General features: G+C 67.5%; 51 protein-coding genes and 1 other RNA gene (2 of these 52 cut by a window edge). 31 read left to right on the top strand and 21 right to left on the bottom strand.

Annotated features, from left to right (window positions below):
* The 10 genes from AC3DET_RS00495 to asnS all read right to left on the bottom strand — a co-directional run.
* Window positions 1-871, bottom strand: partial view of an amidohydrolase family protein gene (locus tag AC3DET_RS00495; protein WP_337729851.1) — the 5' portion only. 140 nt of this gene lie to the left of the window's left edge; the window shows 871 of its 1011 coding nt (coding positions 1-871); it begins with the start codon at window positions 869-871; its stop codon lies beyond the left edge, outside the window.
* An 84-nt stretch (window positions 872-955) separates the two neighbouring features.
* Complete coding sequence (locus AC3DET_RS00490) at window positions 956-1504, bottom strand: 3-hydroxyanthranilate 3,4-dioxygenase (protein ID WP_337729850.1); 549 nt, start codon at window positions 1502-1504, stop codon at window positions 956-958.
* A 1-nt stretch (window position 1505) separates the two neighbouring features.
* Entirely contained in the window at window positions 1506-1937 is a 432-nt protein-coding gene (locus AC3DET_RS00485) for a RidA family protein (RefSeq protein WP_488390376.1), read from the bottom strand.
* Window positions 1930-2595: a carbonate dehydratase gene (can, locus tag AC3DET_RS00480; protein WP_337730847.1), complete on the bottom strand. Its 666-nt coding sequence runs from the start codon at window positions 2593-2595 to the stop codon at window positions 1930-1932. Before can ends, AC3DET_RS00485 begins: the two co-directional genes overlap by 8 nt.
* Before the next feature lie 24 nt (window positions 2596-2619).
* On the bottom strand, window positions 2620-4041 hold the full coding sequence (locus AC3DET_RS00475; RefSeq protein WP_488390375.1) for an aldehyde dehydrogenase: 1422 nt from the start codon (window positions 4039-4041) through the stop codon (window positions 2620-2622).
* A gap of 44 nt (window positions 4042-4085) precedes the next feature.
* Window positions 4086-4874, bottom strand: coding sequence for an SDR family oxidoreductase (locus tag AC3DET_RS00470; RefSeq protein ID WP_488390374.1), 789 nt, complete (start codon window positions 4872-4874; stop codon window positions 4086-4088).
* A 105-nt stretch (window positions 4875-4979) separates the two neighbouring features.
* On the bottom strand, window positions 4980-5624 hold the full coding sequence (locus AC3DET_RS00465; protein WP_488390373.1) for an FMN-binding negative transcriptional regulator: 645 nt from the start codon (window positions 5622-5624) through the stop codon (window positions 4980-4982).
* A 10-nt stretch (window positions 5625-5634) separates the two neighbouring features.
* Complete coding sequence (locus tag AC3DET_RS00460; RefSeq protein WP_488390372.1) at window positions 5635-5931, bottom strand: hypothetical protein; 297 nt, start codon at window positions 5929-5931, stop codon at window positions 5635-5637.
* 8 nt (window positions 5932-5939) lie between these two features.
* Window positions 5940-6245 (bottom strand): hypothetical protein, encoded by a 306-nt coding sequence (locus tag AC3DET_RS00455; protein ID WP_192201101.1) that lies wholly within the window; start codon window positions 6243-6245, stop codon window positions 5940-5942.
* Between the two features lie 3 nt (window positions 6246-6248).
* Window positions 6249-7649: an asparagine--tRNA ligase gene (gene asnS / locus AC3DET_RS00450; RefSeq protein ID WP_337729843.1), complete on the bottom strand. Its 1401-nt coding sequence runs from the start codon at window positions 7647-7649 to the stop codon at window positions 6249-6251.
* Window positions 7650-7768: 119 nt separating this feature from the next.
* Between asnS and AC3DET_RS00445 the strand changes: the two genes are divergently transcribed.
* The 11 genes from AC3DET_RS00445 (at window position 7769) to AC3DET_RS00395 (ending at window position 21950) form a co-directional block, all read left to right on the top strand.
* Entirely contained in the window at window positions 7769-8107 is a 339-nt protein-coding gene (locus AC3DET_RS00445) for a HesB/IscA family protein (RefSeq protein WP_488390371.1), read from the top strand.
* A 220-nt stretch (window positions 8108-8327) separates the two neighbouring features.
* The gene (rpsF, locus tag AC3DET_RS00440; RefSeq protein WP_142125379.1) at window positions 8328-8756 is read left to right on the top strand and encodes a 30S ribosomal protein S6; all 429 of its coding nucleotides are present in this window, start codon (window positions 8328-8330) and stop codon (window positions 8754-8756) included.
* Between the two features lie 26 nt (window positions 8757-8782).
* Window positions 8783-9013: a 30S ribosomal protein S18 gene (gene rpsR / locus AC3DET_RS00435; RefSeq protein WP_055942998.1), complete on the top strand. Its 231-nt coding sequence runs from the start codon at window positions 8783-8785 to the stop codon at window positions 9011-9013.
* Window positions 9014-9110: 97 nt separating this feature from the next.
* The gene (rplI, locus tag AC3DET_RS00430; protein WP_337729841.1) at window positions 9111-9560 is read left to right on the top strand and encodes a 50S ribosomal protein L9; all 450 of its coding nucleotides are present in this window, start codon (window positions 9111-9113) and stop codon (window positions 9558-9560) included.
* A gap of 224 nt (window positions 9561-9784) precedes the next feature.
* Window positions 9785-11185 carry a replicative DNA helicase gene (locus tag AC3DET_RS00425; RefSeq protein ID WP_298122208.1) on the top strand — a complete coding sequence of 467 codons (1401 nt, stop codon included), beginning with the start codon at window positions 9785-9787 and terminating at the stop codon, window positions 11183-11185.
* Between the two features lie 144 nt (window positions 11186-11329).
* Complete coding sequence (locus tag AC3DET_RS00420; protein ID WP_488390370.1) at window positions 11330-14446, top strand: sensor histidine kinase; 3117 nt, start codon at window positions 11330-11332, stop codon at window positions 14444-14446.
* Window positions 14447-14485: 39 nt separating this feature from the next.
* Complete coding sequence (alr, locus tag AC3DET_RS00415) at window positions 14486-15682, top strand: alanine racemase (protein WP_488390369.1); 1197 nt, start codon at window positions 14486-14488, stop codon at window positions 15680-15682.
* A gap of 31 nt (window positions 15683-15713) precedes the next feature.
* Complete coding sequence (locus tag AC3DET_RS00410) at window positions 15714-17132, top strand: cryptochrome/photolyase family protein (RefSeq protein WP_488390368.1); 1419 nt, start codon at window positions 15714-15716, stop codon at window positions 17130-17132.
* Window positions 17133-17191: 59 nt separating this feature from the next.
* Window positions 17192-18652: a WS/DGAT/MGAT family O-acyltransferase gene (locus AC3DET_RS00405; RefSeq protein ID WP_192201109.1), complete on the top strand. Its 1461-nt coding sequence runs from the start codon at window positions 17192-17194 to the stop codon at window positions 18650-18652.
* Window positions 18653-18760: 108 nt separating this feature from the next.
* Complete coding sequence (locus AC3DET_RS00400) at window positions 18761-19435, top strand: YiaD family glycine zipper/OmpA-like lipoprotein (protein ID WP_192201110.1); 675 nt, start codon at window positions 18761-18763, stop codon at window positions 19433-19435.
* 151 nt (window positions 19436-19586) lie between these two features.
* Window positions 19587-21950: a Tex family protein gene (locus AC3DET_RS00395; protein ID WP_488390367.1), complete on the top strand. Its 2364-nt coding sequence runs from the start codon at window positions 19587-19589 to the stop codon at window positions 21948-21950.
* A 37-nt stretch (window positions 21951-21987) separates the two neighbouring features.
* On the opposite strand, the gene AC3DET_RS00390 is transcribed toward AC3DET_RS00395, so the two are convergent.
* Entirely contained in the window at window positions 21988-24057 is a 2070-nt protein-coding gene (locus tag AC3DET_RS00390; protein ID WP_488390366.1) for a hypothetical protein, read from the bottom strand.
* A 159-nt stretch (window positions 24058-24216) separates the two neighbouring features.
* Here AC3DET_RS00390 and AC3DET_RS00385 point away from each other — a divergent pair, with 159 nt between their 5' ends.
* Window positions 24217-25506, top strand: coding sequence for an exo-beta-N-acetylmuramidase NamZ family protein (locus AC3DET_RS00385; protein WP_488390365.1), 1290 nt, complete (start codon window positions 24217-24219; stop codon window positions 25504-25506).
* 537 nt (window positions 25507-26043) lie between these two features.
* Here AC3DET_RS00385 and AC3DET_RS00380 read toward each other — a convergent pair.
* From AC3DET_RS00380 to smpB, 6 genes are all read right to left on the bottom strand, one after another.
* Complete coding sequence (locus AC3DET_RS00380) at window positions 26044-26667, bottom strand: DUF2894 domain-containing protein (RefSeq protein WP_446537139.1); 624 nt, start codon at window positions 26665-26667, stop codon at window positions 26044-26046.
* The gene (locus AC3DET_RS00375) at window positions 26657-27304 is read right to left on the bottom strand and encodes an OmpA family protein (RefSeq protein ID WP_337729834.1); all 648 of its coding nucleotides are present in this window, start codon (window positions 27302-27304) and stop codon (window positions 26657-26659) included. The genes AC3DET_RS00380 and AC3DET_RS00375 overlap by 11 nt, the downstream gene beginning before the upstream one ends.
* A complete protein-coding gene (locus AC3DET_RS00370; RefSeq protein WP_488390364.1) occupies window positions 27301-29379 on the bottom strand; it encodes a DUF802 domain-containing protein in 2079 nt (692 codons plus the stop codon). The genes AC3DET_RS00375 and AC3DET_RS00370 overlap by 4 nt, the downstream gene beginning before the upstream one ends.
* Window positions 29376-30044, bottom strand: coding sequence for a DUF3348 domain-containing protein (locus AC3DET_RS00365; RefSeq protein ID WP_488390363.1), 669 nt, complete (start codon window positions 30042-30044; stop codon window positions 29376-29378). Before AC3DET_RS00365 ends, AC3DET_RS00370 begins: the two co-directional genes overlap by 4 nt.
* A 144-nt stretch (window positions 30045-30188) precedes the next feature.
* Window positions 30189-30542: a transfer-messenger RNA gene (gene ssrA / locus AC3DET_RS00360) on the bottom strand.
* A gap of 230 nt (window positions 30543-30772) precedes the next feature.
* On the bottom strand, window positions 30773-31261 hold the full coding sequence (gene smpB / locus AC3DET_RS00355; RefSeq protein WP_142125393.1) for an SsrA-binding protein SmpB: 489 nt from the start codon (window positions 31259-31261) through the stop codon (window positions 30773-30775).
* 41 nt (window positions 31262-31302) lie between these two features.
* On the opposite strand from smpB, the gene AC3DET_RS00350 reads away from it, so the two are divergent.
* Entirely contained in the window at window positions 31303-31731 is a 429-nt protein-coding gene (locus AC3DET_RS00350) for a type II toxin-antitoxin system RatA family toxin (RefSeq protein ID WP_337729831.1), read from the top strand.
* Window position 31732: 1 nt separating this feature from the next.
* Entirely contained in the window at window positions 31733-31981 is a 249-nt protein-coding gene (locus AC3DET_RS00345) for an RnfH family protein (protein ID WP_488390362.1), read from the top strand.
* A gap of 15 nt (window positions 31982-31996) precedes the next feature.
* On the opposite strand, the gene AC3DET_RS00340 is transcribed toward AC3DET_RS00345, so the two are convergent.
* A complete protein-coding gene (locus tag AC3DET_RS00340) occupies window positions 31997-32389 on the bottom strand; it encodes an outer membrane protein assembly factor BamE (protein ID WP_192201119.1) in 393 nt (130 codons plus the stop codon).
* Window positions 32390-32491: 102 nt separating this feature from the next.
* Between AC3DET_RS00340 and fur the strand changes: the two genes are divergently transcribed.
* Window positions 32492-32896 (top strand): ferric iron uptake transcriptional regulator, encoded by a 405-nt coding sequence (fur, locus tag AC3DET_RS00335; RefSeq protein WP_142125397.1) that lies wholly within the window; start codon window positions 32492-32494, stop codon window positions 32894-32896.
* A gap of 105 nt (window positions 32897-33001) precedes the next feature.
* Here fur and recN read toward each other — a convergent pair whose 3' ends face one another.
* Entirely contained in the window at window positions 33002-34669 is a 1668-nt protein-coding gene (recN, locus tag AC3DET_RS00330) for a DNA repair protein RecN (RefSeq protein ID WP_337729829.1), read from the bottom strand.
* A 90-nt stretch (window positions 34670-34759) separates the two neighbouring features.
* Between recN and hrcA the strand changes: the two genes are divergently transcribed.
* The 15 genes from hrcA (at window position 34760) to recJ (ending at window position 54218) form a co-directional block, all read left to right on the top strand.
* Window positions 34760-35809, top strand: coding sequence for a heat-inducible transcriptional repressor HrcA (gene hrcA / locus AC3DET_RS00325; RefSeq protein ID WP_446537134.1), 1050 nt, complete (start codon window positions 34760-34762; stop codon window positions 35807-35809).
* A gap of 42 nt (window positions 35810-35851) precedes the next feature.
* Window positions 35852-36370: a nucleotide exchange factor GrpE gene (gene grpE, locus AC3DET_RS00320; RefSeq protein ID WP_488390361.1), complete on the top strand. Its 519-nt coding sequence runs from the start codon at window positions 35852-35854 to the stop codon at window positions 36368-36370.
* A 104-nt stretch (window positions 36371-36474) separates the two neighbouring features.
* Window positions 36475-38391, top strand: coding sequence for a molecular chaperone DnaK (dnaK, locus tag AC3DET_RS00315; RefSeq protein ID WP_488390360.1), 1917 nt, complete (start codon window positions 36475-36477; stop codon window positions 38389-38391).
* Window positions 38392-38519: 128 nt separating this feature from the next.
* Window positions 38520-39638: a molecular chaperone DnaJ gene (gene dnaJ, locus AC3DET_RS00310; protein WP_192201123.1), complete on the top strand. Its 1119-nt coding sequence runs from the start codon at window positions 38520-38522 to the stop codon at window positions 39636-39638.
* Window positions 39639-39748: 110 nt separating this feature from the next.
* On the top strand, window positions 39749-41635 hold the full coding sequence (locus tag AC3DET_RS00305) for a DUF3857 domain-containing transglutaminase family protein (protein ID WP_488390359.1): 1887 nt from the start codon (window positions 39749-39751) through the stop codon (window positions 41633-41635).
* 10 nt (window positions 41636-41645) lie between these two features.
* Window positions 41646-42770, top strand: a complete 1125-nt coding sequence (locus tag AC3DET_RS00300; protein WP_488390358.1) for a prephenate dehydrogenase — start codon at window positions 41646-41648, stop codon at window positions 42768-42770.
* A gap of 14 nt (window positions 42771-42784) precedes the next feature.
* Window positions 42785-43480, top strand: coding sequence for an MOSC domain-containing protein (locus tag AC3DET_RS00295; protein WP_488391147.1), 696 nt, complete (start codon window positions 42785-42787; stop codon window positions 43478-43480).
* Between the two features lie 192 nt (window positions 43481-43672).
* A complete protein-coding gene (locus tag AC3DET_RS00290; protein ID WP_488390357.1) occupies window positions 43673-44947 on the top strand; it encodes a sensor domain-containing phosphodiesterase in 1275 nt (424 codons plus the stop codon).
* 51 nt (window positions 44948-44998) lie between these two features.
* Window positions 44999-45718: a 4-hydroxy-tetrahydrodipicolinate reductase gene (dapB, locus tag AC3DET_RS00285; RefSeq protein WP_488390356.1), complete on the top strand. Its 720-nt coding sequence runs from the start codon at window positions 44999-45001 to the stop codon at window positions 45716-45718.
* Window positions 45719-45944: 226 nt separating this feature from the next.
* The gene (carA, locus tag AC3DET_RS00280) at window positions 45945-47069 is read left to right on the top strand and encodes a glutamine-hydrolyzing carbamoyl-phosphate synthase small subunit (RefSeq protein ID WP_488390355.1); all 1125 of its coding nucleotides are present in this window, start codon (window positions 45945-45947) and stop codon (window positions 47067-47069) included.
* The gene (locus AC3DET_RS00275; RefSeq protein WP_337729818.1) at window positions 47069-47689 is read left to right on the top strand and encodes a hypothetical protein; all 621 of its coding nucleotides are present in this window, start codon (window positions 47069-47071) and stop codon (window positions 47687-47689) included. The genes carA and AC3DET_RS00275 overlap by 1 nt, the downstream gene beginning before the upstream one ends.
* Window positions 47690-47820: 131 nt before the next feature.
* Window positions 47821-51066 carry a carbamoyl-phosphate synthase large subunit gene (gene carB / locus AC3DET_RS00270; protein ID WP_337729817.1) on the top strand — a complete coding sequence of 1082 codons (3246 nt, stop codon included), beginning with the start codon at window positions 47821-47823 and terminating at the stop codon, window positions 51064-51066.
* An 8-nt stretch (window positions 51067-51074) separates the two neighbouring features.
* Window positions 51075-51539, top strand: a complete 465-nt coding sequence (greA, locus tag AC3DET_RS00265) for a transcription elongation factor GreA (protein ID WP_185742123.1) — start codon at window positions 51075-51077, stop codon at window positions 51537-51539.
* A 4-nt stretch (window positions 51540-51543) separates the two neighbouring features.
* Entirely contained in the window at window positions 51544-52497 is a 954-nt protein-coding gene (locus tag AC3DET_RS00260; RefSeq protein WP_488390354.1) for a phosphoglycerate mutase, read from the top strand.
* Window positions 52494-54218, top strand: a complete 1725-nt coding sequence (gene recJ / locus AC3DET_RS00255; protein ID WP_488390353.1) for a single-stranded-DNA-specific exonuclease RecJ — start codon at window positions 52494-52496, stop codon at window positions 54216-54218. The genes AC3DET_RS00260 and recJ overlap by 4 nt, the downstream gene beginning before the upstream one ends.
* 9 nt (window positions 54219-54227) lie before the next feature.
* On the opposite strand, the gene AC3DET_RS00250 is transcribed toward recJ, so the two are convergent.
* The gene (locus tag AC3DET_RS00250; protein ID WP_488390352.1) at window positions 54228-55439 is read right to left on the bottom strand and encodes an acyltransferase family protein; all 1212 of its coding nucleotides are present in this window, start codon (window positions 55437-55439) and stop codon (window positions 54228-54230) included.
* Between the two features lie 154 nt (window positions 55440-55593).
* Here AC3DET_RS00250 and AC3DET_RS00245 point away from each other — a divergent pair, with 154 nt between their 5' ends.
* Window positions 55594-56478: a LytTR family DNA-binding domain-containing protein gene (locus AC3DET_RS00245; RefSeq protein ID WP_488390351.1), complete on the top strand. Its 885-nt coding sequence runs from the start codon at window positions 55594-55596 to the stop codon at window positions 56476-56478.
* Here the strand turns inward: AC3DET_RS00245 and AC3DET_RS00240 are convergent.
* On the bottom strand, window positions 56475-57671 hold the 3' portion of the coding sequence (locus AC3DET_RS00240) for a tetratricopeptide repeat-containing diguanylate cyclase (RefSeq protein WP_488390350.1). 732 nt of this gene lie beyond the right edge of the window; only the last 1197 of its 1929 coding nucleotides appear in the window; the start codon falls outside the window, past its right edge; the stop codon is at window positions 56475-56477. The genes AC3DET_RS00245 and AC3DET_RS00240 overlap by 4 nt on opposite strands.

Raw genomic sequence — 57671 nt, 5'->3', positions numbered from 1 at the left:
TGCCCAGCATCACACGCTCGTGGCCGACCGTGTCGAGCAGGTAGTGCAGCGCGCGTGGATCGGCGACCCAGGAATCGAAGTAGACCCGGTCGAGGTACTCACGCGGATTGCGATGGTTGTCGGTGGCCACCAGGTCGGGCCGCATGTTGAAGCCGTGCTCGATGCGGCCGATGGTGTAAGGAAAGCTGCCGCCCCCGTGGGCGAAGCAGACCTTCAATCCGGGCAACCGTTCGAGCACGCCGCCGAAAATCAGGCAACAGGCGGCGCGCGATTGTTCTGCGGGCATGCCGACCAACCAGGGCAGCCAGTACTTGGGCATCGATGCGGCGCCCATCATGTCCCAAGGGTGCACGAGGATCGCCGCGCCCAGTTCGCTGGCCGCCTGGAAGAATTCGAACAGTTCCGGCGCGTCGAGGTTCCAGTCGTTGACATGGCTGCCGATCTGCACGCCCTGCAGGCCCAACTGGTCCATGCAGCGCTCCAGTTCCTGCACCGCCAGTCGCGGCGACTGCATCGGCACCGTGCCGATGCCCGCATAGTGGCGCGGATAGTCGCGGCAGGCGGCAGCGGTGTGGTCGTTGAGCGCCTGGTGCAGCTCCAGCGCATGGTGCGCCTTGGCCCAGTAGCTGAACATCACCGGCACGGTGCTGATGACCTGCACCTGCACGCCGAATTTGGCGTAATCGGCGATGCGTTCTTCCGGATCCCAGGTCTTGGGCCAGATCTCGCGGAAGAACTTGCCGTCCTTGTAGATGCGATGGCGGCCGTCGTCGCCGTGGTGGATCACGGGAAAGCGCAGGTCACCGTACTTGGCCGCCAGGTCGGGCCAGTCGCGGGGCAGGAAGTGCGCGTGGGTGTCGATCTTCAGCATCGTCGGATTGTAGGGGCTGCCCGCGCGGGATTCGCGCTGCAGTGCCGAACGGGACCCATCCCCCGGGGCGCGCGCACCGCCACCTCAGGTGATGTCGGCTTGCGAATCGGCCTGCATCTCATAGCGGCTCGGGCGGGGGTTCAGATGGCCGCAGGCCTTGCAGGTGCGCAGGTCGTCGCTGCGGTAGAAGGCCTCGAACACCCTGAAGAAATCCTGCTCGATATCGTTCAGGTGGAAGTACTCCTCGTACACCTTCGCGTTGCAGCGCTCGCAGAACCACAGCAGGCCGTCGTCTTCGTGCGGCAGGCGCTTGCGTTCGATCACCAGGCCGACCGAGCCCGGCATGCGTTGCGGCGAATGCGGCACACGCGGCGGTAGCAGGAAGATCTCGCCCGCCCGGATCGGAATGTCACGCGGCGCGCCATTCTCCTGGATACGCAGCACCATTTCGCCTTCCAACTGGTAGAACCACTCCGGACCCTCGTCGTAGTGGTAATCGGTGCGCGCGTTCGGGCCGCCGACCACCATGACGATGAAGTCGCCGTCGTAAATGACCTTGTTGCCGACCGGCGGCTTCAGCAGGTGGCGGTGCTCATCGATCCATGCCTGGAAGTTGAGCGGATTGGGCAGCATGTCAGCGGGCCTCGGACAGGTGCGCGATGCATTTCAGTTCGATGGCGATCGGGGTCGGCAGCGAGGTGATACCCAGCGTGGTGCGGCAGGGCGCCGCCGCCGGGTCGGGGAAATACTCCGCCCACACCTGGTTGTACACCTTGAAGTCGTGCGCCATGTCGGTGAGGTACACCGTCACGTCCACCAGGTCTTCCCAGCGTGCACCGCTGGCCTTCAGCACTGCGCGGACGTTGGCGAACACGGCACGGCACTGTGCGTCGATGTCATAGCTGATGAGGCGTCCCTCGGCGTCGTGCACGTTGCCGACGATGGCATTGCTGGCCGGATCGCGCGGGCCGATGCCGGACAGGAACAGCAGGTCGCCCACGCGGCGCGCGTGAGGATACTGGCCGACGGGCTTCGGCGCGGCATCGGCATGGATGACATCACTCATCGCGCTTCCCCTTGCCCGGGACGCCGGCGAGCGCACGCTGGTACGCAGGCTGGAGTTCATCCTGCGCCGCCACGTCCATGCCGAGTTCGCGCACGCGGCCGTCGAACAGGCTGTAGACCCAGCCGTGGATCGCGAGCGGCTGGCCGCGTGCCCATGCATCCTGCACCACGGTGGTCTGGCACACGTTGAACACCTGCTCGATCACGTTGAGTTCGCACAGGCGGGCATGGCGCAGGGATTCGGTATCGACCTGTTCCAGCAGATCGTTGTGCTTGAGTGCGACATCGGCGACATGGCGCAGCCAGTTGTCGGCCAGCCCCACGCGCAAGCCGGTCATGGCGGCGTGCACGCCGCCGCAGCCGTAGTGACCGACCAGCAGGATGTGTTCGACCTTCAGGATATCGACGGCGAACTGGACGACCGACAGCGCATTGAGGTCGCCGTGCGACATCACGTTGGCGATGTTGCGGTGGACGAAGACCTCGCCGGGGTCGAGGCCGAGGATCTGGTTCGCCGGCACGCGCGAATCGGAGCAGCCGATCCACAGGTAGCGCGGTGATTGCTGCTGCGACAACCGCTTGAAGAAGCCGGGATCCTCCTGCTTGATGCGGGCGGCCCAGTCGCGGTTGTTCTGCAGCAGTTTCTCGAGTTCGGTCAGGTCGGACATGGGGTTTGATGGTCCTCAGCGCAACGCCACGCAGACGTTCTTGGGTTCGGTGAAAAAACGCATGGCCTCGTGGCCGCCTTCGCGGCCGAGACCGGATGCGCCCACGCCGCCGAACGGCGTGCGCAGGTCGCGGGTCATCCAGGTATTGATCCAGACGATGCCGGCACGCAGTTGCGACGCCAGCCGATGGGCCCGGTCCAGGTCGCGCGTCCATAGCGTGGCCGCCAGGCCGTAGTCGCCGGCATTGGCCAGCGCGAGCGCATGGGCCTCGTCCTCGAACGGCTGCAGGGTCACGACCGGGCCGAAGATTTCCTCGCAATTGGTGGCTGCCTGGGGTCCGAGGCCTTCGATGACCGTGGGCGCAATGAACCAGCCGGGCCGCTCCAACGCATACCCACCGAGCAGCACGTGGCCGCCTTCGGTTCGCGCCCGCGCGATGCAGGCCAGCACCTTGTCGAAGTGCGCCTGCGACACCATCGCGCCGAGGCGCGTGGTGGGATCGTCCAGTGCCCCCGCCTGCAGTCCCCGCGCGCGTTCGATCAATGCATCGCGGAATTCGTCGTAGATCGCCTGCTGCACCAGCAATCGCGACCCGCACAGGCAGATCTGCCCGGCGTTCTGGAAAGCGGAGCGGAGCAGCGTGTCGAGGTGCGCGCGCCAGTCGCTGTTGGCGAATACCAGCGTGGCGTTCTTGCCACCCAGTTCCAGCGAGACCTTCTTCAGCAGCGGCCCGGCGAGGCCGGCAATGCGACGGCCCACCCCGGTGCTGCCGGTGAAAGACACTGCCCTGATCGCAGGATGCAGCACCAGTGGCTCGCCCACCGCCGGGCCTGTGCCATGCACGATGTTCAGCACGCCGGGCGGAAGGCCGATCTCTGCGGTCAACGCGCCAAGCATCGAGGCCGTGGCGGGCGTGATCTCCGAAGGCTTGGCCACCACCGTATTGCCGGCGGCCAACGCCGGGGCGATCTTCCAGGTGAAGAGGTACAGCGGCAGGTTCCATGGCGAAATCGCGGCGACCACGCCCAGTGGCTGCCGCAGCGTGTAGTTCAGCCCGGCTTCGCCATGGTGCGACTCGCTGGCGAACTGGGTTGCCGCGTGGGCGAAGAAGCGCAGGTTGGCAATGGCACGGGGAATTTCGATGTCGCGCGCCAGCGCCAGTGGTTTGCCGGCATCGCGTGATTCGGCGAGGGCGAATTCCTCAAGGCGGCCTTCGAGCGCATCGGCGAGTTTTTCCAGCCAGCGCGCACGCCCGGTCGTGGTCAGCGCCGCCCACGCGGGAAATGCCGATTCCGCCGCATCGACGGCATGCAGCACATCGCTTTCGGTGCCCTCGGCAACCTCGGCATAGACCTGGGCCGACGCGGGTTCAAACACGGGACGCCATGCGCCGCCGTGGCGCGGTTCGCCCGCGATGAAGTGGCTGAAGCGGTCCATGTCCACTAGCTTAACCCGGCTGGCAAGCCCCCTGTGCCGGCGGATCAGATCGATTGCATGCGTCCGCCATCCACGGCCAGGCTGACGCCGTTGATGTAGCCTGCGGCGGGCGAGGCGAGGAAGGCGATGGCGGCGGCGACCTCGTGCGCGTCCGCGAAACGACCTGCCGGCACGGTGGCCAGCATCGCGCTGCTGACGGTGGCCTCATCCTTGCCGGTGGCCTGCATGCGGTCATGCAGGATCTGCTCCAGCCGCTGCGTGCGCGTGTAGCCGGGCAGCACGTTGTTGACCGTGATGCCATTTGGGGTCAGTTCCTTCGACAGCGTCTTGGCCCAGCTGGCGACAGCGCCCCGGATGGTGTTGGACACCCCCAAATTGGCGATGGGTTCCCGCACCGAGGTCGAGACGACATTGACGATGCGGCCCCAGCCGGCTTCACGCATGCCGGGTACGGTTGCCTGAGCGAGCACCTGGTTGGCGAGCAGGTGCTGCTGGAAGGCGGCCAGGTAGTCATCCGCCACGGCCTCGATGGCTCGCCCACCCGGTGGGCCGCCGGTGTTGTTGACCAGGATGTGGATCCGATGCGTGGCGGCCAGGCCGGTGACGTTGTCGCGTAGCGTTGTCGCATCGGCGATGTCGATGGCCAGCGTGCCGTGGCGCTGGCCGGTGGCGACGACAGGCAGGGCGTTGGCCACGTCCCGCAGCACGTCGGATCGGCGCGCCAGCACGGTGACATCAGCGCCGAGCAGGGCGAGCTCGTGCGCGGCGGCGCGTCCGATCCCCTCGGACGCGCCGCAGACCAGTGCGTGCCGGCCGGCAAGATTGAGATCCATGCATCGTTCCCGGAAGGACAAGGCGTCGAGTGTAGCCCTGTGGGAGCGATGCAAGTCGTGATGCTTTCCCGGCAAACCCGGAGGACTGAAATCCCCCGTCGCGACTTACGTCGCTCCCGCGCCGTCCTTGCGGAGCTCCAGGCGCTCGCGCATCAGGCTGGCCACCGCCAGATTGTCTTCGCCGCCCAGCCGCTGCAGCGCGGCGGCGGCGCCCTCGACGTTGGCGACAGGATGGTTCTGGCTGAGCTTGAACTTCAGTTCGATGCGCTCGACGACGAAACGGAAACCCACGATGCCGCGCAGTTGCCGCACGTGGTCAGCGCGCCCGTGTTCGAACCGCCAATCGTTGCCGACGGAGGCCTCGTTCACCTGGCTCAGGCGATCGACGATCCCGGCCAGGGCGCTGGTCTCCTCGGTGGTGTCCAGCGTGCCGTGCAGGTGCGCAACCGCGTAGTTCCACGTGGGCACGCGCGCGGCTTCTTCCTTGTCCGCATACCAGCCGGGCGACAGGTAGGCATGCGGGCCATGCACGATCATCAGTGCGCTGCCGGCATGCCGTGCCTGCGGGTTGGGCCTGGCCCAATGGCCTTCGATCAGCACGCGGTCGCCATCCCGGGTGTAGAGCACCGGCAGGTGGCTGACGAAGGGCAGGCCGTCGGCGACGGTGACCAGTGTGACGAAGGCGTCGCGTGCGATCAGCCGGTCCAGTCCGGCCAGGTCGGTCTCGGCGAACGCGCGCGGCGTATACATGGCGCGTGCCTCAGGCGCGGGCGCCCAGCGACTGCACCATCATCGGTCGCAGCACGTCGTCGCTGTCCGCATGCGGGGGAGAGACGTCGTGCAGCGAGAAGCCGCGCGCGAGTGCGTCATCTTCGTCCAGACCGTCCCAGGCGACGAACTCGGCATCGAACAGCGCGGCGCGCGCGGTGTCTTCGCTGTCGTAGGGCAGGGTATGCCCGTCGCTGTCCAGTACCTCGGCCGTGCCTGCCTCCAGTACGCGCAGGCGTGCCCAGATCAGCGTGCGGCCCAGTGAAGCCAGGTACCAGTGTTCGCTCATGTGGTCGCTCATCCCAGGGCCTCCGCCCACAGCCACAACAGCCCGGCCATGCCCAGCCCGACGAAGATCACGCACAGTGAGATCCTCGCCGGGGTGGCCAGGCCGGACAACGAGCTGTCGGTGATCCGGCGATAGCCACCGCCCAGCAACCAGCGCAGCGCGACCGGCTTCAGGAAGGCGCCTTCGCCCCATTGCGCACCCAGCGCCGCATGGCGGTCGCGGACGTGCACCAGTGTCAGCGGCCAGAAGATCACGAACGCACAGAATCCGGCGATGGCGATGCCGACGAAGCAGAGGGCGAAGAACAGCAGCATCGATCAGAACTCCGCGTTGCCGGGTGCGCGCGGGTAGGGGATGGCGTCGCGGATGTTGCTCAGTCCGCAGACGTATACCACCAGGCGCTCGAAGCCCAGGCCGAAGCCGGCATGCGGCACGGTGCCGTAGCGGCGGAAGTCGCGGTACCAGCCGTAGTGCGCCGGATCCAGGCCGAACTGCGCCATGCGCGCGTCCAGGATGTCCAGGCGCTCCTCGCGCTGGCTGCCGCCGATGATCTCGCCGATGCCCGGGGCCAGCACGTCCATCGCGGCGACCGTCTTGCCGTCGTCGTTCAGGCGCATGTAGAAGGCCTTGATGTGCTCGGGGTAATTGGTCACCACCACCGGGCGACCGACATGCTGCTCGGTCAGCCAGCGCTCGTGCTCGGTCTGCAGGTCCAGGCCCCATTCCACCGGGAACTCGAACTTGTGGCCCGACTTCTGCAGCAGGCCGATGGCATCGGTGTAGTCGATGCGCTCGAACGGCGCATTGACGAAGGCTTCCAGGCGGGTGATCGCATCGGGCTGCACGCGTTCGGCGATGAAGGCCAGGTCGTCGCCGCGCTCATCCAGCACGGCGCGGAACATGTACTTCAGGAAGTCCTCGGCCAGCTGCGCGTTCGCGGCCAGGTCGTTGAACGCGACCTCCGGCTCGATCATCCAGAACTCGGCCAGGTGGCGGGTGGTGTTGCTGTTCTCGGCCCGGAACGTCGGGCCGAAGGTGTAGACCTTGCTCAGGGCCAGCGCATAGGCCTCGGCATTGAGCTGGCCGGACACGGTCAGGAAGGTTTCCTTGCCGAAGAAGTCGCGCGAGAAATCCACCGCGCCGTCCTTGCCGCGGGGCAGGTTGGCCAGGTCCAGCGTGGATACGCGGAACATTTGCCCGGCGCCCTCGGCATCGGACGTGGTCACGATGGGCGTGCTGATCCAGTAGAAGCCGTTCTGGTGGAAGAAGCGGTGCGCGGCCTGGGCCAGGCAGTTGCGGATGCGCGCGACCGCGCCGAACAGGTTGGTGCGCGGACGCAGGTGGGCGAACTCGCGCAGGTATTCCAGCGAGTGCTGCTTGGGCTGCATCGGGTAGGTGAGGGGATCCTCCACCCAGCCGACGACCTCGATGGAAGACGCCTGGATCTCGAAGCTCTGGCCCTGGCCCTGCGAAGCGACGAGGATGCCCGTGGCGATGACCGCGCAACCCGTGGTCAGGTGCTTCACTTCGGATTCGTAGTTGGACAGGGTGTCCGGGGCTACCACCTGGATCGGCGCGAAGCACGAGCCGTCGCTGACGTTGACGAACGACAGACCGGCCTTGGAGTCGCGCCGCGTGCGCACCCAGCCGCGCACCGTGACCTCGCCGCCGGCCGGGAGCTTGCCCGCCAGCGCATGTTCGACGCTCACCACCGTCATGGCTTGAATCCTTCCGTAAACAGACACATTAATGGAACGCGGAGTTTACAAGAGCCGCGCGGCCCACGCTGCGCGGCCACCGCTATAATTCCTTCCCAGTTGTCCCGCAGGAGCACCGCATGGCCATCACCCTCACGCCGGTTGCGCTGGAACGCGTGCAGCGTTTCGTCGAACAGACCCCGGGGGCACTGGGCCTGCGTTTCGGGGTGACCCGCACCGGCTGTTCCGGCTGGGGCCACGTGGCCGACCTGGCCCGCGACCAGCGCGAAGGCGACACGGTGTTCGACTTCCAGGGCGTGCGGATCTACGTGGATGCCGACAGCCTGGCGCTGGTGGATGGCACCGAGATCGATTTCGCGAAGCAGGGCCTGAGCGAGACCTTCCTGTTCAACAACCCCAACGCGGCCGCCGAATGCGGCTGCGGCGAGAGCTTCACCACCACGGCCGACGCGGCCTGAGTGTACTGGTGGGGGCCGGAGTTGCTGCCCCCTTGGGGTGTTGGTGGCCCCGGCTTGCCCCTAAGTCACTGACCTGACATAATTTCCGGCTCCCGATGGCCTGCTGGCCGCGGGTCCTTGCCCCACCGCACCCCGCCGGCACCATCGCGGAGTGGTCGGGGGGCTGTCCCGCCCGGCGCGCGCTCCGCATGCCGGGCCCACATCCGAAAGGTAAATAACGATGCGTCACTATGAAGTCGTGTTCCTGGTCCACCCGGACCAGAGCGAGCAGGTGCCGGCCATGATCGAGCGCTACAAGTCGCTGATCGAGACCGGCAACGGCAAGATCCACCGTCTGGAAGACTGGGGTCGCCGCCAGCTGGCGTACCCGATCCAGAACCTGGTGAAGGCCCACTACGTGCTGCTCAACATCGAAGCCGACCAGGCCGTCCTGAACGAACTGGTCGAGAGCTTCCGCTTCAACGATGCGGTGCTGCGCAATCTGGTCATCAAGCGCGATGGTCCGGATACCGAGCAGTCCCTGATCATGAAGAACAAGGACGAGAAGGGCGACAAGCCCGAGCGTGGCGAGCGCCGCCGCCGTGACGATGACGAAGGCGAGGCCAGCACCGAGGCTTCGACCGATTCCGACACCGCCGAAGCCGCCTGAGCACGCCATCTAGGAGCGCCACACCCATGTCCAAGTTCTTCCGCCGCCGCAAGTTCTGCAAGTTCACCGCCGAAGGCGTGAAAGAGATCGACTACAAGGATCTCAACACCCTGCGCCAGTACCTGACCGAGAACGGCAAGATCGTGCCGAGCCGCGTCACCGGTACCAAGTCCCGCTACCAGCGTCAGCTGTCCACCGCGGTCAAGCGCGCCCGTTTCCTGGCGCTGATCCCGTATACGGACAACCACGACGTGTAATCCAGGACCTCCCCTCGCGGGGAGGTTCTTCTTCCTACTGTCATTCGGACAGCCAATCGCTGCAGGCCAGGCCTGCTAACGAATACGGAGCAATACGATGGAACTGATTCTTCTGCAGAAAGTGACCAACCTGGGTGTCCTGGGTGACAAGGTCAGCGTGAAGCCGGGCTACGGCCGCAACTACCTGGTGCCGCAGGGCAAGGCCGTGCCGGCCACTGCCGCCAACGTCGCCGAGTTCGAAGCCAAGCGCGCCGACTACGAAGCCAAGGCCAAGGCCGTGCACGACGACGCCGAAGCCCGCGCCGCCAAGCTGGAAGGTGCCAGCGTCACGATCACCGCCAATGCCGCGACCGAGGGCAAGCTGTTCGGTTCGGTCGGTCCGCGCGACATCGCCGACGCGTTCACCGCCGCAGGCCTGCCGCTCGAGAAGAGCGAAGTCATCATGGGCGAAGGCGCGCTGCGCAACATCGGCGAGTACGAAATCGCCGTGAAGCTGCACGCCGACGTGCAGACGACGGTCAAGGTCGTGGTGCAGGCGGAAGCCTGATCCAGCCAGCGCATCATCCGTGATGCCGACAGACGGGCGCCGCAAGGCGCCCGTTCTGTTTCTGCCGTCGGCGCACGCCGACAGGTGGCCCGCGCCGTCGCAGCGGGTGAGACGACAAAAGATCAGTCTGAAGATAGTTATCCACAGGTTGTTCCGTCGCGTGCCCACAGGCCGGGCTCCTACGATGCCCGGTCCGGCCCCATTCCGACCTGGTTGTACTGTCCATGCCCGCACGTACCGGCTTCCGCACCGACCCGCACGACTCGCGCATCGAACAGCTGCGCGTTCCGCCGAATTCCATCGAGGCGGAACAGGCGGTGCTGGGCGGCCTGATGCTGGCGCCGGAAGCGTACGACCGCATCAACGACAAGCTCACGCCGAATGATTTCTACCGTCGCGACCATCAGCTGATCTATCGCGCCATCGGCGAACTCGCGGAACGGAACCGTCCGTTCGATGCGGTGACGCTGGGAGAGTGGTTCGAGTCGCAGGGGCACATGGAACTGGTCGCCGGCGGTGCCTACCTGGTGGAACTGGCCAGTACCACGCCGTCGGCGGCGAACATCACGGCCTATGCCGAGATCGTGCGCGACAAGGCGGTGATGCGCCAGCTCATCGAGGTCGGCACCGAGATCGTCAACGACGCCTTCCAGCCGGAGGGCAAGGAAAGCGACGAGATGCTGGCGGTCGCCGAACAGAAAGTGTTCGCGATCGCGGAGCAGGGCGCACGCGGACGTACCGACTTCGTGGCGATGAACGATGCGTTGAAGGATGCGTTCGAAGTCCTGCGCGTACGTTCGGAAAGCGGCGGCACCGTCACCGGCCTGCCGACCGGCTACACCGAGTTCGACATGATGACCGCGGGCCTGCAGCCCACCGACCTGGTGATCCTGGCGGCGCGTCCGGCGATGGGCAAGACCACGTTCGCGCTGAACATCGCCGAGTACGCGGCCATCAAGTCGAAGAAGGCGGTCGCGGTGTTCTCGATGGAAATGTCGGCGGGACAGCTGGCGATGCGACTGATCTCGTCGGTCGGCCGCATCAACGCCACGCGACTTCGCACCGGTTCGCTGGAGGATGAGGACTGGAGCCGCGTCACCAGCGCGATCCGCATCCTCAAGGACCAGGCCAAGGTCTTCATCGACGACACGCCTGGCCTCTCGCCGGACGTGCTGCGTTCCAAGGCGCGCCGGTTGAAGCGGGAACACGACCTGGGCCTGATCGTCATCGACTACCTGCAGCTGATGTCCGTGCCGGGCAACAGCGAAAACCGCGCTACCGAGATTTCCGAGATCTCGCGGTCGCTGAAAGGACTGGCAAAGGAACTCAACGTGCCGGTGCTCGCGCTGTCGCAGCTCAATCGATCGCTGGAAACACGCACCGACAAGCGTCCGGTGATGGCGGACCTGCGCGAATCGGGCGCCATCGAGCAGGATGCCGACATGATCGTCTTCATCTACCGCGACGATTACTACAACAAGGAAACCTCGCCGGACAAAGGCCTGGCCGAGATCATCATCGGCAAGCAGCGTTCGGGTCCGACCGGCTCGTGCAAGCTGCGCTTCTTCGGCGAATACACCCGCTTCGACAACCTGAGCCACGACAGCATCGGCGCGTTCGAATGACACCATGGGTGTTCGCGGCGGTGCTTGTCGCGTAGTACGCTGCACGGGGCAGGACCGGTCCTCGGGGGAGCCGATACCAGGCATTGAAGGGCGCTGCGGGGCGCCCGGACGCGGTGTCCGGTGCGGCGGTGGTCCGGAACACGAATGGCCAGATGGCCCGTCGCCGTGGCGATGGCAGTGGCGGAACAGAGCCGCCAGCGAATAGACGTGCAGGGGAATCCAGTGGCCAGTGCGTCGGGCGCGGGCACAAGCAGGCGGTTGCGTGGCTGGCGGGCCGCATGGGCCGGTCTGGTGCTGCTTGCCTGCATGCAGGCGGCGTCGGCCCTCGAGATCCATCGCCAGCTGTCGCAGTTCCACCACACGGCCTGGAGCGTCAAGGATGGCGCGCCGGGTCAGATCACCGCATTGGCGCAGACCGCGGACGGCTATCTCTGGCTGGCCACCCAGATCGGCCTGTACCGCTTCGATGGCGTGCAGTTCGAGCGTTATGCGCCTCCGGCCGGCGAGTCGCTGCCCGCGACCAGTGTTTCGGCCCTGTATGCGCCTCCCGAGGGGGGGCTCTGGGTGGGCTTCCGCTACGGTGCCGTCAGCCACATCCACGCGGGCGGACTGAATCACTACGGTGAAGCACAAGGTCTGCCCAGCGGAACCGTCTTCGGTTTCGCACGCGATGCCGATGGCCGGCTGTGGGCCGCCACCTTCACCGGACTGGTCTATCTGGAACGGGGACGATGGCACGCGCTGGGGCCGGAATGGAAATTCCCCGGCCGGCAGGCGCGCACCGTGTTCAACGATGCGTCCGGTACGCTGTGGGTGGCGACCGAGCAAAGCGCCGCTTTTCTGCCGCGTGGAGCACGGGCTTTCCAGCGCGTGCAGGCACCGGTAGGCAGGATCAGCCAGTTTTCGCAGGCGCCGGACGGCGGCATCTGGATTGCCGAGGCCGACCGCGCCGTACGCGTATTGCCCCTGCCGGGAGTTCCGATGTCGACCGCGGCGCTGCCGCTGCCATCGGCCGGCCTGCTGTTCGACCGCGACGGTGCGCTGTGGGCCACCACCCTGGGCGACGGCGTCTACCGGCTGGCGGGCGAAGGGCAACCGCACTTCGAGAGCTATCGCCAGCGCGACGGCCTCAGTTCGGACTATGCGTTGCCGCTGCTGGAAGACCGCGAGGGCACGATCTGGGTAGGCAGCAGTCGCGGACTGGACCGTTTCCGCCATGCCAACGTGGTGCTGGCCCGTCTGCCCGACGGCGCGCACGACTTCGCCATCGTCGCCGATGACGGCGCAGCCGTGCTGGCGGGAAGCCGCAACCGGCCCCTGATGCGGCTGCGGGACGGTGCGCTCGAGACGTTGTCGCTGCCTCCGCCGCTGACCGCAGCCTACAAGGACGACCAAGGCGTGGTCTGGCTCGGTGGTCCCAAAGGACTGTGGACATTGCGTGACGGCAGGTTGGCGCCCGCAGCGCCCCTGCCGGTCAGCGCGTATTCGGGCGTGCAGGCGATCGCGCGGACGACCGACGGTACGCTGTGGGTGTCGTTGAACACGCCAGGCATCCATCGCCTGCGCGACGGCCACTGGACCCATCTGCAGGAACTGGCGGGTACGCGCGATGGCTCGTCGCCGCTGAGCCTGCTGGCCGACCGGGAAGGTCAGCTGTGGATGGGCTTCGCGCACAACCGCATCGCGCGGATGCGGGAAGGCAGGCTGCAGGTATTCGGCCCCTCGAAGGGTCTGGACGTCGGCAACGTCAGTGCGCTGCATCAGGGGCGTTCCGGCATCTGGATCGGCGGCGAGCGGGGTCTTGCGCGTCTGCGCGGCGACCGCATCCAGAGCCTGCGCGCGCGCGCGGACAGCCCGTTCCGTGGCATTTCCGGCATCGTGGAGACGGCGGACGGTGATCTCTGGCTCAACGGTGCGCGAGGCATCGTGCGGGTGCCGGCCAGCGCCATCGAGGCGGTGCTCAAGGATTCGCCGCACGCTGCGTACGATCTCTTCGACTTCCTCGACGGACTTCCCGGCGTCCCCGCGCAGTTCCGACCCATCCCGACCGCGCTGCAGGCCGGGAATGGAAAGCTCTGGTTCGCCACCACCAGTGGCGTGGTGTCGATCGATCCGAAGGCCATCCAGCGCAATCCGTTGCCACCGCCAGTGGCGATCCGCGCGCTGTCCGTCGACGGCCGGGACCATCGCCTGGAGGGCGGCCCGCTGTCGCTGCCTGCCGGCGCGCGCAACCTGCAGATCGGCTACACCGCGTTGAGCCTGGCCATCCCCGAGCGGGTCCGGTTCCGTTACCGGCTCGAAGGCTACGAGCAGGAATGGCAGGAGGCCGGCACGCGTCGCGTGGCGTACTACAACGATCCGGGGCCGGGGCACTACGTGTTCCGCGTGCTGGCGGCCAACAACGATGGGGTGTGGAACGAGACGGGCGCCAGCATCGCGTTCTCGATCGCGCCGCGTTACTACCAGACCCCATGGTTCGCCCTGCTGTGCATCGCCCTGATCGCCGGACTGCTGTGGGTCGCCTACCTGATGCGTCTTCGCCGCGTATCCCGGCAGATCCATGACCGCCTGCAGGAGCGCCACCGCGAACGCGAGCGCATCGCCCGCGAGTTGCACGACACCCTGCTGCAGAGCGTGCAGGGGCTGATCCTGCGCTTCCATGCGGTGGCAGGAACGCTGGGGGCGAGCGCACCCGGGCGGGACGCCCTGGAGTCCGTGCTGGAGCGCGCCGACGACGTGCTGGTGGAGGCGCGCGACCGTGTGCTCGACCTGCGCGCGACCCACCATGCGGGCGGACTGTCCGACGTGTTTGTCCGGATGGCGGCCGACCTGGCCAGCGATGCGGATGTTTCCTGCCGGGTGACGATGGAGGGACTGGCCGTGCCCCTGGATCCGATCGTGCAGGACGAACTGGTGCAGATCGGGCGCGAAGCACTGGTCAACGCGTTCCGTCACGCGCATGCGGGGCACATCGAGGTCGTGATCGAACAGGCGACGAATGGCGTGCGGGTCCGCTTCATCGATGACGGCCGCGGCATCGAACCCGATGTACTGGCACGCGGAGGCAGGCACGGGCACTGGGGGCTGGCGGGCATGCGCGAACGCGCGGAACGGCTGGGCGCGACGCTGGACGTCGCATCGCGACCGGGCGAGGGCACCTGCATCGACGTCCGTGTGCCGGCGGCGCTCGCCTACCGCGCGCGGTCGCGTGGGTGGCAACGCTGGTTGCTTGAGCGCCGTGCCGGGAAGGACGGGCGCTGAAGCAGCGGGCATCCGCATTCGCACCGCTACAATCACCCCATGCCTGGACCCGACCACATCGAGGGAATGGACTTCGCGACCTCGTTCCGTCCCGAAGCGAACGACCGTCCCACCCGCATCCGCGTGGACCTGGACGCGTTGAGCCACAACGTCCATGCGCTGCAGGTGCACGCGGGCGTGCCGGTGATGGGCATCGTCAAGGCCAATGCCTATGGGCACGGGCTGGTGCCCGTCGCGCTGCACCTGCAGGCCCAGGGCATCGGGCAACTGGGCGTGGCGCTGGTGGAGGAGGGCATCGCGCTGCGGCGCGCGGGCGTGACGGTGCCGATCCTGGTGCTGGGCGGCATCCATGCGCCGCAGGTCAGCCAGTTCCTGGCGTGCGATCTTGAGGTGACCGTCTCCTCCATTGCCAAGCTGCGCCAGGTGGAACTGGCGGCCGAATCGCTGGGACGTCGCGCGGTGATCCATCTGAAGGTGGACACCGGCATGGAGCGCATCGGCGTGCACAGCGAGAATGCCGGACCCTTCATCGAGGCCGCAGTCGCCTCACGCTGGTGCACCGTGAAGGGCGTCTATTCCCATCTGGCATGTTCGGACGATCCCGCCTCGCCGATGACGCAGGGACAGCTCGCGCGCTTCCTCGACGCCTGCCGGCATTTCGAGCGCATCGGTGCGCCGATGCCGATCCGCCACCTGGCCAACTCAGGCGGCGTGCTGCATTTCCCTGAAACCTGCCTGGACATGGTGCGCCCGGGCATCGCGCTATACGGCGTGATGCCCGATCCCGCCTCGCGCCCGACCGTGGCGTTGAAGCCAGCGTTGTCGCTGGTTTCGAAAGTGGTCTATTTCAAGGTGGTCGGCGCCGGACGCACGGTCAGTTATGGCGCCACCTGGACCGCGCCGACCGATACCCGCATCGTCACCGTGCCGATCGGCTACGGCGACGGTTACCCGCGTTCGCTGTCATCGCGTGGCGAAGTGCTGGTGCGGGGTGCGCGCCATCCCATCGTCGGGCGCGTATGCATGGACCAGTTCATGGTGGACATCGGTCCCGGCGGCAGCGCCTACAACGAGGACGAAGTGGTGCTGATCGGCCGCCAGGGCGGCGATGGCATTACCTGCGAAGCCGTGGCGCTTGCAGCGGGCACCATCCCGTACGAGATCCTGACCGGGCTCAATGCCCGCATCCCGCGCGAATACATCGGCGGTGCATCCGGCATGGCGCCTGCGACGTAAGCAAACGGACCCGTCTTCCAGAGTTTCCTGCATGCCCAACGCCCTCGTCTGGTTCCGCCACGACCTGCGCCTGGACGACAATCCGGCGCTGCAGGCCGCGCTGGATGAGGGCTTCACGCCACTGCCGGTGTACGTGCACGCGCCGGCAGAGGAAGGCGAATGGGTGCCCGGTGCCGCATCGCAGGCCTGGCTGGGCAGATCGCTGGCATCACTCGATGCCTCCCTGCGGCAGCGCGGTTCGCGCCTGCTGATCCGGCATGGACCCAGCCGACGCACGTTGCAGGATCTGATCGATGCATCCGGTGCCACCGCGGTTTTCTGGAACCGCAAGTACGAACCCGCCACGCAGCCACGCGATGCCGCGATCAAGCAGGCATTGCGTGACAACGGGCTGCGCGCGGAGAGCTTCAACGGCAGCCTGCTGATCGAGCCGTGGGACATCGCCACCCAGCAAGGCCAGCCCTACAAAGTGTTCACGCCGTTCTGGCGCGCCGCGCAGACCCGGTTGCGCCTGCCCGCGCCGTGGACGGCGCCACCGCGGTTGCCGGCGGTGGATGACGCCATCACCGGCGTGCCGCTGGAGGCATTGGAACTCCGTCCGCGCCCTTCGTGGGATATCGGGTTCTGGGAAGCATGGACCCCGGGCGAAGCGGGGGCTCGCGAAGCGCTTGAGGTCTTCATCGAGGGTGCACTCAACGGCTACCGCACCGATCGCGATCGCCCCGACCGAACCGGCACATCGCGACTGTCGCCGCACCTGCACTTCGGCGAGATCGCGCCGTGGCGGATCATGGCGGAGCTGGAGCGCGTTCGTTCGGCGGCCAACGGCGCCGACATGGAGGGCTACATCCGTGAGCTCGGCTGGCGTGAGTTCGCGTACCACCTCCTGCATCACTTCCCGCATACGACCACGCAGGACCTCAACCCGCGTTTCGCGCATTTCGACTGGGCGAAGGTGGACCCCGCCGCGCTCGAGGCCTGGCAGCGTGGCCGGACCGGCGTCCCGATCATCGATGCGGGCCTGCGCGAACTGTGGACGACCGGTTACATGCACAACCGCGTGCGCATGATCGTGGCCAGTTACCTGACCAAGCACCTGCGCTACCACTGGCTGCACGGCGCGCACTGGTTCTGGGACACGCTGGTCGATGCGGACCTGGCCAACAACACGCTGGGCTGGCAATGGACCGCCGGCACCGGGGCCGACGCCGCGCCGTACTTCCGCGTCTTCAATCCCGTCACCCAGGCGGAGAAGTTCGATCCCAGGGGCGAGTACATCGCGCGCTGGGTACCGGAACTGGCGCCGTTGCCGGTGCCGCTGCGCTTCGCGCCCTGGCAGAAACCGGACCTGCTGGCGCACGTGGCGCCGGACTATCCACGCGGACCCATCGTGGACCTCGCCGAAGGCCGCGACGGTGCGCTGGCGGCGTACCGCGACAGTGGTGGCTGAGATGCGTTGACGCCTTTCGGCGCCGCGTGCTTCACTCGGCGCGGGAGAGGAGGGCAAGCATGGCCACGAAGAAGGCGCCGGCAAAGCCGCGTCGCGAGCCGATGTCGCGGGTGGATACCGCCTGGTTGCGGATGTGTCGTCCGACCAATCCGATGATGATCACCGGCGTGCTGATGTTCGACGAGCCGATGTCGCTCGACCGGCTCAAGCAGGTGGTGAAGAAGCGCTTCCTCGCTTATCCGCGCTTCCTGCAGAAGGCCGTGGACACGCCGGCCGGTGCCTCGTGGGTGACCGATCCCGACTTCGACCTCGACTGGCATGTGCGCCTGTCCGCACTGCCGGGACGGCGCGATCCGGCGTCCGAGAAGAAGGCGCTGGAGCGCTTCACCAGCCAGATGGCCTCCACCCCGCTGGACAAGACCAAGCCGCTCTGGCAGTTCCACCTGATCGAGCGCTATGGCACGGGTTCGGCGCTGGTCGCACGCATCCACCACAGCTATGCCGACGGGATAGCGCTGGTGCAGGTGCTGCTGTCGCTGACCGATACCAGCCGCAAGCCGGATGCCGGCAAGGACCTGCGCTCGGCATGGCTGAAGAAGGACGGCGTGGAGGTCGTGCGCCGGGTCGGCGCGATCGACCGCTACATGCAGTTGGGCGGCAAGGTGCTGGGCAAGGGGATGGAGATGTACCGCGATCCTTCGCTGGCCACGGTGCTGGCGAAAGAGGGTGGCGAGATCGGGCGCGAACTGCTGCATGCGCTGTCGCTGTCGGACGACCCGCCCACACTGCTGCGCGGCAAGCTGGGCGTCAGCAAGCGGGTGGCCTGGGCCGAGCCGCTGGATCTGGAGGAAGTGAAAGCCGTCGGGCGCGCCTGCGACTGCACCGTCAACGATGTACTGATGGCGGCCGCAGCCGGCGCGCTGCGCAGCTACATGCTGGAGCGGGGCGAGCAGGTCGATGGCATCACCCTGCGCGCGACCGTGCCCGTGAACCTGCGGCCGCTGGAGCACGCGCGCAAGCTGGGCAACCATTTCGGCCTGGTGTTCCTCGACCTGCCGGTCGGCGAAGACAACCCGGTCCGCCGGCTGGAGCGCGTGGCGGCATGCATGCGCGACCTCAAGAACTCACGTCAGGCCATCGTCGCGTTCGGGCTCCTGGCTGCGCTTGGCATGGCACCGTCGGCGGTCCAGGGTGTCGCGCTGGAGCTGTTCTCCCGCAAGGCCACGGCCGTGGCCACCAACGTACCCGGTCCGCAGCAGCCGCTGTACATGGGCGGATCGCGACTGCGCGAAATGATGTTCTGGGTGCCGCAGACAGGTTCCATCGGCATTGGTGTCTCCATCCTCAGCTACAACGGCCGCGTGCACTTCGGATTGATCGCCGACGCCAAGCTGATCCCGGACCCGGACGCGGTGATCCGGCGTTTCGGCCCGGAGTTCGACAAGCTGCTGTACCTGTCGCTGATGGGCGACTGGGAACGGACGCTGGATGCGCCGGCGGCGAGCGCATTGCTGTCCTGATCCCCGCCGCCACCTGAATGAACAGGGGAGAAATCGCGCGTTCTACACAGCGCGATGGTTAGGCTTGCGACCGTTCCGGGTATTCACCCGACGCCACAAGGAGGATCCATGAATACGATGCTGAAGACCGGCGCCCTGGCAGCGCTCACCGTCACCCTGCTGGGCGGTTGCGCCAGCTACACCGGCCAGACCAACGATCCCAACGACCCCAACCGCACCCGCACGGGCGCCCTGATCGGTGCCGGTATCGGTGCCGTGGCCGGCCTGCTGAGCGGCAGCGATGCCACCGAACGCCGCCAGCGCGCGCTGGTGGGTGCTGGTGTCGGCGGTTTGGCAGGTGGCTCCATCGGCGCCTACCAGGATCGCCAGGAAGCCGAGCTGCGCCGACAGACGGCGGGCACGGGCATCGACGTCAGCCGTGACGGCGACGTCATCAAGCTCAACCTGCCCGATGGCGTCACCTTCGACTTCGGCAAGGCCGATCTGAAGTCGCAGTTCTATCCCGCGCTCAACAACGTGGCGTCCACGCTGCGCGAGTACAACCAGACCATCGTGGAAGTCAGCGGCCACACCGACAGCATCGGTTCCGACGCGGTCAACCAGCGCCTGTCCGAGCAGCGTGCGGCTGCGGTCGGCAACTACCTGATCGGCCAGGGCCTGCAGCGTGAGCGCTTCGAGATCGTCGGCATGGGCAAGCGGTATCCGGTCGCCAGCAACGATACGGATGCGGGTCGTGCGATGAATCGCCGCGTCGAAGTCCGCGTGCTGCCCGTGCGCTCGTAAGCCATCGTCGCAGCGTGTCGGAAACGGGCCGCGCAAGCGGCCCGTTTTCTTTGTCTGTTCCGCCGGGTGCTGTCAACCCGTTTCCAGCGCCGCCATCCGTTGCCACAATCGGCATCCCACCCGGTCCATCGGGTTTTCCAGTACGGACGCAATGCAAGACCGCAATCTCCACATCGCCCAGCACATCGCCGCCACCATTGCCGCCGAGATCGGTGCACAGACCGCGCAGGCCAAGGCCGCCATCGCGCTGCTGGACGAAGGCGCCACGGTGCCCTTCATCGCCCGCTACCGCAAGGAAGTCACCGGCGGACTGGACGACATCCAGTTGCGCAACCTCGAAGTGCGCCTGACCTACCTGCGCGAACTCGAAGACCGCCGCGCCGCCGTGCTGGCCAGCATCGACGAGCAGGGCAAGCTGACCGACGCACTGCGCGCCGACATCGAAGCCGCCGACAGCAAGGCCCGCCTGGAAGACCTGTACCTGCCTTACAAGCCCAAGCGCCGCACGCGCGCGCAGATCGCCCGCGAGGCCGGACTCGAACCGCTGGCCGACGGCCTGCTCGCCGATCCGACCCAGGTTCCCGAAACCGCCGCTGCGGCGTATGTCGATGCAGACAAAGGTGTCGCCGACGCCAAGGCTGCACTCGACGGCGCGCGCGCGATCCTGATGGAGCGCTGGGGCGAGAACGCCGCGCTGGTCGGCGAACTGCGCGCGTGGATGACCGAGGTCGGCGTGATCCGCGCGAAGGTGGCACAGGGCAAGGAGAACGAAGGCGCCAAATACCGCGACTACTTCGACCACGCCGAATCGCTGGCGAAGATTCCCTCGCACCGCCTGCTGGCGCTGTTCCGCGCGCGCCGCGAAGAGATCCTGCTGCTCGACCTCGACCCGGGCATGGAGGCCGAGGCCGGCCACCAGCAGGCCGAGGGCCGCGTGGCCGTGCATGCCGGCGTGGCGGCGCAGGGGCGCGCCGCCGACAAGTGGCTGCTGGACGCCTGCCGCCTGACCTGGCGCGCCAAGCTGCACATGCACCTGCTGCTGGACCTGTTCAACCAGGCGCGCGAGAAGGCCGAAGCCGAGGCCATCGCGGTATTCGGCGACAACCTCAAGGACCTGCTGCTGGCCGCGCCCGCCGGGCCGAAGGCCGTGCTCGGCCTCGATCCGGGTCTGCGTACCGGCGTGAAGGTCGCCGTGGTGGATCGCACCGGCAAGCTGGTCGACCACGCCACCATCTATCCGCATGAGCCCAAGCGCCAGTGGGACCCGTCGCTGCATGTGCTGCGTGCCTTGTGCGCGAAGCACCAGGTGGAGCTGATCGCCATCGGCAACGGCACCGCCAGTCGCGAAACCGACAAGCTGGCCGGTGACCTGATCAAACAGGCGGCGGACCTGAAGCTGGAGAAGATCGTCGTCAGCGAGGCGGGTGCGTCGGTCTACTCCGCCTCGGAATTCGCATCGAAGGAATTCCCCGACCTGGATGTCAGCATCCGTGGCGCGGTCTCCATCGCACGCCGACTGCAGGACCCGCTGGCCGAACTGGTGAAGATCGAACCGAAGGCGATCGGCGTGGGCCAGTACCAGCACGACGTGGACCAGTTCCGCCTGGCGCGGGCGCTGGATGCGCGCGTGGAGGACTGCGTCAACGCCGTCGGCGTCGACGTCAACACTGCCTCGGCCGCGCTGCTGACGCGCGTGTCCGGCCTGTCGTCGACGGTGGCCGAGAACATCGTGCGCTTCCGCGACGAACACGGTGCCTTCCGCACGCGCAAGGCGCTGCTGGGCGTGCCGCGCCTCGGTGAGAAAACATTCGAGCAGTGCGCGGGCTTCCTGCGCATCGCCGATGGCGACGAACCGCTGGATGCCTCGTCCGTGCATCCGGAAGCCTATCCGGTGGTGGAGCGCATCCTGGCCGGCAGCGGCAGGCAGGTGAAGCAGATCGTCGGCGACATCGTGTTCCTGCGCGCGGTGAAGCCCGAGCAGTACACCGACGGGAAGTTCGGCGTGCCGACCATCCGCGACATCCTGAAGGAGCTTGAGAAGCCCGGCCGCGACCCGCGTCCCGAATTCAAGGCCGCGCGCTTCGCCGACGGCGTCGAAGACATCAAGGACCTGCGCGAGGGCATGATCCTGGAAGGCGTGGTCAGCAACGTCGCCGCCTTCGGCGCGTTCGTCGATATCGGCGTGCACCAGGACGGCCTGATCCACATCTCCGCGCTGGCCGACCGCTACGTGAAAGACCCGCGCGAAGTGGTGAAGGCCGGCGACATCGTCAAGGTGAAGGTGCTGGAGGTCGACGTGGCCCGCAAGCGCATCGCGCTGACGCGCCGCCTCGACGATGCGCCAGAGCCGCAGGCACCGCGCGAGACGCGGGTGAACGATGCGCGTCCGTCGCGCGGACAGGAGCGTGCTCCTTCCCGCGACAACCGGCGTGGCCCGGCCCCGGCCAAGCCCGGCGCAGCGCCAGCCGACAATGCGCTGGCTGCGGCCTTCGCCCGCGCGAAGGGGCAGGGCTGATCGGAGTCAGCCCTCGCTCCCACCCGGGCATGCGCGATCAGCGGTCGCGGTCGCGCATCGTCGTCGCGTAGGGCGCCAGGTAGCGGCTCAGCCCACCGGCGCGCAGGTGGGAGGCGGCCGCGTTCCAGTCGATCGGCGCGCCGGCCTTCAGCGCGTCCAGCACCGCCACCACCGATAGCTCGACTTCCGGCAACCCGCTCGCACCCGGTGCGTTGCGGCGCTGTTCGATCGCCTCGAACAGCACCGCATTGGCTTCGGCATAGGCCAGCGGCGCGGTGCGACCGTGCGCATCGCGCCACGCGGGCGTCTCCAGCACCGCATTGACGTGCGACAGGATCAGCCAGGTCGCGCGGCCGATCAGTTTCAGGTTGCCGGGCTGCACGCTGGTCATGGTATTGCCGACCACGCGACCACGCTTGGCCATGACGCCGGTGGAATGGGCATTGAGCAGCATCTTCAGCGCGATGGTCTGGTCAAGCTCGAACGCATCGCGCTGCGGCACCGTCACCGCGATCACCGGCACGGGACGGGGCAGGGCGGCGGCATCGCGCACGACCTCGGAGGCCAGCGGACGTGCGGAGACCGACACCAGCACCAGGTCCGCGCCTGCTGAAGAGAAAGCGTGCAGCCACTGCCGGTTCGCCTCGTCATGCGCTTCATCGCCGAGCAGGATCAGCGCGCCGGAATCGCCGGCCTGCGGTCCGCTGCGGCGCATGTTGGCGTCGGAGTACGACAGGTCGTACAAGGCCTGCTGTTCGTCGCCCGCGTTGGCCAGCCCGCGCAGCGCGGATTCGCGCAGGTACGGGTCCTGGATGCCGGTTTCGAACGGTGGCAGGTAAAGCGCCTTGTCCAGGCCATGGAAGGGGCGGTGCAGCAGTGCCTGCCAGGCCTGTTGTGCATTGCCTGCGGGCGTCCATACCTGGATCCATGAACGCCGTTCCGGTGCGTCCACGGGGTCCAGCGGGCCGAGCCGGAAGGTCGGCGCGCGCTCGGTGACATCCACGAACACCGGCATCAACGCGCGCGTGGCCAGGTAGGTGGCGCGATGTCCGGCGGCGTAACCGGCGGCTTCGCGATCGGTCCACGCCGCGAGTTTCGGCGCGGCCGCCGCGACAGTCTGCTGGATGCCGGCGAAGCCGCGCAGGCGATCGGCGATACCCGACTCGCCGAAGCCCAGCGAGGCCAGTTCTTCCGCCGTCAGCACCTCGCTCAACAGCGTGCGCGTCGCATCCTCCAGCACCACGCCCAGCACGTACAGGCTGGTGGTGGTGGCCTGCATGCGGGTGGAACCGGTGATCGCCTGTGGCCCGGTGGGCAGCGGGATCTTGGTGATCCGCGGATCGTCCAGCACGCGACGGCTGCGCTCGAATGGACGCAGCACGTCGTCGGGATTGTTGTAGACGAACCAGGTACGCCGCGCGTCCGCGCCGGCCTGGTCGGCGGCCGCCAGTGCGGTGCCGATCACGGCCGAGGTTTCGCCGCCTTCGGTGACAGCGAAGACCAGGTCATCGCGCTGGATGCCGTTGTCCTGCAACTGCAGGCGGCCGATCTCGGGGATGTCCTCGAAGCCTTCCAGCGAGGCGATCAGTGCACGGTCGCCACCGGTGATCTCGCCACGCACGCGCTCGCGCAGGCCGGGAAAGCGCGCCTCGATCTTGGCCATCGCCGGCGACGCCGCGGCGCGCTGCCAGAACGGGCGCCACAATCCGCTTTCGATCGTTTCAGCCAGGCGTCCGGTCGAGCCGGTGCCATAGAAGTACAGGCGATGCCCGTCGCGCAGCGCGCGGGTGATGTCGTGCGAGGCCGCTTCAAGTGCTGCCCGCCGTGCCGGATCGTCGGCCACGCCCTGCAGGGCCTTCGCGATGTCCTCGTCCACCGCCAGCAGCGCCGCCAGTCCGTCGGTGGTGTCGGCCGCGATGCGCGTGCTCAGGTCGAAGCTGCGCGGATGGCGCTGTTCGGTCAGCAGGCTGTGCAACTGGAACTGCTGCTTGTGCGCCACGAAGTCCTGCGACTGCGCCGAGGGCGTCACGCCCAGGCGGGACGGCGCAGGTTGCGCAGTGGCGGGGGCCAGGACACCGGCCATGGCAAGGAAGGACATGCTTCGCATGATGCATTTCGCCGTACGGGACATCGGATCCCTCATCAGACAACGGAAGACGGTGTCGAGACCGGCGATGTTCCCCTTGCGCGGCGCCCGACGCGGGCTGCTATCGTCATGACAACGATAGCAAACGAGAGCGCCACTATGCCCCGGAACTCGCGACCGATGCATGCCGCGCCGCGCCACCCGCGCCGGCGCATCGCGATGCTGGCGCTCGGCCTGATGCTCACATGCGGCGCGAGCGGGGCATCCGCCGCGACATCGCCGCCGGCTCCCGCAGCCTGCGATTGCGCCACCTCGGCACCGCTGCTGGGCATCGATGTCCTGCTCTCCTCGCGCCTGGACCTGCTGCGCGGCAAGCGCGTGGGTCTGGTGACGAATGCCACCGGCATGGACCATGCGTTGCGCAGCAGTGTGGACCGTTTCGCCGCACGCAGCGACTTCAGGCTCGTGGCGCTGTTCGGGCCGGAGCATGGCGTGCGGGGCGACGTGCAGGCCGGCGACAAGGTCGCCTCATCGCGCGATGCCGCGACCGGGTTGCCGGTGTACAGCCTGTATGGCGAGCACCGCGAACCGACGCCGGAGATGCTGGCCGGCGTCGACGTGCTGGTGTTCGACATCCAGGATGTGGGCACGCGGTTCTACACGTATCCGTACACGCTGGCGGGCGTGATGCGCGCGGCGAAGCGCGCCGGCATTCCGGTGATCGTGGCGGACCGGCCCGATCCGCTCGGTGGGGTGCGGGTCGAGGGCCCGGTGCTGGATCCGGCGCTGGCGTCGTTCGTGGGCATGTTCCCCATTCCGATCCGCCATGGCATGACCATCGGCGAGCTGGCGACGCTGTTCAATACCGGGTTCGGCATCGGCGCCGAGCTGCATGTGGTCGCGATGCAGGGCTGGCAGCGCGGCGATGAACCGCTGCGCGGTGCGTTGCCGTGGGTGCCTCCGTCGCCCAACATGCCCACGCCGGACACCGCGCTGGTGTATCCGGGCATGGGGTTGCTGGAAGGCACCAACGTGTCCGAGGGGCGCGGCACGACGCGGCCATTCGAAACGCTGGGCGCGCCCTGGGTGGATGCGCGCGCACTGGCCGAGCGGCTCAACGCACTCGGATTGCCCGGCGTGCGCTTCCGTCCCACCTGGTTCACGCCCACGTTCTCCAAGCATGCCGGCCAGGCCTGCGGCGGCGTGCAACTGCACGTGACCGACCGCGCGGCATTCCTTCCCGTGCGTACCGGCATCGCGGTCCTGAAGGCCCTGCACGATCAGCATCCCCGGGAGTTCGCCTTCCTGCCCGGCCAGCCGCCGTTCTTCGACCGGCTGGCCGGCGTGGACGATCTGCGCGCCGCCATCGCGCGCGGCGACACCCTGGACGTTATCGAGGCGCGCTGGCAGCCGGGGCTGGCGGCGTTTGAGGTGCTGCGCCGGCAGCATCTGCTGTATCCGGTGCCCTGAGCGCGCGGCCGTTTCACCGTGAGCCCCCGCGACGGAGCTCGGAGCGTGAGCGATGGGGCTCCGAGGCCCCAACGTTCGAGCGCCGAGGGCGATCTGTCTCACATTGAGAGCCAACGATGGGATTCGGAACGCCGTCGATGACACTCGGAATGCGATGAAGATGGCACTGCGATCGCGATCCGCGAAGCTCCGAGCCTTGCGCATGGGGCTCGGAATGCGATCTGTCTCGCATTGAAAGCCATCGATGGCTTTCCGAGATCGATGGGATGGCATTCCGAAAGCGATCCTCGGAGCTCGCAGCCTCGCGGAGGAGGCCTGGAGCCCGATCTTTCTCACATCCAGCCCGAACGATCGCGCTCGCAGTGGCATCCTTCTCACATCGAGGGCCACCCAAAGGGCTCGGAATGACGAAGACGCCTGCGACCGGCAAAGGCGTGGGAGCGGCGTGAGTCGCGAGGGGCGATCGGTCACGCTTCATCGCGACTGACGTCGCTCCCACACCCACATGCCAGACGACGCCCACGCGTGCTGCAGCCGCTACGTCGCCACTGCTTTCCGTTTGCGCGGGGTGCGTCGGGTCGTGCGCGGGGCTTCCGGTACCGCGGTCAGCGGGGCGACTGCCTGCTGGAGCTGTTCCAGTGACGACAGGGTGTCTGCGTAGGCGATGAAGTGCTGCAGATAGCCCGGCGACACCGCACGCATCAGGTGCAGGGCGCGATGCACCAGCATGCCGGAGTTCAACGGGCCGGCGTCTTCGGGCACGTTGTGCAAGGACGCGCGCAGCTGGCTGTCGATGCGGATCCGGGCCCAGGTATCGCGCGCTTCGGTCAGTTGCACGGGCGCGGCGGGGGATGCGTCAGCGGCTGGAACGTGCTCCGCGCGCGCCTGCAGCGCGGCGACCAGCTCGCGCAGTCCGGAAGTCGGCACGGCCGCGCGCTCCGCTGCGGGTGCGGCGGACGGTCGTTGCGCCAGGGTCTTTTCGTACGCCCGGATCAACCCGGACAGTCGCGCTTCCAGCAGGCGACGGGCTTCTCCCTCGTGCGCGCTGATCCGTGCGGCGAGCGCCTGCAGGATGTCGAAGCGCGCCGGGTCCGCGCGGTCCGCGCCCTGGGCACGCCACGCCTGCAGCTGCGCCGTCAGCGGCAACGCGTCACCGTCCATCGTCACCGCTGCGTTTGGCGGGGCGGGGGATGGGGGCGATCTCGACACGGCGGTTGCGCGCGCGGCCTTCTTCGTCGGTGTTCGCGCTGACCGGTTGCTCCGCGCCGAACGCGGCAGCGAACACCGACGACGACGGCACGCCCTCGGCGATCAGCGTGCGCGTGACCGTGAGGGAACGCTGTGCCGAGAGTTCCCAGTTGTCCGCGAACTGGCGATTGCTGTTGCGCACCTGGCGATCGTCGGTGAAGCCACTCACCATCAGGATCTCGTCGCGCGTGCGCAGGTAGCCCGCGAGCGGAGTGGCGAGACCCTTGAGCAGGTCACGGCCCTCGGGCTGCAACTGGTCGGAGTTCAGCGCGAACAGCACGCTGCCGCGGATGCCGATGCGGCCATCCACCAGCGTCACGCGCCCTTCGGCCAGCGGCACCGCGAGGGCCTTCTCGAGCGCATCGCGCTGCTGTGTTTCCCGCTCGCGCCTGCGGACTTCCTCGTCCAGTCGCTGCGACAGTTGCGCCTGCACCGCGATCACGCCGACCAGCACCAGCACGAAGGCCCCCAGCAGCACCGACATCAGATCGCCGAAGCTGGCCCAGACGGGCGCGCCGAGGTCGGCGTCGTCTCCGGTCTCCACGCTCATGCGGCTTCGGCCCCGGACAGGCGTTGCAGGTCGACGGTGATCTGGCGCTGCGCGGACAGGCTCAGGTCGACCACTTCACGTGCCTGTGCCACGTAGTAGGCCAACTGCTCGTCACTGCGCACGAGCGAGCGCTCCAGCGCGCCTTCGAGGCTTTCCAGGCGCGCAAGCAGGGCGTCGTTGGACTGGCCGAAGCGGGCGACCACGCTGCCCAGCGCATCGCCCAGGCCGGCGACCTCGGTGGCACCGGCAGCGACCTGCGCGGCGACGTGTCCGAGCTTGCCGGTCTCGGCCTGCACATGGTCGGTGAAGCGGGTGCCGACGCGGTCCAGCAGGTCGGCTGACGTGGCGACCAGCGCATCGATGGCATCCCGCTGTTCGGTGGAGGCGTGGTTCACCGCGTCGAGCAGGGTCTGCAGTGTCTCCATCAGCTGGTTGCGCTCTTCCAGCATGGCGGTATCGCGGACCATGCTGTCGGACAGCTTCTGGCGGAGTTCTGCGATCACCTCGGCGGCGGCGCGCGGCGCTTCGGACGCCACCTGCACCAGGTGCGAAATCTCGGTGATGGTCTGCGCGGCGTGCGCCTGCGCCTGGGTGGTGATGTCCTGGGCACTGCGCGCGAGCGCGTCGCAGATCTCCTGTTGCAGGCGGGCGGACTGCGCGCCTGCACGTTCCCATTCCTCGCGCAGGGTGGCGCTCATCGCGGCCAAGCGCTCGGCCCACGCCGACAGCCGCTGTTCGTCCTGTGCCGCCAGCGTCTGCTGCAGACCGGCATGCGAGTGCTCCATCGCCTGCAGCAACGCGGTGGCCTGGCGTTCGATGCCGTCTGCAGCCACCGCCAGCGCCTGTTCGTTGCGCGCGGCGATGGCGGCGCTGGTTGCGTCCTGTCGCGCAAGCGCCTGGTTCCAGCTGTCCGACAGTTCGGTGGCGTTGTGCTCCAGCCGCGTGGACAGGCCATCGACAAGGGCCGCGCTCTGTTGCTCGAAGCGGCTGGCCAGCTGTTCGGAGAAGGCGTGCATCTGGCCGGTGAGGCTGTCATTGGTCTGGCGCTGCTGCTCGATCGCCGTGGCCCAGCTGGCGGCCGCGGCAGTCGAGGCGGCGCTGAAACCGGCGGTCAGGCCGTCGAGCTGGCGCTGCACCGCTTGCGTGACGGCGTCCTGCATCGCCGCGCTCTCGCGTGCAAGCCCTGAAAGCGTCGCTTCGGTCGCCGGCTGCAACGCGGCGACGACGGCCCGGGCGCTGGCGTCGACACCCGACTTCAGGGCTTGCTCGAGCGAAGCGGCGAGCTGTACCTGCGCCGCCTCGGTGCGTTCGTGGAATGCCTGCTGGTTGACGACGAGGCGTTCGCCTGCGGCGTTGTTCTGGTGTTCGATCGACGCGACCATCGTCTGCAACCGGTCCACGAGGTCGGGCATCAGCGCGGCCTGCTGCTGCAGCAGGCGGAAGGATTCCTCGCGCTGGAACGATTGGGAGTGCACGCGCAGCGAGGTCGCGATTTCGCCGTCGAGCTGTTGCACGGCCTGCAGCCGTTCACGACGGCAGAGCGCCGCCAGCAGGCCGAGCACCGCCGAGGTGGCCACGCCTGCGATCGAGGTGCCGAAGGCGAAGGCGAGCCCCTTGACCGGCGCGGCCAGCGAACCGCGGATGGCGTCGAGATCCGTGGCGCTTTCCAGCGCCAGGCCGGTGCCGCGCAGCGTGGCCATCATGCCGAGGAGGGTGCCCAGCATGCCCAGCAGCACCAGCAGGCCGACCAGGTAAGGCGTCAGCGCCGGCGCGGGCAGAGCGACGCGCTCGCCTTCGATGCGTTGCCGCACCGACGGCCGCAGGCCCGGAGGCAGCAGCGCCAGCCATGCGTGCAGGCCACTGCCGGCGGCGGAGGTATCCGCGACGGCCTGCACCAGCATGGTGGTGGACTGGCGGTAGCGGTGCAGTTCGATCGCACCGGCCACGTAGCAGGCGCCGATGACCAGCGTGACCACGACGCCCAGCGCATGCGTACCGACATAGCCGACCCCGATCCAGGTGACGATGGCGAGGCCCAGCAGGAACAGGGCAGCGAGGAGAGGGGTTCTGATCATGGTGTTCCGGAGGCGTGCGAAGTGCGAAGGGCGGCGAGCAGCGCTTCGATGGGGTGGAAGCGGACATCCAGCTCGGCGAGCAGGACGTCCTGCAGGTCACGGCGGAAAGAAGGGAGCCAGGCGTCGTCGGGCGCCTCGGCGTTGGCCCGCTTCAGTCGTTCGAAGTGCTGGCCGAGCAGGGTAGGGGTCGTGGCCAGCAGGGCGTGTTCGCGCGGGCTCAGCGTCATTTCCATGACGGCATCGACTTCGGCCAGCCTCGCCTGGTCGGATGAGCCCGTGGCCAGTGCATCGCGCAACCGCCCGCGCAACTGGCCGGTCGACGCCAGCATGGATCGCTGGAGGTCCACGCAGTGGCGACGGAACGGCGCGAAATCCTCGCCGGTCGGGTGTGTGGGCTTGTCGGTGCGCGTGATGGCGGTCTGCAAGGTGGTGCGTACGCGGGCGCAGGCGGCGGCTTCGCCCTCGGCCTGGATCGGGAAGGAGCCGGGCGGTGGCGCCGCGTCGAGTGCGCGCGACAGCGCGATGGCGCGGTTCCAGTCGATCCACTGGCCCAGCTGCTCTGAAAGGGCGGGACCTGCGGAAGGCGCGCCGATATCGCCCAATCGGGCCAGGAGTCGGACGAAGGCCGGGGCCGACACCGGCGCCCGTTGTTGCACTGCTGCCACGCTGACGCTCAAAAAAGACGGCGATTTTACAGGAAGCACCAAGTCGACTGACCGGCAAATGGTCCGTTCATCGGTAATCTGAGCTGACGGATGCGGGCAGGCAAAGAAAAAGCCGGAACCTCGCGGTTCCGGCTTTTCTTCAAATGGTGGAGGTGGGCGGAATTGAACCGCCGTCCGAAGGCACTCCATCCCCGGTACTACATGCTTATCCCGCCGTTGAGTCTCGTCCTGCAGCAGCACGGTGGGCAAAGCGCACCGCAGAACCAGCCTGTTTTAGGTTGACCGGGTGCTGACAGGCAGCCACTCCCGGCGATTCCGTGATGATGACCTTACGCTGCGAGCACGGACACAAGCAGTTTCAGGGCTTACGCCTTAAGCGGCGAGAGCGTAGTTGTCGTCGTTGGCAACTAGAGTTTTGCCGCTGGATTTACGAGGAAAGCTGCCCCCTCGGCATGCACCAGGCAACTTCGCAACCCCCGTCGAAGCCAGTGCACCCCCGGGAGTCAGAAACGTCCTGACAAGAGCAAGTGTAGGGGCGGGCACCTCGCTTCACAAGGCACGGCGGAGCCGACGTTCAGCCTCTGGGGTCAAGCCATCGTGGTTTCGAGCCAAGCCCCCTTGGTAAGGGGGCGAATTCGCGCGTCAGCGCGAATGGGGGATCGGCAGCGCACGTCGGGGTCCAAGATTTGCTAAGCAAATCTTGGGGGCTTCATCGCGAAGCGATGGAGCTACGCGTCCTTGTTGTGCCGGCGCATGACGCGCGACTTCTCGCGCGCCCAGTCGCGGTCCTTCTCGGTGGCGCGCTTGTCGTGGGTCTGCTTGCCCTTGGCCAGCGCCAGTTCGGCCTTTACCTTGTTGCCTTTCCAGTACAGCGAGGTGGGCACCAGCGTGTAGCCATCGCGCTCGACCTTGCCGATCAGGCTGTCGATCTCGTTCCGGTGCAGCAGCAGCTTGCGCGTACGGCGGTCATCGGCGACGACATGGCTCGAGGCCTGGATCAACGGGGTGATCTGCGCGCCGAACAGGAAGATCTCGCCATTGCGGATGGTGGCGTAGGCCTCGGTAATGTTGGCACGGCCGGCGCGGATGGCCTTCAGCTCCCACCCCTGCAGGGCGAGGCCCGCCTCGTGGCGCTGCTCAAGGTGGTATTCGTGGCGCGCGCGCTTGTTCAGCGCGATCGTGCCCGTTGCTTTATTCTTGTCCGGTTTCTTTGCCATCCGTCCTATTGTCGCCGAAGGCGGAACCCTACGCGAGCCACATGCACACGATTCGCCGCAGCGCCCTGGTCGAACACTCGGCCACCCGGATGTTCGACCTGGTCAATGACGTGGCGGCCTATCCCCGCCGGTTCGACTGGTGCAGCGCCGCCCGGATCATCGAGCAGGACGAAAGCCGCCTGGTGGCCCGACTGGACCTGGGGCTGGGCTCACTGAGCACGTGGTTCACCACCGAGAACACGCTGGACCGTCCGCACCGCATCGACATGAACCTGGTCGATGGGCCATTCCGCAAGCTGCATGGGCGTTGGGATTTCCATGCGCTGGATGAGTCGGCCTGCAAGGTCACGCTGACGCTGGAATTCGAGCCTTCCAGCCGCCTGCTGGCACCGGCGATGGCGATCGGCTTCCAGACGCTGGCGGACCGCATGGTGGACGACTTCGTGCGCGCCGCCGACCGCGGGGAATGAGATGCGCGTGGAGGTGATCCGCGCCTGGCCGCACCGGTTCGAGACGGTGCAACTGGATTTGCCGGCGGGCGCTACGGTGGCCGATGCGCTGGTTGCGAGCGGTTTCGACGACGTGCAATCGGCGGCGATCGCGATTCATGGCGTGAACGCGACGGCAGGGACGGTGTTGAACGAGGATGACCGCGTGGAAGTGCTGCGGCCGCTGTTGATCGATCCGAAGGACGCGCGCCGTCGACGGGCGCGCAGATAGCAGGTCAGCCCCGCCTCAGCGGCGGCCGCCCTTCTTCTTTTCCTTGGCCAGGTTGGGGCCGAACTTGCGCACGTCGCGCGACAGCTGGAGGTCGGCTTCGGGGAAGTATTCGCCTTCCCAACTGGCCAGCACATCGCCGTTGAACACCAGGGTGAGATTCTTGATCTCGGTCGTGCCACGGCGATTGGTGCGGTTGCTGGCGGTGTAGTCCCAGCGGTTGGCATGGAACGGATCGGCGATCGACGGGCTGCCGAGCAGCGACTGCACCTGCTGCTTGCTCTGGCCCACCTGCAACTGGTCAACGGCCGTCTTCTCGAGCAGGTTGCCCTGGTAGATCGGCTGCTTGTAGAGAATGCCGCAGCCGGCAGTGGCGGAAGCGAGGACGGCGACCAGCAGGAATTTGCGCATGGGGCAGGTACGGTAGGAAACCGGGCCGATGATACACTCCCGCGCACCGCCGCAACCGAGCTTCAGGCAGCTGGCGCTAAACCGAGAGTGAACGGAGACGCCATGGAATCGCAGGACCTTCGCAAAGTCGGCCTCAAGGTCACCCACCCGCGCATGCGCATCCTGGAGTTGCTGGAGCAGAAGAACTCCCAGCACCACCTGAGCGCGGAAGACATCTACCGTCAGCTGCTGGACCACGGGGACGAGATCGGCTTGGCCACGGTGTACCGCGTGCTGACCCAGTTCGAGGCGGCAGGCCTGGTGCTGAAGCACAACTTCGAGGGCGGCCAGGCCGTCTACGAACTCGACCGCGGCGGCCACCACGACCATATGGTGGACGTGGACACCGGCAAGATCATCGAGTTCGAAAGCACCGAGATCGAAAAACTGCAGCGCGAGATCGCCGCCAAGCACGGCTACGAGCTGGAAGAGCACTCGCTGGTGCTGTACGTGCGCAAGAAGCGCTGATAGCCCGGAAATCCCGGGCTGTGGGAGCGACGCAAGTCGCGACGAGGCTTCATCGACCCCACTTCGCGACTTGCGTCGCTCCCACAAGTAAACAACAAGGGTGGATCAGACCGCGTTGGCGAGCAGCCGCTTGGCCGCGGCATGGGCTTCCTTGCTGACCTCCACGCCGCCCAGCATCCGGGCGAGTTCTTCCTCGCGCTGCTTCGCGCCCAGCTTCTCGACTGCGCTCTGGGTCATGCCCTCCACCGGCGCTTTGCTGACGCGGTAGTGCGCGTGGCCTTGCGCGGCCACCTGGGGCAGATGGGTGACGCACAGCACCTGTCGCTGGGCGCCGAGTGCGCGCAGTTTCTGGCCGACGATCTCGGCGACCGCGCCGCCGATGCCGGTATCCACTTCGTCGAAGATCATGGTGGGAACCGCATCCAGGCCAAGCGCGGCTACTTCGATCGCCAGCGAAATGCGCGCGAGTTCGCCGCCGGAGGCGACCTTGCGCAGCGGGCGGGGCGGCTGGCCGGCGTTGGCGGAGACCAGGAATTCGATACGTTCGGCGCCGGTCGGATCCGGGCGTTCGCCGTCCTGAGGCTCCAGTTCGATCCCGAAGCGGCCTCCGCCCATGCCCAGCTCGGCGATGAGTGCGGTAGTGGTGTCGCCCAGTGCTTTGGCGGCGCGCTGGCGCGTGCGGGTCAGTGCGGCGGCGGCATCGCGCCAGTGTCCCTTGGCCGCGTCGATCTCGCTGTTGAGCTGGAGCAGGCGCTCGCCCGCACCACGCAGTGATTCCAGCTCGGCCGCCAGCCGGTCGTGCTGCTCCTGCAGGCCTTCCAGCGGCACCCGGTGCTTGCGCGCGAGGTCGTGCACGCGGGCGAGCTTGCGCTCCAGCGCATCGAACTGCAGGGGTTCGCCGTCCAGGTCGTCCCGGACCTGGCCGAGCAGCGACAGGGCTTCCTCGACCTGGATCGCCGCGCCGTCCAGCAGCGCATCCACGTCGCGCAGGCGCGGCTCGTGTTCGGCCTGGCGGGCGAGGTCGGCGCGCACCTGCTGCAGATGGCGCGTCAACGAGGGGGCGTCGTCACCGGCCAGTTGACCCAGCGCCGCGTCACAGGCCTGGATCAGGCCGGTGGCGTGGGCCTGGCGGCGATGGCTGGCCACCAGGGCCTCCAGCGCGGTCGGCGACAGGTCTTCGCGCTGCAACTCGGCCAACTGGTGCTCCAGGTAATTGATCCGGTCCGAGACATCGCCCTGGCCGGACAACTGTTCGCGTTCGCGCAGGAGGGTGCTCCAGCGCAGCGCCGCGTCGCGCACGGCGCTGCGCTCGTCGCCGTTGCGGGCGAAGGCATCCAGCAGCGCCAACTGGCTCTGGCGGGCGAGCAGGGCCTGGTGTTCATGCTGGCCATGGATTTCCACCAGGCGTGCCGCGAGGTCGGAAAGCTGCGACAGCGTCACGCTGCGGCCATTGATCCAGGCGCGCGAGCCGCCGTCGGCACGGATCACCCGGCGCAACTGGCACTGTCCATCGTCGTCGAGCTCGTTGTCCGCGAGCCAGGTGTGCGCCGGAGAGCCCGCCGAAGCCAGGAACTCGGCGGAGAGCTCGGCGCGCTCCGCGCCATGCCGGACTACCCCGCTGTCGGCCCGCAGGCCCGACAGGAAGCCCAGCGCGTCCACCAGCAGCGATTTGCCGGCGCCGGTTTCTCCTGAAATGACGGTCATGCCATCGCCGAACTCCAGCTCGGCGGCGCGGACGACGGCGAAATCCTTGATGGCGAGGTGTCTGAGCATGCGGCGGATTGTAAGCGGTGCCGGCTCAGGTTCTGAGACGCGGGGAGCGCCCGGCTTGCAAAGCCGCAGGCGCGACGTTATCTAACGGGCATGAACTCACCGTCGCCCCCGCTGGATCCGCGCGCCCGCCAACTGCTGCGCACGCTGATCTCGCGCTATATCCGCGACGGTGAGCCGGTGGGGTCGCAGACGCTGGCCCGGCACGCCGGACTTGAAGTCAGTTCGGCGACGATCCGCAACATCCTCTCTGAACTTGAGGAGGTCGGGCTGCTCAGTTCGCCGCACACCTCCGCCGGGCGCATCCCCACGGCACAGGGCTACCGGGTGTTCGTGGACAGCCTGGTGCAGGTGAAATCGCTGGGAGAGGGCGAAGTGGCCCGGCTGCGTTCGGAGCTGCCGGCCGGCGCCGGGACCCAGGCGCTGCTCGGCAACGCCTCCGAGCTGCTGTCGGCGATGACCCACTTCGTCGGCGTGGTCAGCGTGCCGCGGCGCGAGCAGTTCGCGTTCCGCTACATCGACTTCGTGCCGCTGGATGGCCAGCGGGTGATGGCCATCCTGGTATTCGCCGACAACGACGTGCAGAACCGCGTCATCGAAACGCGCCGGGCCTACGACCGGTCCGAACTCGAGCGCATCGCCAACTACCTGAACACCCAGTTCGCCGGCCGGCCCCTGTCCGAGATCCGCGCGAACCTGCTGCATGACCTGCGCAGGGCGCAGACCGAGATGGAGGGGTTGCTGGCCGAATCCATCGAACTGGCGGAGCAGGCCCTCACGCCGCCCAACGACGACGTGGTGCTGGCAGGACAGACCCGCCTGATGGGCGTGCAGGAACTGTCCGATCTGGAACGGCTGCGCGACCTGTTCGAGGCATTCGCCCGCAAGCGCGAGATCCTGCAGTTGCTGGAGCGCACGATCCGAGCGCCGGGCGTACGCATCTTCATCGGCGAGGACACCGGCTTGGCGCCGCACGACGGCGTCTCGGTGGTGACCGCCCCCTACATGGCGGGCGGGCAGGTGCTGGGCGTGCTGGGCGTCATCGGGCCCACCCGGATGGCGTATGACCGGGTCATTCCGGTGGTGCAGGCGGCGGCGGATGTACTCGGTGCGGCCTTGAATCCGGAAACGCCGGCCCCATAGGTTGGGGCTTGGGCGGCCGGACTTGCCGCGATGGGACCCGAAATGAACCAACACGAACACGATTCCGACCTGGGCGGCGGCAACGAGCCGCAGGACGTCGAAGGCGCGCTGATCGCCGAACTGGAAATCCTCCGCAACGAAGTGGACCAGCTGCGCGCGGCGTCGCTGCTCGAGCGCGCCGACCTGGACAACCAGCGCAAGCGCGTGGCGCGCGATATCGAGCAGGCGCGCAAGTTCGCCAACGAACGCCTGCTGGGCGACCTGCTGCCGGTATTCGACAGCCTGGACGCCGGGCTGGCAGCGGCGGGCAATGAGCCCAGTCCGCTGCGCGACGGGCTCGAGCTGACGTACAAGCAGTTGCTGAAAGTGGCCGGCGACAATGGCCTGACCCTGCTCGACCCTGCCGGCGAAGCCTTCAATCCCGAGCATCACCAGGCCATCAGCCAGGCCGATGCCCCCGGCGCGGACCCCGGCAGCGTGGTGCAGGTGTTCCAGAAGGGCTACGTACTCAATGGCCGCCTGCTGCGCCCGGCCCTGGTCGTCGTGGCAAAACACGACTGAACGCCTTCGCGGGGCGCTTGAACGGCGTCATCGCACCCTTATATCGAGACCATCCACCCGGCCACCGGCCGGATCCAGACAGAATTTGCTAGGGAGCATTCACCATGGGCAAGATCATCGGCATCGACCTCGGCACGACCAACTCGTGCGTGGCGATCATGGACGGCGGCAAGGCCCGCGTCATCGAAAACTCGGAAGGCGACCGCACCACGCCCTCCATCGTCGCCTACACCAAGGACGGCGAAGTGCTGGTGGGCGCGTCGGCCAAGCGCCAGGCGGTCACCAACCCGAAGAACACCTTCTACGCGGTGAAGCGCCTGATCGGCCGCAAGTTCACCGACGCGGAAGTGAAGAAGGACCTGGACCTGGTCCCGTACGCCATCATTCCGCATGAAAACGGCGACGCCTGGGTGCAGACTTCCGACGGCAAGAAACTGTCGGCGCAGGAAATTTCCGCGCGCATCCTGGAGAAGATGAAGAAGACGGCCGAAGCCTTCCTGGGCGAGACCGTCACCGAAGCCGTCATCACCGTGCCGGCCTACTTCAACGACAGCCAGCGCCAGGCCACCAAGGACGCCGGCAAGATCGCCGGCCTGGACGTCAAGCGCATCATCAACGAGCCGACTGCGGCCGCGCTGGCCTACGGCCTGGACAAGGGTGACGGCGGCGCCGACCGCAAGATCGTCGTCTATGACCTGGGCGGCGGCACGTTCGACGTGTCCATCATCGAGATCGCCAACGTCGACGGCGAGAAGCAGTTCGAAGTGCTGGCCACCAACGGCGACACCTTCCTGGGTGGCGAAGACTTCGACAAGCGCGTCATCGACTACCTCGTCGAGGAGTTCCAGAAGGACCAGGGCATCGACCTGCGCAAGGATCCGCTGGCCCTGCAGCGCCTGAAGGACGCCGCCGAGCGCGCCAAGATCGAACTGTCCAGCTCGCAGCAGACCGAAGTGAACCTGCCGTACGTCACCGCCGACGCCTCGGGCCCGAAGCACCTCAATATCAAGCTGACCCGCGCCAAGCTGGAAGCGCTGGTGGAAGACCTGGTGAAGAAGACGATCGAGCCGTGCCGCATCGCGCTGAACGATGCCGGCCTGCGCGCCAGCGACATCGGCGAGGTCATCCTCGTCGGCGGCCAGACCCGCATGCCGAAGGTGCAGCAGGCGGTGGCCGAGTTCTTCGGCAAGGAGCCCCGCAAGGACGTCAACCCCGATGAGGCCGTGGCGCTGGGCGCCGCGATCCAGGGCGGCGTGCTGGCCGGCGACGTCAAGGACGTGCTGCTGCTCGACGTGACCCCGCTGTCGCTGGGCATCGAGACGCTGGGCGGCGTGTTCACCAAGATCATCGAGAAGAACACCACCATCCCGACCAAGGCCTCGCAGACCTTCTCCACCGCCGAGGACAACCAGTCCGCGGTGACGGTGCATGTGCTGCAGGGTGAGCGCGAGCAGGCCCGCTTCAACAAGTCGCTGGCCAAGTTCGACCTGTCCGGCATCGAGCCGGCACCGCGTGGCATGCCGCAGGTGGAGGTGTCGTTCGACATCGACGCCAACGGCATCCTGCACGTGTCGGCCAAGGACAAGAAGACCAACAAGGAACAGAAGGTCGAGATCAAGGCCGGCTCGGGTCTGTCCGAGGACGAGATCGCGCGCATGGTGGCCGATGCGGAGGCGCATCGCGAGGAAGACAAGAAGTTCCAGGAACTGGTGCAGACGCGCAACCAGGCCGACGGCCTGCTGCACGCCACCCGCAGCGCCATCACCGAACACGGCAGCAAGGTGCCGGGCGACGTGATCGGTCGCGTCGAAGCCGCGATCGCCGATCTCGACACGGCGATGAAGGGCGACGACAAGGCGCAGATCGAAGCCAAGTCCAAGGCGTTGGAGGAAGCCGCCCAGTCGCTGTATGCGGCCGCCGCGTCGGAGCAGCCGGGCACCGCCGATGCGGGCCAGGGCAACCCCGCGGACGACGTGGTCGATGCGGAATTCACCGAGGTGAAGGACGACAAGAAGCCGTGATGAGTGATTCGGGATTCGTGATTCGGAAAGGTGGAGCGCAAGCTCCACTTCTTCCGTCGCGGATCCTGGACATCGAACAGGCAGTTGCTTTTGCGAATCACCCATAACCCCTCACGAATCACGGCTCCATGAGCAAACGCGACTACTACGAAGTCCTGGGCGTGGCCCGCGACGCCAGTGACGAAGACCTGAAGAAGGCTTACCGCCGCTGCGCCATGAAGCACCACCCGGACCGCAATCCGGGCGATGCCGCCGCCGAGGCCGCGTTCAAGGAGTGCAAGGAGGCCTACGAGGTCTTGTCGGACGGCGCCAAGCGCCGCACCTACGACGCCCATGGGCATGCTGCGTTCGAGCACGGCATGGGCGGCGGCGGTGCCGGTGGCCCCGACATGGGCGATATTTTCGGCGACATCTTCGGCAACATCTTCGGCGGAGGCGGTGCCCGCGCGGCGCGGCGCGGCGCGGATGTCGGCTACGTGATGGAGCTGGACCTGGAGGAGGCCGTCGCCGGGGTCGAGAAGCGCATCGACATTCCCTCGCTGGTCGCCTGCGCGCCGTGCAAGGGCTCGGGTTCGGCCGATGGCAAGGTGGAGACCTGTGGCACCTGCGGTGGACGCGGCAACGTCCGCATGCAGCGCGGCATCTTCGCCATGCAGCAGGCGTGTCCAGCCTGTGGTGGCCGCGGCCAGATCATCCGGAATCCCTGCACGGAATGCCATGGCGCCGGGCGCGTGGAAGAAGAAAAGGTCCTGTCGGTCAAGATTCCGGCCGGCGTCGACAACGGTGACCGCATCCGCCTGACCGGCGAAGGTGAAGCCGGCCCGCCGGGCACGCCGCCGGGTGACCTGTACGTGGAAGTGCGCGTGCGCGAACACGACATCTTCCAGCGCGATGGCGATGACCTGCACTGCGAAGTGCCCATCCGCATTTCGCAGGCGGCGCTGGGCGACACCGTGCGCGTTCCCACGCTGCATGGCGAGGCGGAGATCCGCATCCCCGCGGAAACGCAGACCGGCAAGCTGTTCCGCCTGCGCGGCAAGGGCGTCAAGTCCGTGCGCAGCCGCAGCGAGGGCGATCTGTACTGCCGCGTGGTGGTGGAAACGCCGGTCAACCTGACCCCCGAACAGCGGGAACTGCTGGAGAAATTCGAGGCCACGTTCAGCGGCGACGAAGCGCGCAAGCACTCACCGAAATCGGCCACGTTCCTGGATGGCGTCAAGGGCTTCTGGGACCGCATGACCTCCTGATTTCCTGCGTTACCCCGCCGCCCGCGCGGGCGAGCAGCTTGTGGCATCCTGCGACGGCCCCGGCGACCCCGGGGCCGTTTTCATTCAGGTCCACGATGAAGGGAGGCCGCGTGCATACGAACAAGGGGAAGTGGTGGGGAGTATTGGCGCTGGTCGTGCTGGCGCCCGCATGGGCGGCCGATGACCGGCCGTTGCAGGTCGAGCGCGAGTCGACGCGATTCGTGCTCAATGCCGATGGCAGTTTCGTGCAGGAGCAGGAAACTGCGATCAAGGTGCTGAAGGACAGCGCCCTGGAAGCCGCTAAGGATGCGTCGGTCAGCTACAGCACCAGCATCCAGAAGGCCGAGGTGGTCGAAGCCTACACGTTGAAGCCGGATGGCCGCCGCGTCGATGTGCCCAAGGGCAACTACCAGGTCAGCAGCAGTTCGGGGCGGGAGGGCGATTCGCCCATCTACTCCGACCAGACGACGCTTACCGTCGTGTTCCCGGAACTCGCCGTCGGCGACATCACGGTGTTCACGTACCGGGTGACGGCCACCCAGCCGATGTTTCCGGGCCATTTCTCGGTGATCCGCAATTACAGCCCGGCCGCGTACTACGGCGACGTGCAGGTGACCATCGATGCGCCGGAGGCGATGCAGGCCACGTGGCGCAACTGGCAGATGACCCAGCCCGCGGTCCAAACGCGCGACGGCCGCCGGATCGTGCGCTGGCAATGGAGCAACCGCCAGCCAGTCGACCGCGAGAGCCTGCGCGATACGGTCTTCACCGCCGACCGCTACCCGGGCTACGCGTTCTCCACCTTCGCCAGTTACGCCGACATCGCGGCGGCCTATGGTGGCCCGGCCAATGCCAAGGCGGCACTGACGCCCCGCTTGCGCACGCTCGCCGCGGAGATCGCGGGCAAGAGCAAGGACCCGCGCGAGACGGCGAAGAAGCTCTACGAATGGGTCTCCACGAAGATCACCTATGCGGGTAACTGCATCGGCCTGGGCGCCGTGGTGCCGCGCGACCTGGACGTGGTCCTCGACAACCGCATGGGCGACTGCAAGGACCACGCGACCCTGCTGCAGGCGCTGCTGAAGGCGCGCGGCATCGACAGCACCCAGGCGCTGATCAATGCGGGAGGCACGTACACACTGCCGGACATCCCGGTCGCGTCGGTCGTCAACCACGTGATCAACTACATCCCCAGCCTGGACCTGTACGTGGACTCCACCGCGGCCACGGCACCCTTCGGCAGCCTGCCGGACGGCGCTGCTGGCAAGCCGGTGCTGCTGGTGGACGGCCATCGCGACGGCGCCACGACGCCGGCGACGCAGGTGGGCTCGGAATGGCAGAAGTTGCGCACGGCCATCCGCATCCAGCCCGACGGCTCGATCAAGGGCACGCAGCGGGTGGAACTGAGCGGGCGCATGGCGGTCGCGGCGCGGTCGCAGTTCCGCAACTTTGGCGCGGGCGACGCCGACAAGCTGGTCCGCAACTACTTCCGGGGGAACGCCCTGACCGCGAATGGCAAGGTGACGTACGACGATCCGGTGCCGATGCTGGAGACCTTCAACATGGAGGCGGACTTCGAGGTCGACCGGATGATTCCGACGACCGGCGGCTTCCAGGTGCAGCCCTGGTTCCTCAGTTTCACCCCGGTCTCCATGCTGGTGGCCTCGCAGCTCGGCGACCCGGACCAGCCGGAAGGCGAGAGCAGTTGCGGCGCTTACCACTCGGACGAGGAATACACGTTCGAGTTTCCTGCCTTGATGCGGATCATCGCCGTGCCGAAGGACGTCAGCCTGCACGAGGGTACGCTGAGCTACGCCTCGACGTTCCGCCAGGAAGGCGCCCGCTTGTATGTCCGGCGCACACTGGATGACCGGACGCCGGGACCGGTGTGCTCGCCCGAGTACAACGAGGGTTTCTCCCAGGTCATGCGGAAGATCATGCCCGACCTGCGCGCGCAGGTGGTCTACCTGACAGAGGAAGGAGCGGTGAAGCAGTGAGCGCCGATCGGTGCAGCGCGTGACGCCCAATCTCCCTCCGCTGATCGGCATCGTCGGCAGCGCAGGCGCCTATGGCCGCTGGCTGCAGCATTTCTTCCGCGTGCGCATGGGTCTGGAGGTGATCGGCCACGACCCGGCCGATCCCGCCTCGGCGGACGAGGCCGAACTCGTGCGGCGGGCGGATGTCCTGGTTTTCTCGGCGCCGATCCGCCACACCGGGGCGCTGGTCGCCCGGTATGCGGCGCTTGCCGGGGGAAGCGAGGCTGGCCGGTTGTGGCTGGATGTCACCTCGATCAAGGCTGTGCCGGTAGCGGCGATGCTGGCCTCGCGCGCCGAGGTGGTCGGCCTGCATCCGATGACCGCGCCGCCCAAGGCCCCGACCCTGAAGGGCAGGGTGATGGTGGTCTGCGAGGCGCGCCTCGACACATGGCGGCCTTGGGTGGTGTCGCTCCTTGCTGCAATCGAGGCGGAATGCGTGCAGGCGACGCCCGAGCAGCACGACCGGGTCATGGCGCTGGTGCAGGCCATGGTGCATGCCTCGCATCTGGCCCAGGCGGGCGTCCTGCGCGCGCAGTCGGCGCGGGTCGGCGACCTGGCCGCGTTGATGCCGTTCCGCTCCGCATCCTTCGAGATGGATGCGGCGATCATCGCGCGCATCCTGTCGTTGAATCCGGCCATCTACGAAGACATCCAGTTCGGGAACCCCTATGCCGGCGAAACACTGCGGGCGCTGGGCACGCAGATCACCCGGATGGCATCGCTGGTGGGCGAGGGGACGGACATGGCGCGCGCGGCGTTCCGCGAAGAATTCCTGCGCGAAAACCGCGACGCCTTCGGCGACACGACACTGGCCGAGGGCAACTACAGCTACGAGCGCATCGGCTACCTGCTGGCCGATCTCGCCGGCGCGCAGGCGCTCAGCGTGCACCTGCCGGAAGACAGGCCGGGCTCTCTGCGTGCTCTGCTGCACGTGTTCGAGCGGCACGCCGTCAGCCTGTCATCGATCCATTCATCGCGCACGCCGGAGGGCGAAGTGCATTTCCGCATCGGATTCGATGCGGACGTGGACCGCATGGCGCTGGCCCGCGTGGTGGGTGACATCGACGGCACGGGCCTGGGGAAGGTGTTGGCATGAGCGCGCCGACGGAGATGAGGGCCTTGACCATCGATGGAGTACTCGCTGGGAAGGCTGTCGAGTTCACCCGTCCCGGCAGTCGCAGCGCGATCGCGAAATCACCGCTGGAGGGCAGGCAGCGGGTCACCCTGCTGGGCATCCTCGGTGACCAGCAAGGCGACCTGCGCGTGCATGGCGGGCCGGACAAGGCCATCCATCACTACCCTGCGGACCACTACGCCCGATGGCGCGACGATATCGGGGCGCATCCATTGCTCGATGCTCCCGGTGCATTCGGCGAAAACATCAGTACGCATGGCATGGCCGAGGACGCGATCTGTCTTGGCGACCGCTTCCGGCTGGGCACGGCGCTGGTGGAGGTATCCCAGTCCCGGCAGCCGTGCTGGAAACTGTCGGACCGTTTCGCCGTGTCCGACATGGCCCGTCGCGTGCAGGACTCGGGGCGGACCGGCTGGTACTACCGCGTGCTCGAAGAGGGAGAAGTGCAGGCAGGTGACCGCATGACGCTGGAGGCGCGGCCACATCCCGCGTGGCCACTCGCGCGCCTGATCGAGCTGCTGTACCGGCGATCGCCAGAGCCCGGCCTGCTGCGCGAGGTGCTGGTGCTGCCACTGGTACCGTCATGGCGGACGCTGTTCGAACGCCGCCTTGCGCAGGGCGCCATCGAGGATTGGGGCAAACGGTTGACAGGCGCTTCTTCGCACGAATGAAACAACGCACGGCGCTTCATGCGTACGGCGTCTCGCCAGATACATGCGTTTACTCGACAGGGTGGTGGCGTCCCACTAGCATCGCGTGTATCCGGTGCCGGCACGCATGGCATCGCTTTCATCATCCGCAGGGAGTGTGGGGAGATGAGCCGGGATAACAGGTTGACGTCGTTGTCGTCAGTGCGGCCTGACATGCGAAGCGGCGAAGCGGCATCGTCGGCTGCCGACGATATTGCGTTGCTGCAGCGCATCGTCGCGGCGCAAAGCGAAATCGCCGCCGCAGGTCCCGAACCGCAGGAGGTCGTGGACGCGATCACCCATCGTGCGCAGGAACTCACCCGCTCAGCCGGCGCGGTGCTGGAAATCCGCGATGGTGACGTGATGCGCTACTGGTCGGCCAGCGGGATCGCGCAAGGGCAGGTCGGCTTCAGCCTGCCGGTGTCCGGCAGCTTGTCCGGCCGATGCATCGAAGAGCAGCAGGTGTTGAGATGCGATGACAGCGAAGTGGATCCGCGCGTCAATCGTGAGGCGTGCCGCAGCGTGGGGTTGCGTTCGATGCTGGTCGCGCCGCTGAACTTCCGCGGACAGGTGGTGGGTGTGCTGAAGGTCCTGGCGACCGCGCCCGCCGCCTACGCCGACACGGATTGCAGGACGCTCGAGCATTTGAGCACGCTCGTGGCCGCGAGCATGTACAAGGCCATCGAACATGCGCAGATGCGCGCAGCGCTGGATGCCCGCATGGGTCAGGGCGAACGCGAGCGGCGTCATGCGCAGGACGCCCGGGAGCGACTGCTGCAGGTGCTGGAAGGGGCGCAGCTCACGGCAGCCCTGCAGCCGATCGTCAGGCTCGCCGACGGCGTGGTGGTGGGGTACGAGGCGCTTGCGCGGTTTCCGCTGGAGTACGACCTGTCGACAGGCCGCTGGTTCGAGGATGCGGCGAGCAGCGGCTTGAGCGTGGAACTGGAACTGGCCGCCGCAGCGGTCGCCCTGGCGCGGTTGCCCTCCCTTCCCGATGACGCCTTCCTCGCCGTCAACGTATCGCCCGAAACCGCCTGCAATGCACGATTCCACGACCTGCTCGCCGGTCACGCCCCGCAACGGCTGGTGCTGGAAATCACCGAACACACCGCCGTGGAAGATTACGCGCGCCTTGGCCAGTGCCTGTCCTCGCTGCAGCAGGCCGGCGTCCGCATCGCCGTGGACGATACCGGGGCAGGTTTCGCCAGCCTGCGCCACGTGCTGAGGTTGGCGCCGGACATCATCAAGCTCGACATCACGCTGGTGCGTGAAATCGACCAGCGTCCGCGCGTGCAATCGCTCGTGGCGGCGCTCCTGACGTTCGCGCAGGGCACGCAGGCGGAACTGATCGCCGAAGGCGTCGAGAACGAACGGCAATTGCAGACGCTGAAGGAGCTCGGGGTGCCGTTCGCACAGGGATTCCACCTGGGCTATCCGCAGGTTGCCTGATCCGGACATACCCGGTTCGCGTTGGCATCACGCGCCCGCTACCATGCCTGCATGGACACTTCCCCGACACGTCTCCTGATCCACGGTGCCTCCGGCCGGATGGGCCAGGCCTTGCTTCGACTGGCTGCCGAGCAGCCTGCGGTGTACCAGACCGTGGCGGCCGTGACGCGGCGCGCGCCTGCGCAGCGGGTGGTGGATGGCGTGCCCCACTTCGCGGCCAGCGAGCTGGCGGGCGTGCCCGACTTCGACGTGGCGATCGATTTCAGCCTGCCGGAAGGGTTCGACCCGGTGCTGGCGCTGTGCGCCGACCGTGGTCGGGCACTGGTCTCCGGCACCACCGGCATATCCCCGGTGCAGCAGGAGGCATTGGCCGCGGCCAGTGGACGCATTCCGCTGGTGTGGGCGACGAATTTCAGCCTGGGCGTGGCGGTGCTGGCCGACGTGGTCGAACGCGTGGCGGCGGCGTTGCCGGGGTGGGACGTGGACATCGTGGAGTCGCACCATGTCCACAAGAAGGATGCCCCGTCCGGCACCGCATTGACGCTGGGACAGGCCGCCGGCAGTGCGGGCGCGCAGGTGCACTACGCCAGCCTGCGGGCCGGCGACATTGTCGGTGAACATACCGTGCAGTTCGCCGGGCTCGGCGAGCGCATCGAGCTGACCCACCGTGCCACGCATCGCGATGTCTTCGCGCGTGGTGCCCTGCACGTCGCGCGCGTGCTGTCGGGACGCCCACCGGGCGCCTATCACGTGCGGGATCTGCTGGATTGAAGGCCGGCCGGGCGTCCGGATATGGACGCCGGAATATGAACACGCCTCGCCGCGGGCGGGCGCTGTCCGTCGGACAGGCAAAAAAACGGTGGCGCTGAACAGGCCATCCCCGTACAATTCCCGCTCGCCTGTTACCCATCGCCACGGACCGGATAAATGCCGCGTTCGCGGTTTCTTGCAGCCGCAAGTCGGTGGGGCAGGGTTCCTCCACCCCAAGGCGAACCCCGTGACACGACCCGCAATTCTCGTACTCGAAGACGGCACCGTATTCGAGGGCGACTCCGTAGGCGCCGACGGCCTTTCGGTCGGCGAAGTGGTGTTCAACACCGCGATGACCGGCTATCAGGAAATCCTGACCGACCCGTCCTACGCCCGCCAACTGGTCACCCTGACCTATCCCCACATCGGCAATACAGGCTGCACCGACCAGGACGACGAAGCCGCCAAGGTCTGGTGCGCCGGTCTCATCGTGCGCGACGTGCCGCGCCGCCCCAGCAGCTGGCGCAACCAGCAGGCCCTGCCGGAGTGGCTGCAATCACGCGGCATCGTGGCCATTGCCGGCATCGACACCCGCAAGCTGACGCGCATCCTGCGCGAGCGCGGTGCGCAAAACGGCGCACTGATGGCGGGCGAGGGCATCAACGCGGAGATGGCGCTGGAAGCGGCGCGCAAGTTCCCCGGACTGAAAGGCATGGATCTGGCCAAGGTGGTCAGCACCGACAAACCGTATCCCTGGCGCGACGGCCAGTTGGACCTGGACCGCAACGCGTTCGTGCAGGCGCCGGCGAAGTTCAAGGTCGTGGCGTACGACTTCGGCGTGAAGCACAACATCCTGCGCATGCTGGCCGAACGCGGTTGCGACGTGACCGTGGTGCCCGCGCAGACCAGCGCCGCCGACGTGCTCGCGCTGCAGCCGGATGGCGTGTTCCTGTCCAACGGCCCGGGCGACCCCGCGCCGTGCGACTACGCCATCACCGCCATCCGCGAGTTCATCGCGAAGAAGGTGCCGACGTTCGGCATCTGCCTGGGCCACCAGCTGCTGGCCCTGGCGGCCGGCGCGCAGACCATGAAGATGGGCCACGGCCACCACGGTGCCAATCACCCGGTGCAGGATCTCGACAGCGGCCGCGTGATGATCACTTCGCAGAACCACGGCTTCGCGGTGGATGAAGCGACGCTGCCGGCCAACGTGCGCGTGATCCATCGCTCGCTGTTCGACGGCACCAACCAGGGCATCGAACTGACGGATGCCCCCGCCTTCTCGTTCCAGGGGCATCCGGAGGCATCGCCGGGCCCGCATGATGTATCGCCCTTGTTCGACCGGTTCGTGGCCTCGATGGAGGCACGCTGATGCGGGTGCGCCTTGCTGTCACCGCTGTGCTGATGGCGCTTGCGCTGCCGGCTGCCGCCGCCACGCCCGGTGAAAAGCAGATCGACGAGATGACCGACCTGCTGGTCAGCATGCTGCCGGTCGGCGCCATCATGGAAGAGGCAGCCGGCGAGAATCCCGCCTGGCCGGTGCAGGACAAGCCCGATGCCGTCACGCCCGTGCAGTTGGCCTGCCTGCGCAGCGAACTTTCCCGCGACGGCTTCCGCCGCGTGAAGCGGGCTGAAGTGGTCGAGTACGCACAGGCACATCCGGGCCGGTTCGACGAAGAATTGCGCCTGGTCCGCACGGCGGCGCCGGTGTTCGGCAGCATCGTGCAGGCCGGCATCGCCTCGGCGAAGACGGAAACCGACCTGGATCCCGCCGACCTGATGCGAACGGCCAGTGCCGATCAGTTGCTGGCACTGCTCACCATCGCGCGCGATCCCGAGTACCGCGATTTCCGCGCACTGAGTGGCTTCGGCGACGTGCTCGCCGGCGACGGCGACAAGGCCGACGGCAAGTCGGTGGGCGAGATGGCGGCCATCAAGATGATGTTCCAGGGCATGAAGGCGTGCGATGTGTCGCCAGGTGCCCTGATGTGATGTGCACCCGTGCGCGCCCATGCGCGCCGGGACAAGAGGTGGAGCGTGGCCCGTCCATCGCCCCTGTCGGACGCGCCCCTGGAGCAGATGCCCAGGGCGGCGGCCCCACACAATCCGAGAAGTAGATTCCCATGCCCAAGCGCAACGACCTTAAAACCATCCTGATCATCGGCGCAGGCCCGATCGTCATCGGCCAGGCCTGCGAGTTCGATTATTCCGGCGCGCAGGCGTGCAAGGCGCTGCGCGAAGAGGGATACCGGGTGGTGCTGGTCAACAGCAATCCGGCGACCATCATGACCGACCCGGAAATGGCGGACGCGGTCTACATCGAGCCGATCAACTGGCAGACGGTCGAGAAGATCATCGCCAAGGAGAAGCCCGACGCGCTGCTGCCGACCATGGGTGGCCAGACCGCGCTGAACTGCGCATTGGATCTGGCCGACAACGGCGTGCTGGAGAAATACGGCGTCGAACTGATCGGCGCCAAGCGCGAAGCCATCCGCATGGCCGAGGATCGCGAGCTGTTCCGCGTGGCGATGGGCGAGATCGGACTGGAATGTCCGAAAGCCGCCGTGGCCCACACGCTGGAAGAAGCGCTGGAGATCCAGACCCGCGTCGGCTATCCCACCATCATCCGCCCCAGCTTCACCCTGGGCGGCAGCGGCGGCGGCATCGCCTACAACCGCGAAGAGCTGATCGACATCGTCACCCGCGGCCTGGAACTGTCGCCGACCACCGAGGTGCTGGTGGAGGAATCGGTGCTGGGATGGAAGGAGTTCGAGATGGAAGTGGTCCGCGACACGGCGGACAACTGCATCATCGTCTGCTCCATCGAAAACCTCGACCCGATGGGCGTGCATACCGGCGACAGCATCACGGTCGCACCCGCGCAGACCCTGACCGACAAGGAGTACCAGCGCCTGCGCGACGCCTCCATCGCGGTGCTGCGCAAGATCGGCGTGGATACCGGTGGCTCGAACGTGCAGTTCGGCATCAATGCACAGACCGGCCGCGTGGTCGTCATCGAGATGAATCCGCGCGTGTCGCGTTCGTCCGCGCTGGCCTCGAAGGCCACCGGCTTCCCGATCGCCAAGGTCGCGGCCAAGCTGGCCGTGGGCTACACGCTGGATGAACTGAAGAACGAGATCACTGGTGGCCTCACCCCGGCGTCGTTCGAGCCGGCCATCGACTACGTGGTCACCAAGATCCCGCGCTTCGCGTTCGAGAAGTTCCCGCAAGCCGATGCCCGCCTGACCACCCAGATGAAGTCGGTGGGCGAGGTGATGGCGATGGGCCGCACCTTCCAGGAATCGCTTCAGAAGGCGCTGCGCGGCCTGGAAACCGGCAAGGTCGGGCTCGATCCGACCGGCCTGGACCTCACCAGCGAAGACGACCTGACCACGCTGCGGCGCGAACTGAAGGCACCCGGCCCGGAGCGTCTGTTCCATGTCGCCGACGCCTTCCGTGCCGGCATGACCGTGGAGCAGGTGCACGCGCTGTCGTTCATCGATCCGTGGTTCCTCGACCAGATGGAAGAGATCATCGCCGCCGAGCAGCAACTGGCCACCGATGGGCTCGGCTCGCTGGACAAGGCGCGCATGCGCCATCTCAAGCGCATGGGTTTCTCGGATGCGCGCCTGGCACAACTGGCGAACACGAATGAGACCGCCGTGCGCGTGCTGCGCAAGGCGCTGGGGGTGAAGCCTGTCTACAAACGCGTGGACTCGTGCGCGGCCGAGTTCGCCACCAGCACCGCGTACCTGTATTCGACCTACGAGGACGAGTGCGAGGCCGAGCCGACCAACCGCGACAAGATCATGATCCTGGGCGGTGGCCCGAACCGGATCGGGCAGGGCATCGAGTTCGACTACTGCTGCGTACATGCAGCGCTCGCGCTGCGCGAGGACGGATTCGAGACCATCATGGTCAACTGTAATCCGGAAACCGTGTCCACCGACTACGACACCTCGGACCGCCTGTATTTCGAGCCGCTCACGCTGGAAGACGTGCTGGCGATCGTCGAACTGGAGCAACCCAAGGGCGTGATCGTGCAGTACGGCGGGCAGACCCCGCTGAAGCTGGCGCAGGCCCTGGAAGCCAATGGCGTGCCGATCATCGGCACGTCGCCGGACTCCATCGACCTGGCCGAAGACCGCGAGCGTTTCCAGCAACTGGTCGACAGGCTGGGCCTGAAGCAGCCGCCGAACCGCATCGCCCGGAACGACCAGGAAGCACTGCTGCTGGCCCGCGAAATCGGCTATCCGCTGGTGGTGCGTCCGTCGTATGTGCTGGGCGGACGCGCGATGGAGATCGTCTATGGCGAATCCGACCTGGCCCGCTACGTGCGCGACGCGGTCAAGGTCTCCAACGATTCGCCGGTGCTGCTCGACCGCTTCCTCGACAATGCGGTGGAAGTGGACGTGGACATCATCGCCGACCCGGAAGGCAACGTGCTGATCGGTGGCGTGATGGAGCACATCGAGGAGGCGGGCGTGCACTCGGGCGATTCGTCCTGCTCGCTGCCGCCGTACTCGCTGTCGGCCAAGACGCAGGACGAACTGCGCCGGCAGGTGGTGGAACTGGCCAAGGCACTGAAGGTCGTCGGCCTGATGAACACCCAGTTCGCCATCCAGGCCGCCGAGGATGGCGGTGACGACATCGTCTACCTGCTGGAAGTGAACCCGCGCGCCTCGCGTACGGTGCCGTTCGTGTCCAAGGCCACCGGCATGCCGCTGGCCAAGATCGCGGCCCGCTGCATGGCCGGCAAGACGCTGGCCGGGCAGGGCGCCACCCGGGAGATCGTGCCGGACTACTACTCGGTGAAGGAGGCGATTTTCCCGTTCGCCAAGTTCCAGGGCGTGGACCCGATCCTGGGCCCGGAAATGCGTTCCACCGGCGAAGTCATGGGCGTGGGCCGCAGCTTCGGTGCCGCCATGGCGCGCGCGCAGGAAGCAGGTGGCATCAAGGCGCCGCCGGTCGGCAAGGTGTTCATCTCGGTACGCGACCCGGACAAGAAGCGCGTGCTGCCGGTGGCGCAGGAGCTGGTCGGTCGCGGTTACAGCATCGTGGCCACCGCCGGGACCGCCGCATGGCTGCGTGAGCGCGGCATCGACTGCGAGCAGGTGAACAAGGTGGTCGAGGGCCGTCCGCACGTGGTGGACCTGATCAAGAACGGCGAGATCGTGTATATCGTCAACACGACGGAAGGACGCCAGGCCATTGCCGACTCCTTCTCGATCCGGCGCGAGGCGTTGCAGCACCGCGTCACCTACTCAACCACCGTTGCCGGCGCCAAGGCGCTGGTGCATTCGCTGGAATACCGTGGCACGGGCCCGGTGCTGGCGTTGCAGGAACTGCACAAGGAGCTTCAAGGGTGAGAGCCCCATTGACCATGCAGGGCGCGCAGCGCCTGCGCCAGGAACTGGATCTGCTGAAGACGGTGAAACGGCCGGAAGTGATCACCGCCATCGCCGAAGCGCGCGCGCACGGTGACCTGAAGGAAAACGCCGAATACCATGCCGCCCGCGAGCAGCAGGGCTTCATCGAAGGCCGCATCAAGCAGCTGGAAGGCGAGCTGTCGCACGCCGAGATCATCGACGTCAGCAAGCTCAACGCCGGCACGCGCATCGTGTTCGGCGCCCGCGTGGTGCTGGCCGATGTCGACACCGACGAGGAGAAGCGCTACCAGGTGGTCGGCGACCTGGAGGCGGACATCAAGCTGGGCCTGATCGCGATCTCCTCACCGCTGGCCCGGGCGCTGATCGGCAAGCACGAGGGCGACAGCGTCACGATAGACGCGCCTGCCGGCCAGCGCGAATACGAAATCGTCAGCGTTTCCTACGCAGACTGAGCCGATGGCGCAGGCCACGCTGCTGTTGCCTCCGCGTACCCGCCTGGTGGGACAGGCGTTGCCGGCCGATGTGGCGCGGGCGCTGGGGCGCGCGGATCGCGCGGCCGGAGAGGCGGGCGAGCATGCGCAGCTGCGGCGCCACTTCCAGTTGGTGCCGGACCATTGGCCGGTCGCAGCCCTGACGCGCCAGCGCGACGCACGGGATGCCGCCGGCGCGTTGTGGCTGCGTGCCGATCCTGCGCGCGTGTCGCCCGACATGAACGGTGCGCGCATGCTGGCGTATGGCGAGGCGCTGGCGCTGGGCGACGAAGACACCGCACAGTTGCTGCCCGCACTGAAGCCGCTGTTCGGCGATGCCGGCATGCTGCTGGACGCACCGGATCCCGCCCGCTGGTACCTGCGCCTGCCGCCCGAGGCGAAACTCCCGGTGTTCGCGCCGGTGAATGACGTGCTGGGCGACGATCTGTTCGCGCACCTGCCGGAAGGCGAAGCGGGCCGCCGTTGGCGTGCCCTGCTCAGCGAAGCGCAGGTGCTGCTGCACAACCATCCCTGGAACGCACAGCGCGTCACGCAGGGCAAGCCGCCGGTGAACTCGCTGTGGTTCTGGGGCGGCGGCGTGCTGCCGGACTTCGTACGCACCGGTTTCCGCCAGGTCAAAGGCAACGATGTGCTGTTGCAGTCGCTGGCGCATGCGGCCGGGGTGGAACCTGTGCACGCGAGCGGGGAGGGCGGCGTGGATGCGCTGATCGATCTGCGTCATCTGCGCAACCTGGATCTGCTGTGCCGTGACGCACTGCAGCCCCTGCTGGACGCCCTGCACAAGCGCGAGCTGGACGTGCTGACCCTGGATTTCGAGGATGGTGCGCTGTTCGCGCTGCGCCGCGAGCAACGCTGGCGCCTCTGGCGCCGCCCGATGCAACGCCTGGACACGCTACGCCCGGACCACGTTCCGGCATGACCTCGCCCAGGATCCGCCGTCGGACCATCGCGGCGAATGGTCAGTGGCCCGAGGGCGTGCCGTTGCTCCTGCAACGCCTCTACGAAGCCCGCGGTGCACTCTCGATGGACCAGGCGCAACCACGCCTGGCGCAGTTGCTGCCACCCGACCAGCTCGGCGGCCTTGGCGGCGCCACCGCGTTGCTCGCCGATGCGATTGCGCAGGACCGGCACATCGTCATCGTGGGCGACTTCGATTGCGATGGCGCCACGGCGTGCGCGGTCGGCGTGCGCGGCCTGCGCCTGCTTGGCGCGCGGCACGTGACGCCTGCGGTGCCCAACCGCATGGTGCATGGCTACGGATTGTCGCCCTCGCTGGTGGATGAACTCGCCGCACTGCAACCCGACCTGCTCGTCACGGTCGATCACGGCATCGCATGCCACGCCGGCATCGCGGCGGCGAAGTCGCGGGGCTGGCACGTGCTTGTCACTGACCACCACCTGCCCGGCGACGCCTTGCCGCCGGCCGATGCCATCGTCAATCCGAACCTGCGCGACGACCCGTTTCCCAGCAAGGTGCTGGCCGGTGTCGGGGTGATGTTCTACGTGCTGCTGGCGTTGCGACGGCTCCTGCGCGAACGGGGCACGTTCGACGGCGCGGGGCCGGATCTCTCCACGCTGCTGGATCTGGTCGCCGTGGGTACCGTGGCCGATCTCGTGCCGCTGGATGCGAACAACCGCGCCCTGGTCGGCGCAGGCTTGCGCCGGCTGCGGGCCGGGCAGGCGTGTGCGGGCCTGCAGGCACTGATGCGCGTGGCAGGCCGCGAGCCGGCGCGCCTGACCTCAGCCGACATCGGTTTCGCCATCGCGCCACGCTTGAATGCGGCCGGACGGCTGGAGGACATGGCCCTCGGCATCGCCTGCCTGCTGACCGACGATGCCACGCAGGCCGAAGAGATGGCGCGCGTGCTGGAAGGCATCAATGCCGAGCGTCGTGGCGTGCAGCAGCAGATGGTGGATGAGGCGCAGGCCGCGCTTGCGCGCATCGATGTCGCGGAAGGCGGGCAGGTGCCGCTCGCCCCGTGCCTGTTCGATCCGGAATGGCATCCCGGCGTGGTGGGCCTGGTCGCCTCGAAGATGAAGGAACGCCTGCATCGCCCGGTCGTGGCCTTCGCACCCGCAGAGCCGGGCAGCACCACGCTGCGCGGGTCGGCGCGCTCGATTCCCGGCTTCCACATCCGCGACGCGCTGGCGGCCATCGACACTGCGAACCCCGGCCTGATGCAGCGCTTCGGCGGCCATGCGATGGCGGCGGGGCTGTCGCTCGATGAAAGTGCACTGCCGGTGTTCCGTGACGCCTTCCACCGCCATGCCGCCGCGATGCTCGACGACGCCTTGCTGCAGGAAGAACTCCTGAGTGACGGCGAACTCCAGCCCGGCGAACTGGACCGCGTGCACGCGGAAGCACTGCGTGGCGCGGGGCCATGGGGGCAGGGATTCCCGGAACCCATGTTCGATGGCGTGTTCGACGTGCTGGACTGGCGCGTGGTGGGCGAGAAGCACCTGAAGTTCTCGTTGCGCCTGCGCGGACAGGCCACACCGTTGAACGCGATCCAGTTCAACGGGTGGCACGACCAGCCACCGCCTTCCCGCATCCAGGCCGCCTATCAGCTGGACACCGACGACTGGCAGAACCGTCGCGGCATCCAGTTGCTGGTCCGGCACTGGCAACCGGCCGATTGAGGGCGCCGGTCAGCGCTCCGGCCAGGCCAGGGGCTCCGGATTGCGGGACGGCACTTCGCCGGCACGCTTCAGTCCGAACAAGGGCCGCAGCCATCCCACGCGGCGGATCACTTCATAGCCGGCGAAGCACGCGGCGAAGGTGATCGCCACCAGCAAGGGACCTTCCACCATCGGCGGTATCGCCAACGGTTTCAGCTGGTGGGCGACGACCACGGTCACCGTCTGGTGCAGGATGTAGACGGGAAATACCGCCGGCACCAGATAGCGCAGTGCACGGTTGTCGGCAGGACGCCAGTGCCGGGCGAAACCCAGTACCGCCACGATGGCGCACCACTGGTTCAGGCCCCAGGCCATCCGCATTCCCATGCGTGCCCAGTCGGGCGGTGCCGCGTCGGCAAAATGCGCGAAATAGGCGACCAGCCCGGCCCAGCTGAGCAGCCAGGCAACCAGGGCTGGCCAGCGCTGGCGTTCGATGGCATCCCACACCCCGTCCGCACGGGCGATGAGGAAGCCGAGCAGGAACACGCCGAAGTACTGCACGTGGTTGTACCAGTCGTCCACCAGGGCGTGCGTCTGCTCGAAGCGGCCGATCATCAGCACGCGTGCCACGCCGAGGAACAGGACGGGACCGGCCAGTACGCCGATGCCGGAAAGCCAGCGGCTCAAGTGGCGCTCCGCTGCATTGATGGCGCGGGGCACGAGCTTCCAGAGCAGCCACAGTGCAACGGTGTAGACCCACAGGTAGGCGACGAACCACAGATGGTTCCATGTCGGGACCTCCAGGCAGCCGTCGGCATCGCAGAAGCCGTCATGACCGGCCAGGTAACGCGCGTAGAACGCCAGGTAGCCCTCGTGGTAGCCGCCAGGCAACTGTTCGACCACCTCGTAGTAGGACTGCGGCGGCACGATCACCAGCATGCCGAAGACAAGCGGCACCAGCAGCCGCCACGAACGGGCCCCAAGAAAGCGCATCCGGCCACCGGCAGCATCGGCGGCCTGCCGCGCCTTGCCGAGCAGGAACGCCGTGGCGCAGCCGGACGCCAGGAACAGCAGCGACAGTCGCCAGGGGGAGCTGAGCATCATGAACGGTTCCAGCGCGTGGCTGGCGCCGGGGCTTTTCACGTGCCAGTCCCAGGTCACGTAGTACATGCCCACGTGGTAGAGCACCAGCAGTCCGAAGGCGCAGACGCGGACCCAGTCCAGATCATGGCGACGTTGCATGGTGGTCTCCTTCATCGACAAGGTGGCCAGCGTCGGGCGCCGTGCATGTGTGCGCCATCGCGAAGGGACGCGTGGTGGAGGGGCAGGGGCCAATCGAGGGAAGCAAGGGACGAGTGGCGGCGGTGTTGCGGGAGGCGCCGGCTAGAATGCGCGCATGACGAAACAGTCCCCACCCACCTACGAACGCTATCTGCCCTGGCGGCGATGGGTGGAGATCGGGTTCTGGGTGGCGATGATCGGCGCCAACTGCATCGGCAACAGCATGACCACGCTGATCGACATGCGGCGGCAGGGCTCCGGCGTGGAGGCCTGGGAGCCGGCCGTCTGGGAAGCGAGCAGTGCGCTGGTGTGGCTGCTGGTCCTGATACCGGCGATCGCCTGGTACACCCGACGCTTCCCGCTGCATTGGGAAAACTGGCGCCGGCGGATACCCGAGTACCTGCTGGCGAGCATCGTGGTCTGCATCATCCACGTCGCCGGCATGGTCGCGCTGCGCGTGATGGCCTACCGCAGCCAGGGCATGACCTACGAGTTCGGCCCCTGGCCTCGCGAACTGGTCTACGAGTACCTGAAGGATATCCGCAGCTTCGCCACGATCGTCGTGCTGGTGGAGGGCTACCGCTTCCTGCTGCGCCGCTGGCAGGGTGAAGCCAGCCTGCTGGCCGAGCCGGACGAAGGTCCGCCGCTGGAGCCGGTGGACCGCCCGGAGCGCTTCCTGGTGCGCAAGCTGGGCCGCGAGTTCCTGGTGGCGGCCAACGATATCGAGTGGCTGCAGGCCGCAGGCAACTACGTCAATCTGCGGGTACGCGGCCACGACTACCCGTTGCGGAGCACGATCGCCGGCATCGAGACCCGCCTGGATCCACGCCGTTTCACCCGCATCCACCGCAGCTACATCGTCAGCCTGGACCAGGTGGCCTCGATCGAGCCGCTGGACACCGGTGATGCGCGCGTGCACATGAAGGATGGCAGCGCGCTGCCGTGCAGCCGCCGCTACCGGCAGGACCTGCGTCAGCGGACCGGGGCCGAAGCCGCCTAGGCGGCGCGGATCGCCGGCACGCGCGGCAGACGTTCCACGGCGTAGCTGGCCACCAGTTCGATGGCACCGCTGCGGACCGCGCCTTCAGGCTCCTCCAGCAGCGCTTGCAGGGCGACGCCGGGTGGGAGCGTGCGTCCCCACAATCCGGCCCAGGCGTTGCGGCGGTCCTTGGCCGCATACAGGGCGCGGTCGGCCATGCGCAGCGCGTAGTCCCAACCGCCTGTGGTGTTGTCGAAGAACGGGAAAGGGGCGAAGCCCAGCGAGACGGTCAGTGGCCAGCGCTGGCCTGGCGCCAACTCGTGCGCATCGCACAGTGTTTCCTGCACGCGCGCCGCCACCGCGCAGGCCTGGGCTTCGGTCAGGTCCGCGCACGCCATCAGGAACTCCTCGCCACCCCAGCGGGCGATGACGTCGTCCGCACGCCCCAGTTCGCGCAGCTGGCGCGAGAGCGCCACCAGCACCTGGTCGCCGGCGTGGTGGCCATGACCATCGTTGACCTGCTTGAAGTGGTCGATGTCGATGAGGAACAGCACATGGCGCGTACCGGCGGCGGGCCGCTGCAACGACATGGCCTTCAGCGACTCCGTGGCGGCGCGGCGATTGCGCAGGCCGGTCAGGGGATCGGTGGCACTGACCTTGCGCAGCTGCCGATTCTTGCGACGCTGCAACAGGCCGAAGCCGACACCTGCCAGCACCAGCAGGGTCATCAGCGTCACGCCCGCACGACGCAACAGCGCGGATTTCTCGTCATTCAGCACGCGGATCTGTGCCTGGTGACGCATCTGCTCCAGTTCGCGCTGGGCCTGTGCGCTCTCGCTCCGCGCCTGCAGATCGGCCAGCAATTCCAGCCGCTGATGCCTCAGCGCTTCCATCTCTAGTCCGTGCAGGCGGGCACCCACCGCCAGTGCCTGCTCCGCCTGCCCCAGCGCGGCATGCGCCGCCATCCACGCGAGCAGCACTTCGCGCTGCTTCTGTGGCTGTGGCTGGTCGCCCACCAGGGCCCAGGCTGCGCGGGCGGTCTCCAGCGCCTGCACGCGTTCACCGGCCTTGCGCTGCAGGACCGACAGTTTCGCAAGCGAGCCCGCCTGCCCGGGCAGGTCCCTGTTCTTCGCCTGTTCGCGGATGGCTGCCGCCAGCACCGGCCGGGCCCGTTCCAATTGCCCCTGCCGGATCCACAGGCCTGCACGCTCGCT

The organism is Pseudoxanthomonas sp. 97-1-1 (assembly GCF_057773125.1).
This window is presented reverse-complemented; position numbering and strand designations above follow the sequence as displayed.

Bases quoted from the DNA above. Each gene is read 5' to 3' on its own strand.
- AC3DET_RS00490 (WP_337729850.1), bottom strand. From the start codon at position 1,504: ATGCTGCCCAATCCGCTCAACTTCCAGGCATGGATCGATGAGCACCGC.
- AC3DET_RS00485 (WP_488390376.1), bottom strand. From the start codon at position 1,937: ATGAGTGATGTCATCCATGCCGATGCCGCGCCGAAGCCCGTCGGCCAG.
- AC3DET_RS00475 (WP_488390375.1), bottom strand. From the start codon at position 4,041: ATGGACCGCTTCAGCCACTTCATCGCGGGCGAACCGCGCCACGGCGGC.
- AC3DET_RS00470 (WP_488390374.1), bottom strand. From the start codon at position 4,874: ATGGATCTCAATCTTGCCGGCCGGCACGCACTGGTCTGCGGCGCGTCC.
- AC3DET_RS00465 (WP_488390373.1), bottom strand. From the start codon at position 5,624: ATGTATACGCCGCGCGCGTTCGCCGAGACCGACCTGGCCGGACTGGAC.
- AC3DET_RS00460 (WP_488390372.1), bottom strand. From the start codon at position 5,931: ATGAGCGAACACTGGTACCTGGCTTCACTGGGCCGCACGCTGATCTGG.
- AC3DET_RS00455 (WP_192201101.1), bottom strand. From the start codon at position 6,245: ATGCTGCTGTTCTTCGCCCTCTGCTTCGTCGGCATCGCCATCGCCGGA.
- asnS (WP_337729843.1), bottom strand. From the start codon at position 7,649: ATGACGGTGGTGAGCGTCGAACATGCGCTGGCGGGCAAGCTCCCGGCC.
- AC3DET_RS00445 (WP_488390371.1), top strand. From the start codon at position 7,769: ATGGCCATCACCCTCACGCCGGTTGCGCTGGAACGCGTGCAGCGTTTC.
- rpsF (WP_142125379.1), top strand. From the start codon at position 8,328: ATGCGTCACTATGAAGTCGTGTTCCTGGTCCACCCGGACCAGAGCGAG.
- rpsR (WP_055942998.1), top strand. From the start codon at position 8,783: ATGTCCAAGTTCTTCCGCCGCCGCAAGTTCTGCAAGTTCACCGCCGAA.
- rplI (WP_337729841.1), top strand. From the start codon at position 9,111: ATGGAACTGATTCTTCTGCAGAAAGTGACCAACCTGGGTGTCCTGGGT.
- AC3DET_RS00425 (WP_298122208.1), top strand. From the start codon at position 9,785: ATGCCCGCACGTACCGGCTTCCGCACCGACCCGCACGACTCGCGCATC.
- AC3DET_RS00420 (WP_488390370.1), top strand. From the start codon at position 11,330: ATGGCCAGATGGCCCGTCGCCGTGGCGATGGCAGTGGCGGAACAGAGC.
- alr (WP_488390369.1), top strand. From the start codon at position 14,486: ATGCCTGGACCCGACCACATCGAGGGAATGGACTTCGCGACCTCGTTC.
- AC3DET_RS00410 (WP_488390368.1), top strand. From the start codon at position 15,714: ATGCCCAACGCCCTCGTCTGGTTCCGCCACGACCTGCGCCTGGACGAC.
- AC3DET_RS00405 (WP_192201109.1), top strand. From the start codon at position 17,192: ATGGCCACGAAGAAGGCGCCGGCAAAGCCGCGTCGCGAGCCGATGTCG.
- AC3DET_RS00400 (WP_192201110.1), top strand. From the start codon at position 18,761: ATGAATACGATGCTGAAGACCGGCGCCCTGGCAGCGCTCACCGTCACC.
- AC3DET_RS00395 (WP_488390367.1), top strand. From the start codon at position 19,587: ATGCAAGACCGCAATCTCCACATCGCCCAGCACATCGCCGCCACCATT.
- AC3DET_RS00390 (WP_488390366.1), bottom strand. From the start codon at position 24,057: ATGCGAAGCATGTCCTTCCTTGCCATGGCCGGTGTCCTGGCCCCCGCC.
- AC3DET_RS00385 (WP_488390365.1), top strand. From the start codon at position 24,217: ATGCATGCCGCGCCGCGCCACCCGCGCCGGCGCATCGCGATGCTGGCG.
- AC3DET_RS00380 (WP_446537139.1), bottom strand. From the start codon at position 26,667: ATGGACGGTGACGCGTTGCCGCTGACGGCGCAGCTGCAGGCGTGGCGT.
- AC3DET_RS00375 (WP_337729834.1), bottom strand. From the start codon at position 27,304: ATGAGCGTGGAGACCGGAGACGACGCCGACCTCGGCGCGCCCGTCTGG.
- AC3DET_RS00370 (WP_488390364.1), bottom strand. From the start codon at position 29,379: ATGATCAGAACCCCTCTCCTCGCTGCCCTGTTCCTGCTGGGCCTCGCC.
- smpB (WP_142125393.1), bottom strand. From the start codon at position 31,261: ATGGCAAAGAAACCGGACAAGAATAAAGCAACGGGCACGATCGCGCTG.
- AC3DET_RS00350 (WP_337729831.1), top strand. From the start codon at position 31,303: ATGCACACGATTCGCCGCAGCGCCCTGGTCGAACACTCGGCCACCCGG.
- AC3DET_RS00345 (WP_488390362.1), top strand. From the start codon at position 31,733: ATGCGCGTGGAGGTGATCCGCGCCTGGCCGCACCGGTTCGAGACGGTG.
- AC3DET_RS00340 (WP_192201119.1), bottom strand. From the start codon at position 32,389: ATGCGCAAATTCCTGCTGGTCGCCGTCCTCGCTTCCGCCACTGCCGGC.
- fur (WP_142125397.1), top strand. From the start codon at position 32,492: ATGGAATCGCAGGACCTTCGCAAAGTCGGCCTCAAGGTCACCCACCCG.
- recN (WP_337729829.1), bottom strand. From the start codon at position 34,669: ATGCTCAGACACCTCGCCATCAAGGATTTCGCCGTCGTCCGCGCCGCC.
- hrcA (WP_446537134.1), top strand. From the start codon at position 34,760: ATGAACTCACCGTCGCCCCCGCTGGATCCGCGCGCCCGCCAACTGCTG.
- grpE (WP_488390361.1), top strand. From the start codon at position 35,852: ATGAACCAACACGAACACGATTCCGACCTGGGCGGCGGCAACGAGCCG.
- dnaK (WP_488390360.1), top strand. From the start codon at position 36,475: ATGGGCAAGATCATCGGCATCGACCTCGGCACGACCAACTCGTGCGTG.
- dnaJ (WP_192201123.1), top strand. From the start codon at position 38,520: ATGAGCAAACGCGACTACTACGAAGTCCTGGGCGTGGCCCGCGACGCC.
- AC3DET_RS00295 (WP_488391147.1), top strand. From the start codon at position 42,785: ATGAGGGCCTTGACCATCGATGGAGTACTCGCTGGGAAGGCTGTCGAG.
- AC3DET_RS00290 (WP_488390357.1), top strand. From the start codon at position 43,673: ATGCGAAGCGGCGAAGCGGCATCGTCGGCTGCCGACGATATTGCGTTG.
- dapB (WP_488390356.1), top strand. From the start codon at position 44,999: ATGGACACTTCCCCGACACGTCTCCTGATCCACGGTGCCTCCGGCCGG.
- AC3DET_RS00275 (WP_337729818.1), top strand. From the start codon at position 47,069: ATGCGGGTGCGCCTTGCTGTCACCGCTGTGCTGATGGCGCTTGCGCTG.
- carB (WP_337729817.1), top strand. From the start codon at position 47,821: ATGCCCAAGCGCAACGACCTTAAAACCATCCTGATCATCGGCGCAGGC.
- AC3DET_RS00260 (WP_488390354.1), top strand. From the start codon at position 51,544: ATGGCGCAGGCCACGCTGCTGTTGCCTCCGCGTACCCGCCTGGTGGGA.
- recJ (WP_488390353.1), top strand. From the start codon at position 52,494: ATGACCTCGCCCAGGATCCGCCGTCGGACCATCGCGGCGAATGGTCAG.
- AC3DET_RS00250 (WP_488390352.1), bottom strand. From the start codon at position 55,439: ATGCAACGTCGCCATGATCTGGACTGGGTCCGCGTCTGCGCCTTCGGA.
- AC3DET_RS00245 (WP_488390351.1), top strand. From the start codon at position 55,594: ATGACGAAACAGTCCCCACCCACCTACGAACGCTATCTGCCCTGGCGG.